Origin of the sequence: Ensifer sp. YR511, from assembly GCF_900103045.1 — a bacterium.
Classification (GTDB): domain Bacteria; phylum Pseudomonadota; class Alphaproteobacteria; order Rhizobiales; family Rhizobiaceae; genus Ensifer; species Ensifer adhaerens.
Genome location: NZ_FNGR01000001.1, coordinates 1 through 55,737, shown reverse-complemented (window position 1 = coordinate 55,737; position 55,737 = coordinate 1). Strand labels below are relative to the sequence as shown.

Genomic DNA, 55,737 nt, shown 5'->3' with positions numbered 1-55,737 from the left:
TGCAGGCAAGGCCGGTCAGGCGTGCAGGGGCAAATGAAGGCATCGACGGTCTCGTTCGCAAATGGGGATGGGTCGGATGCCTTCTACAGCCGGATGGTTAAGCGGCGATTACTTCGAGCGCAGACGCGAAGAGGCCGCGGCCGTCGGAACCGCCATGGGCGGCTTCGATCAGGTTTTCCGGATGCGGCATCATGCCGAGAACGTTGCCCGCAGCGTTCATGACGCCGGCGATATCATTCATCGAACCGTTCGGATTGGTGCCTTCGGCGTAACGGAAGACCACCTGGCCATTGCCTTCGATCGTCTTCAGCGTCTCGGCATCGGCAAAGTAGTTGCCGTCGTGATGGGCGACCGGCGAACGGATGACCTGGCCCTTGGAATAGGCGCGGGTAAAGTCGGTGTCGGCGTTGACAACTTCGAGCTTGATCTCGCGGCAGACGAATTTCAGCGAGGCATTGCGCATCAGCGCGCCGGGCAGGAGGCCGGCCTCGACGAGGATCTGGAAGCCGTTGCAGACGCCGAGAACCTTCACGCCCTTTTCCGCCTTGGCCTTGATCGCCTGCATGACCGGCATGCGCGCAGCGATCGCGCCGCAGCGAAGGTAGTCGCCATAGGAGAAACCGCCGGGAATGACGATCAGGTCGACATCCGGAATATCGGTCTCGGTCTGCCAGACGGTGACAGGCGCCTTGCCGGAGATCTTGGTGAGGGCCGCGATCATGTCGCGGTCGCGGTTGAGGCCCGGAAGCTGGACGACGGCTGACTTCATATCTCTGTCTCCGATACGGCGAGATCAATCTTGATGGCGCGCTCCGAAGAGCTGGCATCTGCTGCGACTATGGCAGCGGCGTTCCCGATGGAACCAGCGGCTGCTCCGGCATTTCGTAACGTCTGGTTCCGCGCCCGAAGACGCGGAACGATTCCGTCGCCTGCAGGATCAGGCGAAGGAGATGCTGTAGTTCTCGATCACCGTGTTGGCGAGCAGCTTTTCGCACATGGCCTTGAGGTCTTCCTCGGCCTTGGCCTTGTCTGCGGATTCGATCTGCAGGTCGAAGACCTTGCCCTGGCGAACCTGGCCGATGCCGTCGAAGCCGAGTGCGCCGAGCGCACCTTCGATTGCCTTGCCCTGCGGATCGAGAACGCCGTTCTTCAGCGTCACGGTTACACGTGCCTTGATCACTTTGATTTTCCCCGAAGTTACTTCACGAGAACCGGACCGGTGCCGCGCACGGGTTCGTTCTCATTCATGATGCCGAGACGGCGGGCGACTTCCTGGTAGGCCTCGACGAGGCCGCCGAGGTCGCGGCGGAAACGATCCTTGTCGAGCTTCTCGCGCGTCTCGATGTCCCAGAGACGGCAGCTGTCCGGCGAGATCTCGTCGGCAAGCACGATGCGCATCATGTCGCCTTCGAACAGCCGGCCGCACTCGATCTTGAAATCGACGAGCTGGATGCCGACGCCGAGGAACAAGCCCGAGAGGAAGTCGTTGATGCGGATGGCGAGCGCCATGATGTCGTCGAGTTCCTGCGGGCTTGCCCAGCCGAACGCGGTGATGTGCTCTTCGGAGACCATCGGGTCTTCGAGCGCATCGGCCTTGTAGTAGAACTCGATGATCGAGCGGGGAAGGACCGTGCCTTCCTCGATGCCGAGACGCTTGGCCAGCGAGCCGGCGGCGACGTTGCGCACGACGATCTCAAGCGGGATGATCTCGACTTCCTTGATCAACTGCTCGCGCATGTTGAGGCGGCGGATGAAGTGCGTGGGGATGCCGATCTTGTTGAGGTGCGTGAATATGTACTCGGAAATCCGGTTGTTCAGCACACCCTTGCCGTCAATGACGTCGTGCTTTTTCTTGTTGAAGGCGGTCGCGTCGTCCTTGAAGAACTGGATGAGCGTGCCCGGCTCTGGACCCTCATAGAGGATCTTGGCCTTGCCCTCGTAGATACGGCGGCGACGATTCATGGATTTTGTCTCTGTAGTTGTTGGCGCTCTCGGGACGCGCGTGGAACATCTCTCGGGGTCCATAGCCGAAAAGAACCGATTTCACAATCGGCGTATCTGCCCGTTCCCCTGATTTGCATGGGGCGCCGCGCGCCTTCTCAAAGTGCGCCAAAGTTGCTGCCGCCTCACGAAGCGGCGATGTCCTGATCCTTGATCAAATGCGATCTGAGGAACCGCACAAAGGGTAACATGAAAGTCATCAAACCGGAAAAGTTCACATTGCAGTTTGACCCGCGTTTTGATTTATGGCGATAAACTGATTTCAGACATGGAATTCTCAGGGAGATTGATTGATGACGTCGATGCAGGATCGCGAAAAGGCCTTCGAAGCAAAGTTTGCGATGGACGAAGAGCTTAGGTTCAAGGCTGAAGCGCGTCGCAACAAGCTGCTCGGTCTGTGGGCCGCCGGCCTGCTCGGCAAGGCCGACGCCGACGCCTATGCCAGCGAAGTGGTGGCTGCCGATTTCGAAGAAGCCGGCCATGAAGACGTCGTTCGCAAGATCAAGGCGGATTTCGACGCGGCAGGCGTTGCCCAGACCGAAGAGCAGATCCGCGTGCGGATGCTCGAACTGCTCGGCGAAGCCGTCCAGCAGCTCCAGAGCAAGTAAGCCGAAAGGCTGTTGCCGCATTCATTGAAGCGCCGCCCGTCCATCTGGCCGGGCGGTTTTTATTTGTCCGGACCGCCGAACACCGGCTTCCAGCCGCGACGCAAACGCTGCTCCAGCTCCAGCCGATCCATCGGCCGCGCAAGCGCATAGCCCTGCAGCACGTCGCAGCCGAGGTCCCGCAGCATCGCCGCGTGCTCCCAGGTCTCCACGCCTTCGCCGACGACAGCGATGTTGAGCGAGTGGCCGATGTCGACGATCGCCCGCACCAGCTTTGCCTGCTTGGCACCTTCGGTCATCGGTCCAACGAGCGCCCGGTCGATCTTGAGCCGGGCCGGATTGAGGTTGAGCAGGCCGATGATCGAGGCATGCCCGGTGCCGAAATCGTCAATCTCGATTTCGATGCCGAGGTCGCCGAGAGCTGAAATGGTCCCGGCGATTTCGTCTTCCGGGTCATCGAGGAAGATGGACTCGAGCAGCTCGAAGGAAAGGATGCCCGGCGGGATCCGCATGTCGCGCAGATCGGCGATCAATCCTGGGTCGCGCAGCCGCGGCGACGACATGTTGACCGAGATCTTGGGAACGCCGAGCCCTTCGTTTTGCCAGGACTGAAAGTCGCGATAGGCGAGCTCGACCACCTTCCTGTCGATCGCCGGCAGGACGTTGATCTCTTCGGCCACCTTCAGGAAATGGAAGGGGGTGAGGATGCCACGCTCCGGGTGGTTCCACCGCACCAACGCCTCGACGCCGGATATCTCCAGCGAGCGCGCATGGAACTGCGGCTGGTAATAGACGGTGAACTGCCCTTCCTCGATCGCCTGGCGAATATCGTCGCCGATGCGCTTGGCGTTGAGGATCTGGGTTTGAATGAGCTCGGAGAACACTTCGACGCGATCGCGCCCGACGCTCTTTGCCCGATAGAGGGCGATGTCGGCATTCATCAGCAGCTGTTTGGCGTCGATGTCTTCGCCCCCCTTGAAGGCGATGCCGATGCTTGCGCCCAGGCGGCAGAGCTGACCGTCATAGGGAATGGGGCGGCGGAAGGCATGGACGATGCGCTCGGCAAGCTCGGTCAGCTGCGGCAGGTCGCGGTCCCGGCGGCAGAGGATGACGAACTCGTCGCCGCCGATGCGGGCGATAAAATCGTCGTGGCGGGCGTGGGCACGCAGGATCGCGGCCGCATGCGTCAACATCGCGTCTCCGGCCTGGTGTCCGAGCGTATCGTTGATCTGCTTGAAGCGGTCGAGATCGATATGCAAGATCGCGTTGACGGCGACATTCTCCGTCAGCATCTGATCCAGGTAGCGACGGTTGGGCAAGTCGGTCAGGTAATCGTGCAGCGCGTTGTACTCGATCCTGATCCGCGCCTGCTCGAGTTCACGGTTGCGCGCTTCGGCCGAGGCTTTCGCCTGGCGCAGTTCTTCCTGCAGCGCGATGTCCTCGGTAACGTCCCAGTTGGCGCCGATGAGCTTGCGCGTTCCGAGATGATCGACATAGGTCGCGGCATTGGAGCGGATGTGGCGGACGGAACCGTCCGGGCGCACGATACGGAAAGCATTGCTGTAGGGTTTACCCGAGGCGATGCCTTCGTTGGTTCTGAGGACCACGGCATCGCGATCGTCGGGGTGAAGGGAGTTTTCCCAGGTCTCAGAGCTTGGTGCGCCATCGGCGGGGTCGAGACCATAAATCTCGAACATGCGCTCGTCCCAGTCGTCGCGCAGTGCATCGAGATTGAAGTCAAACACGCCGATCTTCGAGACGCCGAGCGCCAGCCTCAGTCGGCGGGAGACCTCCTCGAGCCGGGCCTCTGCCTCCTTGCGGGCGGTGATGTCGGTATCCGTCCCGATGATGCGGCTCGGCCTGCCATCCGGCCAGTAGGCAACCGAGGCGCCGCGGCTTTCGATCCAGATCCAGTGACCGTCGGCGTGACGCTCTCGATACTCGAAAGTGTTGAAGATCGCCTCGCCGGAATCCTGCCGCTCGATCGCGGCGCGCACATGCGCATGATCGTCGGGGTGAACGTTCTGGATCCAGTTTTCAAGGGTACCATCCACCTGGGCGTCTTCGGACAACCCACGAAGCCGCCTCCAGGTGGCCGAGTAAAACAGGTCTCCGGTTTCGAAGTCGTGATCCCAGACACCCTCAAGCGCGCCGTCGAGGGCATATTTCCAGCGGGTCTCGTCGTTGCGCAATCCGGCGATCTCGTTGACGAAGTCATCGGCCGGCAACATCAGAAGCAGCGAGGCGGCTTCATCCGCGAACCGTACCGGCGAACAGGCAACGAGCATCGGCACGGAGCTGTCGGGACCAAGGAAATGGATCGTCTCGGCGACCGTCGATGTGGCGCGCGGCGGCACGCGCGACCGGTCCTCTTCCGCCACGAAGTCATTCAGAAAGGCGTGTCGCAATTGTACAAGCGTGCGGCCGAACACTTCTCCGGCAAGGACGTTAGCGGCCAGGATCCGTCCGTGCGCATCGACAATGACGGCGCCTGCCGGCAACCGTTCCAGGTTGGCCTGCGTCAGAGCATCCGGATGCGCCGGTGCGCCTTGCGCACCTTTGGTGAGACGTTCGTTTACGGCCACTTCCCATGTCCAGTATCTGCGGCCGAGCAACCAAGCGGAACGATCCGGTCAATGCCGGCGCAGATCAAGGTTCGACAGCGCTCGTCACCATCATGATACGAGTCGCGTCGTGCCGGCGATGATGACCGCGGACAATGAACGTCGGATTAATAAGGCGTCGACAGGTTGATCGGGCGCGTCAGGGTTTAAGCCGGCTCAAGAACTGGGCGAACACCATCGTTCCCTCCGGCCACGGCCCGTGGCCGGACTCGGTGTTGATGTGGCCGGACTCTCCGGCATCGACGAGCAGCGAACCCCAGGCGTTGGCGATGTCGTCCGCATGCTCGTAGGAACCGAACGGATCGTTGCGGCTGGCGACCATCAGCGACGGGAAGGGAAGCGGATCGCGCGGGTAGGGACCGAAGGTCATCAGATGCTTCGGACGGATCGCCGGATTGGCAACATCCGGAGGTGCCACCAGGAAGGCGCCGGCGATCGGCTTGGTGAAATGGGGCAGCGCGTGCACGGCGGTTGCGACGCCAAGCGAATGGGCGACGATGACCACAGGCTTTTCCGCCGCATTGACCTCTTCGATCATGCGCGCCACCCAATCCTCGCGGACAGGCTTTGCCCACTCCGCCTGCTCGACGCGGCGTGCGGTCGACATCTTGCGCTCCCAGCGGGTCTGCCAGTGCTCCGGTCCGGAGTTGGTGTAGCCTGGAACGATGAGGATATGAGCGTCGGATACTTTCATGGTGGCCGCGATGTGGCGCTGAAAGGCGCGGAAGTCAAGACCTTCAGCATTACCCGTGCGTCAGGGCCTCGAAGCCACCCATGGGAGCCTGCCCGACGAGCCCGATGTTCGCGTTCCAATAGGCCGCTTAACGTTGCGAGAGGCGGCAGGCGACAGCGGTCGCATTTTCTGTATAATCGAAGGGACGGTCGCGGATGGTGCGGCTTGGTTCGTCGCATCTTTGTTCCGTGGCCGCTCTGGTTCGTTGAGGAGTGTGAGCCATGACAACATTCCATGTCCTGTCGGGAGCGGACGCGAGTGTCGCCCATCCCGGAATAAAAAAGATTGGCGTCGCGGATGTATTCGACGCCTTACGCTTGGGCTTTGACGATTTTCGCGAGAAACCATCGCACTACGTCTTTCTTTGCCTGATCTACCCGATCGCCGGTGTCGTTCTGATCACCTGGAGCGCTGGCGCCAACATGCTGCCGCTGCTTTATCCTCTTGTCTCCGGCTTCGCTCTGATCGGCCCAGTCGCTGCGATCGGGCTTTATGAAATCAGCCGACGGCGAGAACTCGGCATGGACTACTCCTGGCCGCACGCCCTTCGCCTGCACCGCTCTCCGGCGCTGCCGTCGATCATGGCCGTCGCCGCCATGCTGTTCGTTGTCTTCATCATCTGGCTGCTCGTCGCCCAGGCGCTCTATGTGCAGATCTTCGGGGCGGAACCGCCGGATTCGATTGCAGCCTTCTGGAACGGTATCATCGGCACTGACCAGGGCTGGAACCTGATCCTCGTCGGCAACGCTGTCGGCTTCGTCTTCGCCGTCATCGTTCTGGCGACATCCGTCGTGTCGTTTCCGTTGCTGATCGATCGGGACGTCGGCGCCGTGTCGGCGGTCGAGACTTCCATTCGCGCAACGCTCGTCAACCCGGTGCCCGTCGCCGTCTGGGGCTTCATTATCGCCGCCGGCCTGGTCATCGGCTCGATCCCAGTCTTCGTCGGCCTCGCCGTCATCATGCCGATCTTCGGACACGCCACCTGGCACCTTTATCGCAAAATGGTGGAGCCCGGTCCGCGCGCGCGTTCACACTGATCGCCGACAGCCGAAGGCGCGAATGTAACCGCTCATAAAAAAAGCGCCGCACGTCGATCGACCTGCGGCGCTTGTGGCGTGTTGCCGAAAATCTCGGCCTAGCGAAAATGCTTGTAGTAAGATGAGATCTGCGCCGCGGTGTTGGACGACAGGTTGAGCTTGATGCCGATCTTGTCGCCGCGATACCAGCGCACCATGCCGGTCAGGAAGCCGAGTTCCTCGCTTCTGATCGTCACTTCCTGTCCCGTCTTGGCGCCAATGTCGAAGAGCAGCTGAAAGCAGATGCCCTCGGCAGAAAGGTCCTTGACGATGCCGCTGCTGGAGCCGGACTTGACGGTCACCGTACCTGTAATTTTCGTTTGCGTGCGCTGCGTCGCCCGCTCGACACTGTCCTTGTAGGCCATGTGATCCTCAGAACCTGGATTGACAGGCCCTGAGCTTTGCACGCAATGCGTGAATTTCCTGCTAACGCAAATGCCCGCATTTGAGCGATGTGCTCCAAATGCGGGCATGGCAACAAAAACCAAAGGCCTACGGCCGTCCGCTCAGCGCAGAACCTCAGCCGAAGACGCGCTTGAAGATCGTGTCGACGTGCTTGGTGTGATAGCCGAGATCGAACTTTTCGCGGATATCTTCTTCAGAAAGGGCCGCACGGACTTCCGCGTCGGCGAGCAGTTCTTCGAGGAAGTCCTTGCCCTGTTCCCAGACCTTCATGGCGTTGCGCTGCACGAGGCGGTAGGCGTCCTCACGCGACACGCCGGCCTGCGTCAGCGCCAGCAGCACGCGCTGCGAATGCACGAGCCCACGGAACTTGTTCATGTTGTTGATCATGTTCTCGGGGTAGACGAGCAGCTTGTCGATAACGCTGGTCAGACGAGCGAGCGCGAAGTCGAGCGTCACCGTTGCATCCGGGCCGATCATGCGCTCGACCGAGGAGTGCGAAATGTCGCGCTCATGCCAAAGCGCAACGTTTTCCATGGCCGGGATCGAGAAGGCGCGAACCATACGGGCGAGACCCGTGAGGTTTTCGGTCAGAACCGGGTTCCGCTTGTGCGGCATCGCCGACGAGCCCTTCTGGCCCGGCGAGAAATACTCCTCCGCTTCGAGCACTTCGGTGCGCTGCAGGTGACGGACTTCCGTCGCCAGGCGCTCGATCGACGAGGCAATGACGCCGAGGGTGGCGAAGTACATGGCATGGCGGTCGCGCGGGATGACCTGGGTCGAAACCGGTTCCGGCTTCAGCCCGAGCGCCTCGGCTACGTGTTCTTCAACGCGCGGGTCGATGTTGGCGAAAGTGCCGACGGCGCCGGAGATCGCGCAGGTGGCGACTTCTTCGCGTGCGGCCAGCAGGCGCTGCTTGCAGCGGTCGAACTCGGCATAGGCGAGCGCCAGCTTGACGCCGAAGGTGGTCGGCTCGGCATGGATGCCATGCGAACGGCCGATCGTCACAGTATCCTTGTGTTCAAAAGCGCGGCGTTTCAGCGCTTCGAGCAGCTTGTCGAGGTCGGCCAGCAGCAGGTCGGTCGCGCGGACCAACTGCACGTTGAAGCAGGTATCCAGAACGTCGGACGAGGTCATGCCCTGGTGGATGAAGCGGCTGTCCGGGCCGACGAATTCGGCGAGATGCGTCAGGAAGGCAATGACGTCATGCTTGGTGACGGCCTCGATCTCGTCGATGCGGGCGACGTCGAAAGTGGCAGCGCCGCCTTTTTCCCAGATCGTGCGCGCAGCATCCTTCGGGATCACGCCGATTTCGGCAAGCGCATCGCAGGCGTGGGCCTCGATCTCGAACCAGATGCGGAATTTCGTTTCCGGCGACCAGATGGCCACCATTTCCGGTCGGGAGTAACGGGGGATCATGGGCTTAAGCTTTCGTCGTCAGTGGAGGGATGGTCGTGCCTCTAGCAAAGATAGCCGCGAAGCTCAACGCCGTTGCGCACGGTGATCGCTTGCCAGCCACAGGCAGACGGCGAGCAGTATAACACCGCCGATCGGCAAATAGAGGCGAAGGCCCATGACGAGAAACTGGTAAAAGGCGATCAGCGTCGTAAAGGCGAACTGGAAGAGCCAGGTCGTGGTTCCGATCGGGGCGTGCCACTGCGCATAGAACTCGCGGTAGTCGAGGGCAAAGAGCAATGCCGTCATCCCGATCGTGCCGAGCGAAAGGAAGAAGAGATAGGCCGCGAAACGCGTTTCTACTCCGCGTCCGATCGCCGCGAAGCGGGCGAGAAACAGCGCCGGCGGCCAGGCGAGCAAAGCGCCGGCCCCGAAGACCCAAAGAAGTTCGGCCAGATGAAAGGTCACGTCCCGTTCCCGCAGCCACAGCGCAAACCACGCCGATAGCGTCATCGACGCGCTCCACAAGGGTGCGCCAAGGAGCAGCAACGGAACGCTCGGCACGGACCGGGCAAGGCGGGTCCGCTTCCGGGCACCGACCGCCGCAGGCCCTGCTTTCGCTTCGACGCTGGCGGCCGCTTCGTTCATTTCGCGATCCGCGTCGGGACCGCGATCCAGCGCCCGTCCGTCGTGCCTTCAAAGCCGAGCGACTTCACAAGCACCATGATCACATGGGTTTCCGAACCGTCGTCGTTGCGGTGGGTGATGGCGCCGCCGACCTGGTAGCCGGTGGGGCAACGGCGGCTTTCCGGTATGCGGCTGTCGTCCTGAAGCGCGTCGCTTGCCGGTGCGCCCGCCTTCATCGTCATCGACAGACGGAAACCCTTGGCTTCCTTCAGGAAGTCTTTGCAGATGCCGTCCGGCTCGAAGGTCTTTTCCTCGAGCGTTACCGTATAGGTCTCGCGGAACGCTTCATCGGCTGCAAAGGCATCGTAGGTCAGCGAGTGCGGCTTGGCGTTGGCTTCCGTGATCGGGTTGAAGGCTGCGAGCAACCCGGGCGCATCGGCCAGGCGATAGGCATCGATCAGGGGCGCAGCCCGACGGCGGGCTTCATGGCGCGCCTTCGACAGCGGGCTGCCATCTTCGCGACTGACAGCGCGCACCGGTGCACCCGGCAGGAAGCTGTCATTGCGCGTGTCGATCACATAGATGGTCGAATAGGGAAAGCCGGAGCCGTCCTGAACGCCATATTCCTCGAAGGCAAAGACATTGCCATCGGCGGAAAAGCCGATCGGCTGCAGCGCGGCATAGTCGCCAGCAAGCGCCGGCGACGCAGTGGCGGCCGCGGCCAGGCAACAAAGGCCGGAAATTGCCGCGCGTGTCGTCATCGATAAGCCTTCTCGGCCGGCGCACGGATCGCTTCGATCGCCGAGCGATAGGCCTCGACCGAACCGCCCTTGAAGATCGCCGAGCCGGCAACGAGAACATTGGCGCCGGCGCCGGTGGCAATGGCTGCCGTTTCAGGCGCAATGCCGCCGTCGACTTCGATCTCGATCGGTCGATCGCCGATCATCGCCTTGATGCGACGGATCTTTTCCGCGGTGGCGTCGATGAACTTCTGCCCACCGAAGCCCGGATTGACGGTCATGACGAGGATCAGGTCAAGCTGATCGAGCACGTATTCGATCGCGCTTTCTGGCGTTGCCGGATTGAGCGACACGCCGGCCTTCTTGCCGAGCGAACGGACCGTCTGCAGCGAGCGGTGCAGGTGCGGACCGGCTTCCGCGTGAACCGTCAGGATATCGCAGCCGGCCTTGGCGAAGGCTTCGAGGAACGGGTCGGCCGGCGAAATCATCAGGTGGCAGTCGAACGTCGCATCGGTGTAGCGGCGCAGAGACTTGATGACATCCGGGCCGAAAGTGATGTTCGGCACGAAATGACCGTCCATGACATCGAGATGGATCCAGTCCGCGCCGGCATCGACGACATCGCGAACCTCCTGGCCGAGCTTGGAGAAATCGGCCGCCAGGATCGACGGGGCAATGCGGATAGGGTGGGTCATGGCGCACTCCAGCGTGTTTTCCGCGGGAATAGCACCGCCGAGCCCCGCAAACAACATGCCTGCGATCAAAGCTGCGTCAGCTACGCTCTGACCAACAGGGCATGAGATCGTTTTCCGCCGGCGTTGCGTCGTGGACGCCGCGGGCGATCGCGCGCGCCATGGTCGAGGCTGCAACGGCGCCGAGATCGATGAAATCCTCTGTTGTCGGCGTCTTGCCGCTGGCGCCGGTCGCAAGCGCGAAGATCAGATCGCCGTCGAGCGGCGTGTGCGCCGGCCAGAGCCCGCGGGCGAAGCCGTCATGGGCGGCAATCGCCAGGCGCTTGGCTTCGGCCTTCGTCAGCACCGCATCCGTCGCAATGACCGCGATCGTTGTATTGGCCACGGCGGCCTGGCGGTCGCGGAACTTGATGCGGATGTCGGCCGCATCGGCCGGCATCGGGTGGGGCAGGCCAAGTCCGCCGAACTCGCTCTCCAGTTCGAAGGGCGCAGACCAGAAATGCCCGGTGTCGCCGACGGTGGCGGATCCGAGCGCATTGACGGCGACGAGGGCGCCGATGGTGAAACCGTTCGGCAGAACCGTGGATGCCGAACCGAGACCGCCCTTCAGGCTCGCGGTCAGCGCGCCTGTGCCGGCGCCTGCCGAACCGGTCGAAAATGTCGCGCCGGCCCGCCCGACGGCCTCGAAGCCGAGTTCGCGATAGGGCGGGAAGCGGCCCCAATCCTTGTCGCCACCGTTGATGAGGTCGAAGAGGATCGCCGTCGGTACGATCGGTATCCGGTGTGGGCCGACGGCGAAGCCGCGACCCATTTCCCTGAGCGCCGCCTGAGCACCGGACGCCGCATCGAGCCCGAAGGCCGAACCGCCGGAAAGAACGAGCGCATCGACCGTCTGTACCGTATTGTGCGGATCGAGCAGGTCGGTCTCCCGGGTTCCCGGCGCACCGCCCAGGACCTGGACCGCAGCCGTCGCCGGCGGGTCGCAGACGATCGCGGTGACGCCGGATTTCAGGCGATGGTCCTCGGCGTTGCCGACCGTCAGACCTTTGACATCGGTGATCAGGTTCAGCGGTCCGGGACGCATCATGGGGCGGCTCCTTCAGCGGCCGCGGGCGCGAAATGGCCGCCTTGCCACTGCATCAAACGGTAGGGATTGTCGGCGCGCTCGTGCCCAGCGTTGAAGGCGGTGAGGCCGAGAACGGTCGGGTAGGGCCCCTTGCCGGCGATCGCTTCGATCAGCGACTTGTCGTCCTGTGCTGCCCGGTCCTTGGCTTCCTCCAGCAAAGCCATCACGGCGAAAGCCGGCATCACATAGCCTTCCGGCTCGATGCCGGCGGCGCGCATTTCGTCGGCAAAGGGCTTGCCCTCCGGCGACTGCGCCGCATCCGGCAGCGTTACCGCAAGCACGCCATCGGCAAGCGGGACAGTGAGATCGGCCGCGTTCAAGGCATCGCCGCCAAGCAAGGTAAGGCTCGCGCCTTCGCCAAGGGCATCGCGGGCGATCACGGCGGTATCCTGCCGGTCGCCGCCGGTGAAGACGTGGGTTGCACCACTTTTCACCAGGCGCCGCACGAGGTTGATCTGCTGCTCCTGCGCCGGCCGGTAGGTGTCGCTGAAGACCGGCGTCATGCCGATTTCGGCGAGTGCTGCGCGCACGGCCTCGACCAGTTCCCGGCTGTGGATCGTGCCATCGTCGACGAGCGCGATGGGCTTGTCCTTCCAGCGGTTGACGATGGCATCGACGATCGCCGTGGCCTCGGCATTGCCGCTCGGTGCGAGGCGGAAGAGCGGCCATTTGTTCTTGAGCGCGTCTTCCATCAGGATATCGGAGCGCACGCTGAGCGTGATCGCCGGCAAGCCCGCCTCGGTCAGTGCCGGAAGCGCCGCATCCAGGCTTTCGGTGCAGAGAAAGCCGACTGCGGCCTCGGCACCTGCGGCAAGCAGCGCTTTGGTCAGTGCCTCGCTGCCGGCGGTATCGCAGGTCTCGGGAATGACGACGATCTCGCTGCCGCGATCACCGGCCTTGAAGCCGGCGCCGTCGACAATCTGCTTGCCGAGCGGCGCGAACGGACCTTCCACAGGCGCCACGACCGCCACCTTGATGCCGGCCGCCAAAGCCGGCGTTGCCTGTACCAGTCCGGCAAGGATAAGGCTGCTGACAATGGATCGACGCATTCACTTACTCCGCCGCCGCAAGCTTTCCCGACCGAACCGATCCGGGGCAAAGTCCTACGGCGAGCCACCACAGCTTCCTGTTCCGTTGCCGCTCGCGTCAGACGCGAGGCACGGTCGTTGCCGCATGTTTTAAGGATGTGCCTCCCGGCGTCAAAGGAAAAGATGCCGCTCCTGGCGAAGAAGGTTCAATCTGCGTCAAGGCCACGTCGCAGATGTGCAAGATTCTCCCTCCGGCGGGTTTCATATTTTCCGCCAGCGTCTATGTATGTGCCTGACATCGCCCGGAGAAAGATGTGTTGGAGAAGACCCGGCTGGACCCTATCAGTTATCGCGACGCGATGAGCCGCCTGGCCGGTCACGTGCAGATCATCACCGCCGCTGACGGCAGCGAGCGGCGCGGCGTCACTGTGACTGCGGCCTGCTCGGTTTCCGATAGCCCGCCGACGGTTCTCGTCTGCCTGAACGGCGCCAATCCGCGCAACGATATCTTCACGCGCAGCGACAGCTTTGCACTCAACCTGCTCGGCGACGAGCACCGGGCGCTTGCCCATGGCTTCTCCGGCCGCGACCAGCTCGACATGGATCTGCGTTTTGCGCTCGGACAGTGGACGCGGCTTACAACCGGTGCGCCAATCCTCGTCAATGCCACCGCCGCTTTCGATTGCCGTCTTGTCGAGGTGAAGACGATCGCCACGCATCTGGTGCTATTTGGCGAGGTTGTCGACGTCGCGATCGGGCCGTCCCGCCCGCCGCTCATTTATGTGGACCGCGGATACCACTCGCTATAAGTTTTTACTCAGCGGTCGACTGCTCATCGCAACATGAGAAGATCGCTCTAAGTCGTTGAGTTGGCCGGTGGATTTTGCCCCCTTCCAGCATCCAGCGATCGATTCGGGCCGTGGTGGAGGAGACATGGCGACACAGGCGGCAACGGGCCTGCCACAGTCCATCGAAGAGACGATGGCACTGCTGGAGGCACATGATTATCTCGCCGGCACGGCGCTGGCGACGGTGCTGTTTCTTGCACTCCGGATGAAGCGCCCGCTTTTTCTTGAGGGCGAAGCCGGCGTCGGCAAGACGGAGATCGCCAAGGTTCTGGCCAAGGCGCTCGACCGGCCGTTGATCCGGCTGCAATGCTACGAAGGTCTCGACGTCGCCTCGGCGGTCTACGAGTGGAACTATCCGGCGCAGATGCTCGAAATCCGCCTGTCGGAAGCATCCGGCAAGGTCGACCGCAAGCGGGTCGAAAGCGACATCTTCTCCGAACGTTTCCTGATCCGCCGCCCGGTTCTGCAGGCCATTTCCTCCAATTCGGGACGTGCGCCCGTTTTCCTGATCGACGAGCTCGACCGGACAGATGAAGCCTTCGAGGCGTTCCTGCTGGAAGTTTTGTCCGATTTCCAGGTGACAATTCCGGAACTTGGTACGATCCGGGCGGACGAACCGCCTGTTGTCATCATCACCACCAATCGCACCCGCGAGATCCATGACGCACTGAAGCGCCGCTGCCTCTATCATTGGGTCGATTATCCCAAGGCGGCGCAGGAACTGGAGATCATTCGCCGCAAGGTTCCCGGCTGCAATGCCACCTTGTCACGGGAAGTCATCGCCTATGTGCAGCGGCTGCGCACGATCGACCTCTTCAAGAACCCGGGCGTTGCCGAAACCATCGACTGGGCAACGGCGCTGACGGAACTCGACCGGCTGGCGCTCGATCCAGAGACGATCGCCGACACGCTTGGCACCCTACTCAAATACCAGGACGACATCGCCAGGATAGAGGGGGCAGAGGGGCGAAAGCTGCTCTCCGAGGTCAAGGCGGAATTGCTGGCGGCAAGCTGATGACGGAGGCGCGGGAACAGCACAGGGACGATGTTCCCCCGCCATCCGCGCCAGGCGACGGACGGCTTGCCGACAATATTGTCTTCTTCGCGCGCGCGCTCCGGCGCGCCGGCATCAAGATCGGGCCAGGCGCCATCGCCGACGCCATCGATGCGGTGGCGCTGATCGGGATCGGTGGACGGGACGCGTTCTACGCCGCGCTGCAATGCGTCTTCGTCAAACGTCACGAGGACCAGCCGGTCTTCGACGAGGCGTTTCGCTTGTTCTGGCGGTCGCGCGGTCTCGTCGAAAAAATGATCGCGATGATGTCGCCGCTGGCGCCGGAACGCGAGAGCGAACGGGAGCAGCGCCGGGCAGGCGAGACCCGCGTCAGCGACGCGCTGCTTTCTGGCCACGAGGCCGATCGACCGCCGCGCGACGAGCCGCAGATCGAAGTCGATGCACGTTTCACGGTCTCCGGTCGCGAGCTTTTGCGCCGGGCCGACTTCGCGCAGATGAGCGCTGCCGAGCTTGCCGAGGCCAAGCGCGCGCTTTCGGCATTGACGCTACCGATGGACCGCGTCGTCACGCGCCGCTTCCGCCCCTCGAAGCGTCAGATCCGCATCGACCCGCGCGCCACCATGCGCGACGCCATGCGCTTTGGCGGCGAACTGATCCTTCCGAGGTTTCGGGAGCGGCGCGTCGTTCATCCGCCGCTTGTCGTGCTCGCCGACATCTCCGGCTCGATGAGCCGGTACACCCGCATCTTTCTACACTTTCTGCATGCGCTGACCGAGGAACGGCGGCGCGTTCATACCTTCCTCTTCGGAACGCGGCTGACCAATGTCTCGCGCCAATTGCGCAATCGTGATCCCGATGCGGCGATCGACGACTGCGTCGCTGCGGTCAAGGACTGGTCCGGCGGCACGCGCATCGGCGAGACCTTGCATGAGTTCAACCGGCGCTGGTCGCGGCGCGTGCTCGGGCAGGGCGCGATCGTGCTTCTGATCACCGACGGTCTGGAGCGCGATGACGTCGCCGATCTCGAAATCGAAATCGACCGCCTGCACCGATCCTGTCGGCGGCTGATCTGGCTGAACCCGCTGCTGCGCTTCGACGGCTTCGAGGCGCGGGCGCGCGGTGTGCGGGCGATGCTGCCGCATGTTGACGAATTCCGGGCCGTGCACAATCTTGAATCAATTGGCGAACTGGTGAAGGCGCTGTCCGGGCAGCGCTCCCGCCAGGCGGACCCGCGGCGGTTCCTTGATCCTGGCCGGGCCACGGTGACCGGCGCGCATGGGAGGTGGCAGGCATGAGGCAGGCAGTCAATGTTCTCGATCCGCTCGACATCGCCGAAGCCTGGCTGAAGGAAGGGCGCCGGGTGGCGATCGCAACGGTGATCGAGACCTGGGGCTCGGCGCCACGGCCGGTCGGCAGCCATCTGGTGATCGATAGTGAGGGCAATTTTCAGGGCTCTGTTTCGGGAGGATGCGTCGAGGGCGCGGTCATCACCGAAGCGGCCGACGTGATCGCCTCTGGCACCTCGCGCGTTCTCGACTTCGGCGTCGCGGACGAGACCGCCTGGCGCGTCGGGCTTTCCTGCGGCGGCCGGATCCGGGTCCTCGTGGAACGGGTTAACGGCTGACAATGGAACGGGCGATCCTGGAAACACTCAATCTTGCGCGCGCGGCCCGCCGCGCCGCCGTCACCGCCAGCGATCTTACCGGTGGTGTCCGCGTCTACCTCGAAGGCGACGACTGTCCAGAACCCTGGCGCGAAGCCGTTGCCCGTGCCTTGCGGTCCGGCCGAGCCGGGATCGTCGAAACCGGGCAGGGCTCCTTCTTCCTCAATGTCTACCTGCCGCCGCCGCGCATCCTCGTCATCGGCGCGGTGCATATTTCACAGGCCCTGGCGCAGCTTGCGCCCGTTGCCGGCTTCGACATGACCATCATCGATCCGCGTACGGCCTTTGCCACGCCGGAACGTTTTGCCGGCGTCGACCTCATCGCCGATTGGCCGGAGGACGCCCTGAAACTCAGACCGCTCGACCGCTTCACGGCACTTGCAGCCGTGACGCATGACCCGAAGATCGACGACGAACCGATCCGGGCGGCACTGTCGGCCGGTTGTTTCTATGTCGGTGCGCTCGGCAGCCGCAAGACACATGCCACACGGATCGAAAGACTGCGGCATGCGGGTGTCGCCGATGCTGACATGGCCCGCATCCGTGCGCCGATCGGTTTCGATATCGGCGCGGCAAGTCCTGCCGAAATCGCGGTTGCGATCCTCGCCGAAATCATCGAGGCGCTGCGACGGCGGGACGTTGCTTCCGCAGGGAGTGGAGTATGAGGTTCGGCCCGATCAAGGTCGCAGAAGCAGAGGGCGCGATGCTCGCGCATGCGGTGAAGGTCGGTGATGCCAGGCTGCCGAAGGGGCACCGGGTCACAGCCGCCGACATCGTCGCTTTGACCGCTTCAGGCGTCGTGGAGGTGGTGGCCGCCCGCCTTGATGCCGGCGACCTCCCGGAAGACGAGGCAGCCACGCGCATTGCCGCTTCCATAGCCCCCGATCATCTCCGGTTTTCGCGGGCAGCGACCGGCCGCGTCAACGTCTATTCCGAGGTCGCAGGCCTCTTCGTTGCGAGCCGCGAAATTGTCGATCGCTTGAACCGCCTAGATCCCTCCATCACCTTCGCCTGTCTCGACGACCATATGCCGGTGCAGCCCGGCGATATGGTCGCAACGATCAAGATCATCCCGCTTGCGGTCGCCGGCGCCTTCGTCGAGCAGGCGGAGAGGCTTCTGCGCGACCATCGCGCCTTCGAGGTCAAGCCGTTTGCGCCGCGTCGCGCGGCCTTGATAGCAACGGAGTTGCCGAACCTCAAATCCCAGGTCATGGACAAGACCCATGCCATCCTCGCGGCGCGGCTGCGACAGGCCGGAAGCGAACTCTTCACCGAACGGCGCGTCGCGCATAGCGAAGACGCCGTGGGGGCGGCGATCGCCGAAATGCGATCAACGCACGACCTGCTGATCGTCTTCGGCGCTTCGGCGGTCGCCGATCCCGAAGACGTCATTCCGGCGGCGATCCGGCGGGCCGGCGGCGTGGTCGATCATGTGGGAATGCCTGTTGACCCCGGTAATCTTCTCGTTCTCGGCCGCGTCGGCGAAACGCCGGTCATCGGTGCACCCGGCTGCGCCCGCAGCCCGCGCGAGAATGGTTTCGACTGGATCCTCGACCGGATCCTCGCCGGCGAGTGGCCGAGCTTCGACGATATTACCGGCCTTGGCGTCGGCGGCTTGTTGAGTGAGATCCCGACCCGGCCGCAGCCACGCGAACATGCAACGGAGTTGTCATCCGGCTCGGTTTCAGTCGTCGTTCTGGCCGCTGGCCGGGCCAGCCGTATGGGCGCTGACGGCGGGCACAAACTTCTCGCAACTTTCGATGGCGTGCCGCTCGTGCGCCGCAGCGTCGAAGCCGCGTTTAAGGCCGCTCCGGGCAAGGTCAGCGTCGTGACCGGCCACCGCGAGGCCGATATCCGCCACGCGCTGCAAGGGCTGCCGGTGACGTTCGTTTCCAACCCCGACTACATTTCGGGCATGGCCTCTTCGCTGACGGCCGGGCTTTCGGCAGTCGGGGCGCGGGCGCCGGGCATGCTGGTGATGCTTGCAGACATGCCCGGGATAACCGGCGACGATCTGTGCCGGCTCATCGAACGTTTCGTCGCCGAAGGTGGCCGCTCCATCATCCGCGCGACCGCAGGCGGACAGCGCGGCAATCCGGTGATCCTGCCGCGACAGACATTTTCGGCGATCAAGCAACTGGTCGGAGACGTTGGTGCAAGGCACATTATCGAAAAGAGCGGGCTGCCGGTCATCGATGTCGAACTCGGCGCGGCGGCGCGCCTCGATCTCGACACGCCGGAACAGATCGTCGCCGCCGGCGGTATCTTGGAGGAACAGACGCGTGGATAATGCCGCAATCGAAGACATGTTCGCGGTCCTCGGGCCGGTGACCATCAAGCGGATGTTCGGCGGCAAGGGCATTTATTGCCAGGGTGTGATCTTCGCCCTTGAGGTCGATGGCGAAATTCTGCTGAAGGGCGACGAGCAAACAGCGCCGGCGCTGGAGGCGGCCGGTTCGCGGCAATGGGCCTATGACGGCAAGGGCAAGCCGGTGAAGATGCCCTATTGGAGCATTCCGGACGACGCATTCGATGATCCGGACGAGATGGCGCGGTGGGTGCGGCTTGCCTATGAGGCGGCGCTACGCTCCAGGAAGTAGGCCGTCCAGCCTATGCGCGGCAGCTGCGCCTCAGATGAAAATATTGACACGATCACCACGTTTCCCATCGGCGCGCCCAAGTGACATCGGCCGGATCCGTTGGTGCCCGCGGAACGCCGCCGACAGCGGCACCAGCAATGCACAGAACGAGGGACGTACGAAGAACACCGGCCCCGGTGGGCGGCTGCTATGCGGCGACGCCCTGTTCATGCCTGCGCAAGGCATCGGCGGCATCGGCGGTAAAGCGGGATAGCGGTTGGGGCAGGGCGTCGAGGCTAAACCAGCCGAATTCGGAAAGCTTGTCCGGTTCGGTGAGTTGAGGTTCACCTGAGCAATCCCGGGTCACATAGATCATAGAGATCCAGTGCTGGCGGTCAGCGTCGATCACCTGTTCGCTGAGGCAGAGGAATTCGGTCGAGCCAATCTTGAGGCCGGATTCTTCTTCGGCCTCGCGGCAGGCCGCAGCCTGCGAACGCTCCATGTGATCGACCTTGCCGCCGACGATGTTCCAATGCCCGGCCTCAGGCGCATTGACGCGCCTGTAGAGCAGAATCTTGCCATCGCGCACGATGACAAGTCCGCAGCCGAAGCCCGGAAAATCGATGCCCGGCTGGCCCATCCTTTCGGATCAGGCCTTGCCGGCAATCAGCATGAAGGCAGGGATTTCGTCGCCGAAGCCGACGGGCGTCGGGCCGTCGTCATAGTCGCGGCGGTGACGGTTGCGGCGGTCGCGATTGTCGTCGTTGGCAGGGTTCGATGCACGCACCGGACGATCGCCACGGTTGTTCTGTGCCTGCTTGTTCTCTGCGCTGCGTGCCGGTTTCACCGATTCCGCCCTTTCCACGACTGTTTCAATTTCGGCCTCACTATCGGCGCGCACGGTATCGGATTTATGATCGGAACGGGCCTTGGAGCCGCGATCCCCATCTTTTTTCCGGTCCTTGCGGCCATCACGACCGCGTTCACGGCGGCCGGTATCGTGGCTTTCCATCGGCTCAGGCAGATTGGAAAGGTCGCCGTTCAGCCATTCGACCTTCTGGCCGATCAGCTTTTCGATGGCGTCGGAGAATTTCGTGTCGCGCTTGGTCACCAGCGTGAAGGACGCGCCCGAGCGGCCGGCACGGCCGGTACGGCCGATGCGGTGGACGTAGTCTTCCGCATGGATCGGAACGTCGAAGTTGAAGACGTGGCTGACATCAGGGATATCGAGGCCGCGGGCCGCAACGTCGGAGGCGACGAGCAGCTTGATGTTGCCGTCCTTGAAGTTGGCCAGCATCGTCATGCGCGACCGCTGGTCCATGTCGCCATGGAGCGCACCGACGGAGAAGCCGTGGCGGTCGAGCGAACGGAAGAGGTCGGCGACATCCTTCTTGCGATTGCAGAAGATGATCGCGTTCTTCAGTTCGTCCTGGGCGCGAATCAGATCACGCAGTACCGCGCGCTTCTCGTAATCCTTGGCATGCGCTGCAACGAAGCGCTGCGTCACCGTCTGAGCCGTGGAAGCCGGGCGGGCGACTTCGACGCGCTCCGGGTTCTGCAGGAAGCGGTCGGCAAGCTTCTGGATTTCCGGCGGCATCGTCGCCGAGAAGAACAACGTCTGGCGCGTGAACGGGATCAGCTTGGCGATGCGCTCGATATCGGGAATGAAGCCCATGTCGAGCATACGGTCGGCCTCGTCGATGACCAGGATTTCCACGCCGCTCATCAGCAGCTTGCCGCGCTCGAAGTGGTCGAGCAGGCGGCCGGGCGTGCAGATCAGCACATCAGCGCCACGCTCAAGCTTGCGGTCCTGCTCGTCGAAGGACACGCCGCCGATCAGAAGCGCGATGTTGAGTTTGTGGTTCTTGCCGTACTTGTCGAAGTTCTCTGCGACCTGTGCGGCGAGTTCGCGCGTCGGCTCCAGAATGAGCGTACGCGGCATGCGCGCGCGGGCGCGGCCCTTTTCGAGCAGCGTCAGCATCGGCAGCACGAACGAAGCGGTCTTGCCCGTGCCCGTCTGGGCGATGCCCAGAATATCACGACGCTGCAGCGCCGGCGGGATAGCGCCTGTCTGGATCGGGGTCGGGATTGTGTAGCCCGCATCGGTGACAGCGGAGAGAACTTTTTGGCTCAGGCCAAGGTCAGCAAAATTGGTCAAAGGGAAATCTGTTTCCGTTCCGGTTCAATAGAACACTGATCGATCGATGGAAAACGCACGAGCACGTGGCCGCGCTCTTAAGCTGAACGCCGCCGAAAGTCAAGAAATCCAGCACGTTGAAGCAGTAAAAGGTAAATAGTGGCGAATCTGTCGCATTTCTTGTCAAGCGGAACCGCGCGGTAGCGTCAGTTCATATAGCTTGCGAGGTTGGTGCTCGCATCCAGAAACCGCATGGGATCCACGGCATTGCCGTTCAGCCGGATTTCATAGTGCAGGTGCGGTCCGGTGGAGCGCCCGGTGTTGCCGGACTTGGCAATGACTTCGCCAGCCTTCACCCGGTCGCCGGCTTTCACCAGCACGGTGGAAAGGTGGGCGTAGCGCGTCGCGACACCATTGCCATGGTCGATCTCGACCATGTTTCCATAGCCGCCCGTCAACCCTGCATTGGTCACCGTTCCAGGCGCTGCCGAGCGGATGCGCGTGCCGACCGTTGCGCGAAAGTCGATGCCGGCATGCAGCGCCAGACGCCCGAGAAACGGATCAAGCCGGTTGCCGAAATCGCTGGTGATGTCGCTGGCCGGCGAGGGGTTGCCGAAGGGCAGCTTGCGGACCTCGGCGCGCGTGCGGTCGAGCTCCAGGAGTGCGGTATCGAGCGCGGCAAGCGAACGGCCAAAATCGTCATCGTTCACAGGCTCGACGAAGGGACCGCCGATCGCCGTCTCGGCGGAGCCGGATATGTCGTTGGCCGGAATCAACTCGGCGACATCGTCAACGGGCAGGTCGACACCGGTGCGCCCGACGATCGAGCGAATCGCATCCGACGTCTTCGCCGCACCGTCCGTCAGTCGCTGGACCCGTGTCATCTGCTCGCGCTCGACATCCTTCAGCGAGAGCGTCACTTTTGAGAAAATCCGGTCGGCGCGGTCGGAACTTGATTCGCCGGCATCGGGTGCTGCATAGGCGAGGGCGGGGACAGCCGCAGCACTGACCGGCGCAACGGTCAGTCCCATCAGCTTCTCAATCGCCTTGACACTGCCGCTGCTGCTCGCATCGGCGCGTTTTTCATAGGCAAGCGGCTCGACGGCCGCAGGCGCATCGGTTGCGGTCGTGACGCCGGAATTTTCGGCCCTTTCGACCAGGGCGCCGAGCTTTCCGTTGCGCGAGGTCAGCGCCATCTGCTGGCGCAGCAGCTTCTCGACCTTTTCCTCGACCACTTGCTGGTCGAGCAGTTGCCGGCTGGTGACCCGATCGACCTGCGCCCGCAGCGCGGTGATCCGATCTTCGTATTCATGCTGCATGCGGGCCTGGCGGGCAATCGTGCCGCCGATCAGGTCGTCGCGCAAAACCAGATAGGAAGTGGCCGCGAGATAGCCGATGCTGCAGACGCCTGCAAAGGAGACAGCGATCGCCGCCATCCACGGGCGCACGGTCATGTGCCGGACCTTGTCGCCGCTGGCCAGGATCAGGACGTGATTCTGCTTGCGTTTTCCAAAGGTACGATTTGCCTGATGTCCAGACACCCGTTCTCTCCCGCCATGTGCGCGTTGCCTCGCATCACCTGGGGATCATTACACTTTGTTAGGGTTAACAATCGGTAAGCAAGATTGCGGGAAGGTGATGCCCGCTATCGATTGGTCGAAGCGGTCATCGAGCGGTAGAACGACGGCGTCAGGCCGGCCTCGGCGCGGGCGATATCGTTGAACGGCGCCTTCAGGGGACCGCGGAAATTGGCGCGCACCAGCTGCTGGAAGGTCGCTGCCGGGTCCTTCTTCTCGCGGGCGCAGAGAAAGCGGAACCATTTGGCGCCAACGGCGACGTGGCCCTTCTCGTCCTCGTAGATGACGTCGAGCACGGCCGCACTCTCGAAGTCGCCGGTTTCGCGCATCTTGGCCTGAAGCGCTGGCGTCACGTCGAGACCGCGCGCTTCGAGAATGAGCGGCACGACGGCGAGCCGCGCCGTCAGGTCGTTGCGCGTATCGTGCGCCGCCTGCCAGAGGCCGTCATGGGCAGGCAGGTCGCCATAGTCGGCGCCGAGGTCGTTCAGGCGCTGGCGGACCATGCGGAAGTGCTTCGCCTCTTCGAAGGCGACACGCATCCAGCCGTCGAAGAAGGAATTGGGCACCGGCTCGGTTGCAAAGCGGGCGACGATATCAAGGGCGAGATCGACGGCGTTCAATTCGATATGGGCGATGGAGTGCAGAAGTGCGATTCGGCCCTTCAGCGAACCGAGAGACCGGCGCTTGACCTGCGTCGGTGGCGTCAGCACCGGCTTGTCCGGTCGGCCCGGGCGCACCGGCACCGGCCGGTCGAGCGGCGAGCGCAGCGACAGCGTGCGGCGCTGCCAGCGCCGGGCGGCTTCCTGCGCGAGCGCCGTCTTGACCTCGAGGTCGGCGGCGCGGATCGCTTCGACTGCACCGCCCCGCAGGCTGTGGAACACGGGCAACTCGGTCATCGGCGCCCTCAGATCGCCTTTGCGGCGTCAAGGACCTCGCGGGCGTGGCCGTCCACCTTCACCTTTTCCCAAACCCTGACGACGACGCCGTCGGCGCCGATCAGGAAGGTGCTGCGCTCGACCCCCATGTACTTGCGCCCGTACATCATCTTCTCGACCCAGACGCCATAGGCTTCGACGACCGATTTCTCCTCGTCGGCAGCGAGCGGCACCGTCAGGTTGTGCTTCTTGGCGAAGCGGTCGTGCTTCTTCACCGAATCGGGCGAAAGCCCGATCAGGGCTATGCCGGCTGCGGCGAATTCGTCGGCAAGTTCCGAAAACGAGATCGCCTCAAGCGTGCAGGCCTGCGTATCGTCCTTCGGATAGAAGAACAGAACAACCGGGCGGCCGCGCAGGGCCGAGAGCGAAATCGTACCGCCGCCGTCACGCGGCAGGGTGAAGTCGGGAGCGACATCTCCGGGACCGGGTCTTGCCATGATTAAACCTTCCTTCCGCCAAGTTTTGCAGACAATCGCGCGCTACTGCATGTTTTCATTGGTCTTTGCCGACCAGAGGGCAAAACGTGCAGTGCTCAAGGTAGTCGAGCGACATTTGCGCGCCACAAGGCGCGCGGCGCTCTTGGGCATAGCGAAAATCGTCGACTGCCGTCCAGCGCATTTGTGCTAGATTCGACAGGTTTCGGACGGCATGGGCCGCTACGAAACGTTGCAGTCGCCTGCGCGCGCGAATTCCATCGCAGGTGGTCGCTTTCCACAGCATGGTCCCGCGTCCCTTGGTGACTCGGCACGATGACATGTGGTCTACAAGAAGCGAGAAGTGGTCGCCCCGAAATGACAGAGACGGAGGGCGACGACGAAGCTCGTATCGTATGGAGGACGCCCGCGCTGATGAGTGAGATCCGCGGCGAAAAAGTCGGCTTTCGCAAGAAAGACATCGTCGCGTTGCATGCGTTGCCTTCGGCGCAGGCGCACGAACCCATGATCGTGCACGCGCCGCGCAAGAACAAAGCCGCGCGCTTCTGTGCCAAGATCGCACTGCTGACATCGCTGCTCGCGCTTTCCATCGCGGCGATCCTCATTGTCGTCATCGAAAGCGGGGTGATGGACAGCACGCTTAACGCGCGCGCCCGCACCGCACTCAATGCAGCGCTCGGCGATGCCTACCGCGTAGAGGTCGGCAGCACTGTGGTGCGCATGACCGCGAGCGGCGCGATTGCGCTCAGAGCCCGCGAAGTGGCGCTCAGCGAAGCGTCCTCGGGCCAGCCGGTCGCCAAGCTCCGCGCGATCTCGATCGCGCTCGACCCGCTGGCGTTGATGACCGGACGCATCGCCGTCTCCAACCTCGAAGCGGAAGGCGGCGATTTCGATTCCGGGTTGCTGCCGCGCGGCGAACCGCTCGATCTCACCAAGATCCGCATTGCCGACGTTGGCGATACGCTGGAGGCAATCTTCTCCCACGTCGACCGCATATCGCAGATGGCGGCCGGCCGCGGCAGCCAGAAGGTCACGCTGTCGGATTTCAGCTTCTCCGTCATCGGCTCCCGCGATCGCGTCGTGCCCGTCGTCGCCAACGCGCTCGAGTTCAACCGTGACGCCGGCGGCTCGATGAGCGTCAAGGGCAGCGTCACCGTCGACGGGGTGGACGTCGATCTCAGCGCCGACGCCCTTGGCGACAAGGGGCACATGACCGGCTTCGAAGCGTCGATCACCAATCTGCCGCTCGCACCGTTCTTCTACCACGGTAAAGTCGGCTCGGAGCCGCCCTTCGGCGTCGTCGCATCGGCCGGGCTGTCGCTGAAGGCGACACGGGCCGCGGGCAATGCGAAACCGGATCTGCGCGTGACCGTGCGCACGTCCAAGGGCGAGTTCCACGCAGGCAACCTCGTCTCGACGCTCAATGCCTCGCAAATGGACGTCGCCTATGACTTCGAGCGCTCGTCCGTCGAAATTCTGCCGTCGGCCGTCAAGATCGGCCGTTCGACCTTTCCGTTTACCGGAGCGATTATCGACCTCGACAAGATTGCCGGCGCAACGGAGAAGGGGTTTGCCATCGACCTCCTGCTCAAGAACGCAAGCTCCGCCCCGGAAGACGTCGCCGACGCGCCACTGATCTTCGATGCCAAGGCAAATGGCCGGTTTGTGTCGGACAAGCGCCAACTGATCTTCGACCAGCTCGCCGTGTCGACCCCGCTCGGTTCGATGTTCGGATCGCTTTCCGTCGCCTTCGGCAAGACATCACCGCAGATCAGCTTCGCCTCGGTCAGCGATCGCATGGAGGCGACCGCCGTCAAGCAATTGTGGCCGTGGTGGTTGGCCAAGGGCGCGCGGCGCTGGGCGATCGCCAACCTCTTCGGCGGCACGGTCACCAATGCCCGCATCGAAGTATCGGTCGCCGAGGGGCGGATCGCCACCAACGAAGGCGAGCTCAAGCTCAACGAGCAGGAGCTCAATATCAACTTCGATATCGACGACACGCGCATCAACATCACCGGCGAGATACCCCCGCTGCGCGACACCTCCGGCAAGTTCAAGCTGAGCGGCCAGCGCATGACAGCCGAGATCGAGAAGGGGACCGCCTTCTTCCCGTCTGGACGCGCGGTCGCGCTCAACGGCGGCGACTTCATCCTTCCCGACGTCTACACGAAACCACTGATGGCGGAGATGAAGATCGAGGTTGGCGGCGATGCCGATGCGATCGCCGAGCTCGTGAGCTACAAGCCGATTCAGGCGCTACAAAAGACCCCGCTGCTGCCGGAAGATTTCAGCGGTCCTCTGACCGCCGTCGTGGGCGCCCGTTTCGGCCTGATCTCGGATCAGAAGCCGCCGAAGCCGCTCTATCAGGTACAGATGCAGCTCGATAAGGTCACCGTCCAGAAGGCCATGTTCGGGCGCGCCGTAGAGGATCTCGTCGGTACATTTCGGGTCGATAATCAGCAGGCGGTCCTCGATGCGGATGCCCGTATCGAAGGCGCGAAGGTCAAGGTCGCGCTGACGGAACCGGTCGATTCCGGTTCGACCGTCAAGCGTTCGCGCGAGATTTCGGGCTCGCTGGAGCAGGGTGTTTGGCAGAAACTGATACCTGGGCTTTCTCGGATCGTTTCCGGACCGATCACGATCGACGTTGCAATCGACGAGGCGAGCCGGCAGACGGCAGAGATCGACCTCACGAAAGCCCAGCTCTCGCTTCCCTGGATCGGCTGGAGCAAGGGCGTCGGGATTCCGGCCGAGGCGCAGTTCACGTCCTCGATGGACGGCAAGATCGCAACAATCAGCAATTTCGCGGTTGCCGGCGACGGCTTTGGTGCGCGCGGCAAGCTGCAGATCGACGATGGCGGTCTGCTCTCGGCGGATCTCGACAATGTCCGCCTGGCGCAGGGCGACGACTTCAAGGTCTCCATCGACCGCACCAGGGGCGGCTACACCGCGTCGCTCAGCGGCGCTGCAGCCGATATCAGGCCGATCCTGGCCCAATTGAAGACCGGAAGCGACCAGAACCAGGGTGGTGGCGACGACATTGCCATCAAGGCCCAGCTCGATCGCGTCACCGGTTTCAATGGCGAATCGCTCTCGAACGTCAATCTGGTCTACGGCGAGCGCGGACGTCAGATCGAGGACGTCAACCTCTCGGCCGTGACGAGCAGCGGTCAGGCGCTGGTTGCCCGGCTCGCCAAGGCCGGTGCCGACAACACGCTAGAGCTGACTACGGGAGATGCCGGCGCGCTGGCGCGGTTTGCCGACATCTACCAGAACATGCGCGGCGGCCTGCTCAATCTCAAACTGCGTGACCGTGGCGGGCGCTCCTGGCGGGGCAGCGTCGATATCCGAAAGTTCCAGCTCGTCGGCGAGCAGCGCCTGCAATCGATGGTGTCGACGCCCACCGGTGCCGACGGCCGAAGCCTGAACCAGGCCGTGCGCCGTGACATCGACGTCAGCTCGGCCCGCTTCGAACGCGGCTTCGCGCAACTGGCGCTCGACCGTGGCGCGATCCGCGTCGAGGGCGGCGTGCTGCGCGGCACCGATGTCGGCGCGACCTTCCAGGGAACGGTGCGCGACAACAATGGCATCATGGACATGACTGGCACTTTCATGCCGGCCTATGGGCTGAACCGCATCTTCGGCGAACTGCCGCTGATCGGCGTGCTGCTCGGCAACGGCCGCGACCGCGGCCTGCTCGGCATCACCTTCAAGCTCAACGGCCCGTTCAACCAGCCGAAGCTGACGATCAATCCTTTGTCGATCATCGCGCCGGGCGTCTTCCGCAGCATCTTCGAGTTCCAATGAAGAAGGCCGACGCACTGCATGTCCTTAAATCGTCGCCGATTTAAGGACAAAACATGCAGCACTTCAAAGTTCTACAGCGACCTTTGCGCGTCTTAACAGACGCGCGGCGCTGTCGGGCCGGCCCTTCAAATTCTTGAGTGGCGCTCCGGTTCAGGCCGGGCGCACCAGAATGTGCTTCTTCTTGCCGAGCGACAGCTTGACGACATTGTCGGCGGTCACGTCGCCGGTGCCGATGATCCGACGCTCGTCGCTGACGGCCTCGTCGTTGATCCTGACGGCACCGCCCTGGACATGGCGACGCGCCTCGCCGTTGGAAGCGGCAAGACCGGCGCGTACGATCAGCGTCAGCAGGCCGAGGCCGGCTTCAAGCTCAGCCGTCGGGATCTCGACCGAAGGCAGGTCGGCGGCAAGCGCGCCTTCCTCGAAAGTCTTCCGAGCGGTCTCCGCCGCCTGCTCGGCGGCCGGTCGGCCGTGCAGCATGGCGGTGATCTCGGTTGCCAGGATCTTCTTGACCTCGTTGATCTCAGAGCCGCCAAGCTCGGAGAGCCGATCGATCTCGGCCATAGGCAGGGTCGTGTAGAGCTTCAGGAAGCGGGTGACGTCCGCATCCTCGGTGTTGCGCCAGTACTGCCAGAAGTCATAGGCCGACAGCATGTCCGGGTTCAGCCAGATGGCGCCGTTGACCGACTTGCCCATCTTTGCGCCCGACGAGGTGGTCAGAAGCGGCGAGGTCAGGGCATAGAGCTGCTCGGTGCCCATGCGGTGGCCGAGGTCGATGCCGTTGATGATGTTGCCCCACTGGTCCGAGCCGCCCATCTGCAGGCGGCAGCCGGTGCGCTTGTGCAGCTCGACGAAGTCGTAGGCCTGCAGGATCATGTAGTTGAATTCGAGGAAGGACAGCGACTGCTCGCGATCAAGCCGCGTCTTGACGCTGTCGAAGGACAGCATGCGGTTGACCGAGAAATGACGGCCGACGTCGCGCAGGAATTCGAGGTAGTTGATGCCGAGCAGCCAGTCGGCGTTGTTGATCATCAACGCGTCCTTGGGGCCTTCGCCATAGCTGAGGTAGTTGGAGAACACCGTCTTGATGCTGGCGATGTTGGCGTCGATCGTCGCCGGCGTCATCAGCTGGCGAGCCTCGTCCTTGAAGGACGGGTCGCCGACCATGCCGGTGCCGCCGCCCATCAGCGAGATCGGCCGGTGGCCGGTCGCCTGCATCCAGTGCAGCATCATGATCTGGATCAGGCCGCCGGCATGCAGGCTCGGCGCCGTCGGGTCGAAGCCGATATAGGCCGTCACGGTTTCCTTCCGGAACAGTTCGTCCAGGCCAGTCTCGTCGGAGATCTGGTGGATGAAGCCACGCTCGCTGAGGGTGTGAAGGAAATCGGACTTGAAACCGGACATGATCTGTCTCTCTTGCGGGGGGAGTTTTTGAACGAACGGGCGTTTAGCACTGTTTTTGCGCATAATCACTTCAAAAGTGATTCTGGAAATATTGACCCGCATGACACAGACAAGAACCGCAATCGGCCTGATGAGTGGCACGAGCATGGACGGCATCGACGTGGCCCTGTTGCGAACCGACGGGGAGACCGTCGTCGAGCGCGGACCATCTGCCAGCTTTCCCTACGACGCGCAATTTCGGGATCGTTTGAAGCAGGGACTGGTTGAAGCGAAGGCGATCACGCAACGTGACCAAAGGCCGGGCGCCCTTGATGCGCTTGAGCGCGACCTGACGCTGCGACACGCAGAAGCGGTCAAGACCTTCCTCAAACAGAACAACCTGTCGGCGGCTGATATCGACGTGCTCGGCTTTCACGGACAGACCGTGCTGCACCGCCCGGACGAGGCCCTGACGGTGCAGATCGGCGACGGCGCGCTCCTTGCCGGAGAAACGGGCATCGATGTCGTCTACGACATGCGCGCCAACGACATGGAACATGGAGGGCAGGGCGCGCCGCTGATCCCCGCCTACCACGCGGCACTGGCGCGAGGCGCGGCCGGCCTTCCAGCACCGGTTGTCTTCGTCAACATCGGCGGCATTTCCAACCTGACCTTCATCGGCGAAGGCGAGACGCTCATTGCCTATGACAGCGGTCCCGGCAACACGCTGATCGACCAGTGGGTCGAAGCGCATGCCGGCATTCCCTTCGACCAGGGCGGCATGATCGCCAGCGAGGGAACGGTGCTGCCGGCGCTTGCCGAACGCTATCTCACCAATGCCTTCTTCTCCGCGGCCACGCGCCGCTCTCTGGACCGGAGCGATTTTGCACCGCCGGCCGGAAGCGATGCGAGCCTTGCCGACGGCGCACGTACGCTTGCCCATGTCACGGCGGCAGCGATCATCAAATCGGCGGGGCACTTGCCACAGCGGCCAGTCACCTATGTCGTCTGCGGCGGCGGCCGGCTCAATCCGGTGATCATGCGTGACCTCGCTTCGCTTGCCGAAGTAGAGGGCGCGACAGTGCTTGCGGCGGAGGCGGTGGGCTTCAACGGCGATTCGATGGAGGCCGAGGCCTGGGCCTACCTCGCCGTGCGTGCCTTGCGAGGCCTGCCGCTTACCTATCCGGGTACGACGGGCGTGCGGCAACCGGTCAGCGGCGGCCGGCGCGCGGAACTTGAAGTTGATCTCGCGTTTCGCCATAAGTCCGTCATCCCAACGGATTAATCAAATTTTCGCAACAGCGAATTAGGATCTCAGCCGCTGCCACTGGAGGTGGCGAGGAGCGGCTTGGTGCCGCACGAGGGTTTCGGGTTCGTCGATGGGTGGTGCGATTTCTCTGCTGGCCGTGAATTTCATCATCGCGCAGATCTTCACGGCCGCATTTCTCATCATTGCCGCAAAGAGCCGGCAGCGGCGTGCGGCGCTCTGGTGCGCTGCCGGATTTGCCGTCGCCTCGCTTGCAGCCGTCTGCGAAACGATCGTTCCCTTTTCCTCGACCCCGCGGCTCTTTGCCGTCAGCGCCTTTGCCTGCGTGCTCGGCGGCTTCTGTCTTCTGCGTTTTGGCCTCGGCCTTTTCTATCAAGTGCCGGTGCGCGTGCCGTTGCTCGGCGCCTTCTTCGTCGCCGGCGTTTCCCTGGACCTGGCGATCTACGACCTGCCGAGAGGCACCTGGGAGCATGCGATCCCGTACCAGGCGCCCTTTGTCGTGATCCAGGCGTGGACGGCATCGGTCGTCCTTCGCTCCGGCCGTCGCACCTTCTTTGACTGGCTGTTGTTCGGCCTGCTGGCGCTCTCGGCCGCCTACTACCTCGTAAAGATCTATGCCGCGGTCGTCGCAGGCTCGGGCGTAACGGCCCAGGACTATGTTTCCAGCCCGTTTGCGCTCATCTCGCAGGCGCTCGGTGCGATCCTCATCGTCGGCGCCGGCCTTGCCATGCTCGGCGTGATGGTCAAGGAGATTGTCGACGACGCGCAGGCGCGCTCGGAAATCGACCTGCTCTCCGGCCTCTACAATCGCCGTGGCTTCATCGAACGGGTCATGCCGCTCCTGCACGCCCGCACCACCCAGACGCCGGGAACAGTCATTCTCGCCGACCTCGATCGCTTCAAGTTGGTCAACGACACCTATGGCCACCTCACGGGCGACGAAGTCATTCGCCGATTCGCCCGGGTGCTGATGGACGTGATGCCCAACCGCGCCGTCGCCGGCCGTCTCGGCGGCGAAGAGTTCGCGGTGTTTCTGCCCTGCACGGATCTATCCGAAGCGCGCGTCGTCGCCCACGGCATGCGTGCGGCGATCATGTCCCAGCAGATCGGCGGACTTCCGGAAGCAGCAAGGGTGACGGCGAGCTTCGGCGTCACGGCCGTCGGCATCGGCGAGGCGCTCGATCCGGTGATACAGCGCGCCGACGAGGCGCTCTATACAGCCAAGGCCAACGGTCGCAACCGTGTCGAATGTGCCGAAGCACCGACCACGGTCGTCAACCCAAGCGTTCCACACTGGATCGGGCGGTCATAGACGACCGGCGTCTAGGCGATGCATTTCTCTCGGAGAAACCGGAGGATGTCTTCGGTGAACTGGTGCGGGTTCTGCAGTATCGAAAAATGGCTGACCTCAGGCTGGATCAACAGGCCGGCCCCCGGAATGTTGTCGGCGATTAACAGCGTGTCGTCCCGTTTGATGGCTTCCTCATGGTCGCCATCCACCACCCAGACAGGGACCCGGATTTTCTGAAGGTCGTCGGCCGTGATGTTCGGCTGCGAAGTCCACATCGCCATCATCTCGTCGAAGAAGCGCTTAAATCCCCCTGGCGTCGACGACAGCAGGGCGTACTCTTCGCCCGTTCGCGCGATATAGGCGTTGAAGACGACGCTCTTGGTAAAATCGTGTGTTCCGGATGGATTGCTGTTTGCCCCGAAGGAAAAGACACCGGCTATGAGATCGGGATGCCCCATCGCCAGCAGGAGCCCGATAATCGCGCCGTCGCTCCAACCGATGATGACCGCCTTTGGCAACCTCAGGTGAGCCATCAGTGCCATGACATCGCCTGCCATGAGATCATAGCTCATGCTCCCACTACCTCGGGAGCTGCGTCCGTGACCCCGGCTGTCCATCACGATGACCTGACAGGTTTTGGCGAGCTCCGTGACCTGAAGCCCCCAATAGTCGGAATTGCCTAGCCCGCCATGTAGCAAAATGACGGGAGCACCCGAACCATACACCGCGTGCCAGATCCTGGCGTCCGCGAGCTCGACAACACCCTCACGTCCGCCAGCCGGAAGCTGCGGAGTGGCGGGCAGGGTTAGCCACCTCGGCTCGCACGCCGACACATTCGACACCTGCGACATGGCTCCCTCCCGTGAATGCTGCTCGGCTCTGCCCCACCCAGACAGCCTAGACTTGCACTATACGCCGATCACACGGCGCTGAAACTCATCCTATCGGGTGAGAGTTTTTGCAGCCTTCGGGCGCACGACCATGGGGCGCATTTGTCCATAAAAAACGCCGCGCACCCGAAGGGGTACGCGGCGCTCCTGTACGTGGCCCGGGTTTTCAGCGAATACGCTTGGCGGCCGGCTCCGGTGTCAGTTCGCCGTTGAGGCGACGGTCGAGGTAGTCCTCGCATTCCGTCATCAGGCCTTCGACCTGGCCGTTGAAGAAGTGGTTGGCGCCGGGCACCGTCTTGTGGGTGATGAGAATGCCCTTCTGCGCCTTCAGCTTCTCGACGAGGCCGTTGACGTCCTTTTCCGGCGCAACCTTGTCGGAATCGCCGTTGATGATCAGACCCGAGGACGGGCAGGGCGCGAGGAACGAGAAGTCGTAGATGTTCGGCTGTGGCGCGACGGCCATGAATCCTTCGATTTCCGGGCGGCGCATCAGGAGCTGCATACCGATCCAGGCACCGAAGGAATAGCCGGCAACCCAGCAGCTCTTCGAATCCGGATGCAGGCTCTGCACCCAGTCGAGCGCGGATGCCGCATCCGAAAGCTCGCCGGCGCCGTGGTCGAATTCGCCCTGGCTGCGGCCGATGCCGCGGAAGTTGAACCGGAGCGTGGTGAAGCCGCGCTTCTGGAACATATAGAAGAGCTGGTAGACGATCTGGTTGTTCATCGTGCCGCCGAACTGCGGGTGCGGGTGCAGGATGATGGCGATCGGCGCGCTCTTCTGCTTCGAAGGCTGATAACGGCCTTCGAGGCGGCCGGCGGGTCCGTTGAAGATGATTTCGGGCATTGGCTCTCCGGGAGTGTTCCTGGTTCGAATCTTGGGTTCAGATCGCGATGAGTCTTGACGAAAGCAGTCAGCTTTTCTAAAACCTAGTTTAGAACCGTTCAAAACTTCTGTGCGGGCATTCCGCCTTGTGCTTCGTCTCATAAGGCAAGCGGCGCGGAAAATTCAAGGAAAATGCATCGCCAGAGGTTGCGGGCCTGTGACCTGTTGATCTAGCGAAGGAAATCATGTCGAGTTCGCGCATCTATATGGACTGGAACGCCACGGCGCCGCTTCTGCCCGAAGCGCGCGAGGCTTGCCTGTCGGCGCTCGACCTCCTTGGCAACCCTTCTTCCGTTCACGGAGAGGGCCGCGCGTTGCGCACGTTGATCGAAAACGCCCGTCGCGACGTGGCAGCGCTCTGCGGCGCCAAGCCTGGCAGCGTCATCTTTACCAGCGGCGCCACGGAAGCGGCCAACCTGGTGCTTACGCCCGATTTCCGCATGGGCCGCACGCCGCTGAAGATCGGCCGGCTCTATGCCTCGGCGATCGAGCACCCGGCCGTGCGCGAAGGCGGACGCTTTCCGCGCGAAGCCCTCAGCGAAATCCCGGTGATTTCAGACGGCGTCGTCGATCTCCCGGTGCTGAGGGAGCTGTTATCCGCGCATGATCGCCAGCTCGGCTTGCCGATGGTTGCCGTCATGCTGGTCAACAACGAGACGGGCATCATCCAGCCGATCGCCGCGATCGCCGAGATCGTTCGCGCCCATGGCGGCATTCTCGTCGTCGACGCGGTGCAGGCCGCCGGCCGCGTGCCGCTTTCGATTGAAGACCTCGCCGCCGATTTCCTGATCGTCTCCTCGCACAAGATCGGCGGCCCGAAGGGCGCCGGCGCGCTGGTGGCGCGCGGCGAGGTTATGATGCCCGCACCGCTGATCCGCGGCGGCGGACAGGAAAAGGGGCACCGTTCCGGGACTGAAAATCCGGTGGCGATTGCCGGCTTTGCAGCGGCCGCCCGGAAGGTCGGCGAAGATGTCGGCCAACGAATGGGCGTGGTCAGCGCGTTGCGCGACATGCTCGAAGGCGAGATGCTGGCCGCGGCAACCGACGTGGTTATTCACGGCCGCGACGTTTCGCGCGTTGGCAACACGATCTTCTTCACGCTTCCTGGCCTCAAGGCCGAGACCGGGCAGATTGCCTTCGATCTCGAAGGTGTGGCGTTGTCGGCGGGTTCCGCCTGCTCCTCGGGCAAGGTCGGGCAGAGCCACGTGCTGACGGCGATGGGTTACGATCCGCGCCAGGGCGCACTTCGAATCTCGATCGGCGAGGGCACGACACAGGCTGATATCGACCGTTGCGCCGCGGTCTTTGCAAAGGTAGCAGCAAGAAGACGAGCGCCCGGACAAGCAGCCTGAGCGGAACGACCGGACGAAATTGCGGAAAAGCAATTTTCCGCTTGGCAAACAGGGTGAAAAGCGCCTTTTAGCCATTACATAAGCGGTGTGCCAAGCGCATCGTGTTGACAAGCTGCCGGACCTTGGATCCGGCAAGATTGGAGAACGACATGCCTGCCGTGCAGGAGACCATTGATCAGGTCCGTCAGATCGACGTTGACCAGTACAAATACGGTTTTGAGACGACCATCGAAGTCGAGAAGGCCCCGAAGGGTCTCTCGGAAGACATCATTCGCTTCATCTCCGAGAAGAAAAACGAGCCGGAATGGATGCTGGAATGGCGTCTTGAGGCCTATCGCCGCTGGCTGACGCTCGATGAGCCCACCTGGGCTCGTGTCAGCTATCCCAAGATCGACTTCAACGACATCTACTACTACGCGGCGCCGAAGGGCATCACGGGTCCGACGTCGCTTGAAGAGGTCGACCCCGAGATCCTCAAGGTCTACGAAAAGCTCGGCATTCCGCTGAAGGAACAGGAAATCCTGGCCGGCGTGCAGAAGTCGAAGATCGCCGTCGACGCCGTCTTCGACAGCGTCTCGGTCGTTACCACCTTCAAGGAAGAGCTGAAGAAGGCCGGCGTGATCTTCATGTCGATCTCCGAGGCGATCCGCGAGCACCCAGATCTCGTCAAGAAGTATCTCGGTTCCGTCGTTCCGACGACCGACAACTACTATGCGACGCTGAACTCCGCAGTCTTCACCGACGGCTCCTTCGTCTACGTGCCGAAGGGCGTTCGTTGCCCGATGGAACTGTCCACCTACTTCCGTATCAACGAGAAGAACACCGGCCAGTTCGAGCGCACGCTGATCATCTGCGAAGAGGGCGCCTACGTGTCCTATCTCGAAGGCTGCACCGCACCGCAGCGCGACGAGAACCAGCTTCATGCCGCCGTCGTCGAACTCGTTGCGCTCGATGACGCAGAGATCAAGTACTCGACGGTCCAGAACTGGTATCCGGGCGACAAGGAAGGCAAGGGCGGCATCTACAACTTCGTCACCAAGCGTGGCGATTGCCGTGGCAAGAACTCCAAGATCTCCTGGACGCAGGTCGAAACCGGTTCGGCGATCACCTGGAAGTATCCGTCCTGCATCCTGCGCGGCGACGGTTCGCGCGGCGAGTTCTACTCGATCGCGGTGTCCAACGGTCACCAGCAGATCGACAGTGGCACCAAGATGATCCACCTCGGCAAGAACACGTCGAGCCGCATCGTCTCCAAGGGTATTGCTGCCGGCGTCTCGGAAAACACCTATCGCGGCCAGGTTTCGGCCCACCGCAAGGCCGAGAATGCCCGCAACTTCACCCAGTGCGATTCGCTGCTGATCGGCGACAAGTGCGGCGCGCATACCGTTCCTTACATCGAGGCGAAGAACTCGACGGCACAGTTCGAGCACGAAGCCACGACGTCGAAGATTTCCGAGGACCAGCTGTTCTACTGCCTGCAGCGCGGCATCCCGACCGAAGCGGCGATCGCGCTGATCGTCAACGGCTTCGTCAAGGAAGTCATCCAGGAACTGCCGATGGAATTCGCCGTCGAAGCGCAGAAGCTGATCGGCATCTCGCTTGAAGGCTCGGTGGGCTAAGGCCCTGGACTGAAAATTGAATGGCGCGCACCGAGAGTTTGCGCGCGAACGAACGTTCGTTTCCCAAGAGGACGATAGAAATGCTTGAAATCAAGAACCTGCACGCCCGCATCGCCGAAGACGGCACCGAGATCATCCGTGGCCTGAACCTGACCGTGAAGGCCGGCGAAGTTGCCGCCATCATGGGCCCGAACGGCTCCGGCAAGTCGACGCTCTCCTACATCCTCTCGGGCCGCGAAGATTACGAAGTCACCGAAGGCGACATCCTCTACAACGGCGAAAGCATCCTGGAACTCGACGCGTCCGAGCGTGCGGCCAAGGGCATCTTCCTTGCCTTCCAGTACCCGGTCGAAATCCCGGGCGTTGCCACCATGCAGTTCCTGAAGGTGGCGATGAACGAACAGCGCAAGTATCGCGGTGAAGACGAGCTGACGACGCCGGAATTCATGCGCCGCGTCAAGGAAGCCGCTGCCGAGCTGAAGATCGCACCGGAAATGCTGCGTCGCCCGCTCAACGTCGGCTTCTCCGGCGGTGAGAAGAAGCGCGCCGAAATCCTGCAGATGTCGCTGCTCCAGCCGAAGCTTTGCGTGCTCGACGAAACCGACTCCGGCCTCGACATCGATGCGCTGAAGATCGTCGCCGACGGCGTCAACGCCCTGCGTTCGCCGGATCGCGCCGTCGTCGTCATCACCCACTACCAGCGCCTGCTCGACTACATCGTGCCGGACACCGTACACGTCCTCTACAAGGGCCAGGTGATCAAGTCGGGCGACAAGACGCTGGCGCACGAACTCGAAGCCAACGGCTACGCGGATATCATCGAGGCCGCAGCTTAGAGCCTGTTGAAGGAGTGTTCGAATGAATATGCAACAGGCAATCAAGATGACGGCGGCCGAGACGGCGCTCGTCGACGCCTATACCGCGCAGATCGGCGATCTGCCGGGTGACGGTTCGGTGCTTTCGGTTCGCGACACGCTGGTGCACGAACTGAGGACTGCGGGTCTGCCGACCCGCCGTGTCGAATCCTGGCACTACACCGACCTGCGCACGCTGCTGCGCGCGGTGCCGGCTACCGATCCGACGGCTTTTGCCGATCGCGTCGACGCGCTGGTTCCGGGCTCGACGGTGTTTTCGGTCCGAAACGGCCAGGCCGAGGTCAAGGGCAACCTTCCCGAGGGCGTGACGGTCCGCTCCTATGTCGACAGCCTGCTCGACGGTTCGGCCACGGCTGGCCTCGCTGTGCTCGGCTTTGACGACGCGATCGGCCGCATCAACGGCGGTCTCGTGCGCGGCGGTCTCGAAATCGCCGTCGGCGATGATGCAACGGTCGAAAATCCACTGGAAATTCAGCTGGTACAGAGTGTCGGCCAGGCGCATACGCGCTTCCCGGTGACGTTCGGCGCCAACGCCAAGGCAACCGTGATCGAGCGGCATCTGTCGACCAAAGACGGCGAGAGCTTCGTCTCCTCCGTTAGCGACATTACGCTCGCCGACGGTGCCGATGTCATCTGGATCATCCTGCAGCAGCAGGGCGCTGCCGATACCCATCTCGGCCAGATCCGCTTCGACCTCGGCAAGAATGCCAAGCTGCATCTCTTCGTGATCAACGCCGGCGGCAAGCTGGTGCGCCAGGAGATTCATGGCAAGACGAGCGGCGAGGGTGCGGATTTCAAACTGCGCGGCATCAACCTGCTCGGCGGCGAGAGCCACACGGACGTGACCTTCACGCTCGGCCACAACGTACCGCACACCACGTCGACGGAGATCATCCGCAACGTCGTGTTCGATCGTGCCAAGGGCGTGTTCCAGGGCAAGATCCTGGTTGCCAAGGACGCGCAGAAGACCGACGCGAAGATGGCATGCAACACGCTGCTTCTGTCCGACGACGCCGATCTCTCGGCGAAGCCTGAGCTGGAGATCTTCGCCGACGACGTGCAGTGCGGGCACGGTGCGACGGTTGCCGATATCGACCACACGCAGCTCTTCTACCTGATGGCGCGCGGTGTTCCGGAAAACAAGGCTCGGGCCATGCTCGTCAATGCCTTTGTTGCCGAGATCGTCGAAGAGCTGGAAGATGACGAGGCGCTGGTCGAGGCGCTGGAAGAGGTCATCTCGACCTGGCTCGACAAGCACGCCTGACGGGCTGTCTGCGTAATTCCTTAAATCGGCGTCGATTTGGGGTAAAATTGCGCAGGACTTCAACATGTTGCAGTGCGCTTAGCGCGTTCTCAGGGACGCGCGGCGACGTGGCGAAATTGGATTGAAGACATGGAACACTCTGTACCGGTGCCCGCCTACGACGTCGAAACGATCCGCAAGGATTTTCCGATCCTGTCGAAAACCGTCTACGGCAAGCCGCTCGTCTATCTCGACAACGGCGCATCGGCACAGAAGCCACAGGTCGTGATCGATGCGATCTCTCATGCCTATTCCAACGAATACGCCAACGTCCATCGCGGCCTGCATTACCTGTCGAATGCCGCGACGGAAGCCTATGAGGCGGCACGCGAAAAGGTGCGCCGCTTCCTCAATGCCCCATCGGTCGACAACGTCATCTTCACCAAGTCCTCGACCGAGGCGATCAACACGGTCGCCTATGGCTACGGCATGCCGAAGCTTGGCGAGGGTGACGAGATCGTACTGTCGATCATGGAGCACCACTCCAACATCGTTCCCTGGCATTTCATCCGCGAACGCCAGGGCGCCAAGCTCGTCTGGATCCCGGTCGATGACGACGGCGCGTTGCACGTCGAAGATTTCGTCAAGTGCCTGACGGACAAGACCAAGCTCATCGCCATCACCCATATGTCGAATGCGCTCGGAACCGTCGTTCCGGTCAAGGAAATCTGCCGCATCGCCCGCGAGCGCGGGATTCCGGTTCTGGTCGATGGCAGCCAGGGCGCCGTGCACATGCCGGTCGATGTCCAGGACATCGACTGCGACTGGTATGTGATGACCGGCCACAAGCTCTACGGCCCCTCCGGTGTCGGTGTGCTCTACGGCAAGACGGACCGGCTGAAGGAGATGCGACCGTTCCTCGGCGGCGGTGAGATGATCGAGGTGGTGACCGAGGATTATGTTACCTACAACGATCCGCCGCACCGGTTCGAGGCCGGCACGCCCCCGATCGTGCAGGCAATCGGCCTTGGCTATGCGCTCGATTACATGGACAAGCTTGGTCGTGCAGCGATCCAGGCGCATGAAGCCGATCTGACGGCCTATGCGCGCGAGCGCCTCTCGTCGGTCAATTCGCTGCGGGTCTTCGGCAACACGCCCGACAAGGGCAGCATTTTCGCCTTCGAGCTTGCCGGCATTCATTCGCACGATGTGTCGATGGTGATCGACCGTGCCGGTGTCGCTGTTCGCGCCGGTACCCATTGCGCCCAGCCGCTCTTGAAACGTTTCGGCGTGACCTCCACATGCCGTGCATCCTTCGGGCTCTACAACACACGGGCCGAGGTCGATGCGCTGGTCGACGCGCTGGAGCATGCACGAAAGTTCTTCGCCTAAGAAGTTTGTAAAAGGTTCAGGGATTTATCCCAATCTGCTGAACCACTAGAGAAAGTCCAGGAGGCCGACATGAGCCTTGATGCAACGGAAGAAAAGGTCGACGTCCGCGAGGGCATCGTGCATTCGGCGATCCCAACCGAAGAGATTGCGCGCCTCAGCGACGACATCATCGCGGCGCTGAAGACCGTCTACGACCCGGAAATCCCGGCCGACATCTTCGAACTCGGTCTCATCTACAAGATCGACATCGAAGACGACCGCATGGTCAAGATCGACATGACGCTGACAGCACCCGGCTGCCCGGTGGCGGGCGAGATGCCGGGCTGGGTCGAGAACGCCGTCGGCGCCGTCGAGGGCGTCTCAGGTGTGGAGGTCAAAATGACCTTCGATCCGCCGTGGACGCCGGACCGCATGTCAGAGGAAGCACAGGTCGCCGTCGGGTGGTACTGAGCCTCGCGTATTGATCCGTTAAGGCACGGATACTACATTTGATTCTGTAAGGCGCCGGGCCTTTACCCCGGTGACGACAAGGAGAATGAGCCCATGGGCTTTGCCGTGATGAGCCTGACCGATGCCGCTGCCGGCCGAGTGCGTGCGATCGTCGAGAATTCCGGCGCCGATGCCAAGGGCATTCGCGTCGGCATCAAGAAGGGTGGCTGCGCCGGCATGGAATATGCCGTCGATCTCGTGACCGAGCCGAACCCCAAGGACGACCTGATCGAGCATCAGGGCGCCAAGGTCTGGATTGCGCCGGAAGCCGTGCTCTATCTGCTCGGCACGCAGATGGATTTCGAAGTGACGACGCTGCGCTCCGGATTCACCTTCCACAATCCCAACCAGACATCCGCCTGCGGATGTGGCGAATCGGTCGAGCTGAAGCCGGCCGATCTGGCCGCACTTGCGGCACAGGGTGACGCCGTAGTGCGCGCCAACTGAGTTTTACCATTCCTTCAATTGAATAGGTCGGCCCGGTTTTCGCCGGGCCTTTTTTCTGCTGAGATACACATCTATGGAATAGGGAGAGGGACATGGCGGCGTTGAACGAAGATCTCGTCTTCAAGGCGCTCTACGAAACGTTTCCCGATCCCGTGATCATCATCGACGCCGAGCGTATCATCCGTTCCGCGAACAATGCAGCACTTCGCCAGTTCGGTTATCCGTCCGCGGAGTTCATCGACAGATCCGTGCGCCTGATCTACGCGACCGATGCGGAATATGCCAAGCGCCTGCAGAACCGGGCGGCGCGCGTGGACGAAACCGCCCCCCGGACTTCGAACTATCTTTATATCAGGCGTGACGGATCGACATTTTCCGGGCATCTGCGCACCACGCCCCTGATCAACGACCAAGGCGAGGAACTGGCGCTTATCGGTATCATCAGAGACGTTTCGGACCTGACCGAAGCGGTGAGCGAACGGCAGAAGGCTTCCGAGATGCTGAATGCAGCCCTCGAAGCAATGCCTGAAGGCTTTGCCATCTTCGACAGGGAGGAACGGCTGGTCGTCTATAACAGGGCCTATCAGGCGATCTGCGGGCCTGCCGGTCCGGCACTCAAGCCCGGCATCACCGCCGAGGAAATCCTGCTCTTGGCGCGCCAGGGCGGTCACTACCCGGACGCCTTGCCGGGCACGCGCGAAGGCAACGAATGGATCGCCTCGCGTCTGCGCGATTTCCGCTATCCGGACGGAAAGCCGAAGATCCACCGCTATGCCGACGACCGCTGGCTGAGAGTGGAGAACATCAAGGCCAAGGATGGCAACACGGTCGTCGCGCGTGTCGATGTCACGGATCTGAAGCGCGCCGAGCTCGCGCTCGAGCGGCAACGGCAGGAACTGGAACACAAGAACGAGGCACTCGCTCAGTTCACCGCCACCGTTTCCCACGATCTCAAGGCGCCGCTTCGGCACATCTCGATGTTCTCCGAGATGATCGAAGACGACCTCAAGGCAGGCAATCAGACCGAACTTGCGGAAAATGCCCGGCACCTGCGCGACAGCGTCCGGCGGATGAACCGCGTGGTCGACAGCCTGCTCGACTATGCGCAGATCGCGCATCGCATCACCGACTGGACCCAGGTGCGGCTGAGCGACGTCGTCTCGGAGACGTTGACGATTCTCGCCGGTGACGCAAACGACGCAAACGCAACCTTCGAGGTAGGCCCACTGCCGGAACTGGAAGGGGATCCCGAGCTGCTGCGCCGCCTGGTCCAGAACCTCGTCGGCAATGCGATCAAGTACCGGCACGCCGACCGCCCTCCGGTCATCCGCATCCACGGCAGCGTTTTGCACCAAACGGTGGAACTGGTCGTAGAGGACAACGGAATCGGCATCGATCCGCGGTTTGCGACGCGCATCTTCGAAGTGTTCCAGCGGCTGCACAAGGATGAGACGGTCTATGGCGGCACGGGAATCGGCTTGTCGCTCGCCAAACGCATCGCCGAAAGCCATGGCGGTTCGATCTGCCTTGACACGAGCTTCCGAGAAGGCGCACGTTTCATCGTGTTGCTTCCGAGGTGGCTGAGGAAGGCGAAGTAGGGCGGAACAAGGTGACCTCGACGCCAAAGCGATTGCTCTTGGTGGAAGACGACGCGCACGATGCGCGTTTCGTGATGCGCGCCTTTGCCCAGATCGACAAATCGATCGAACTCGTCCTGGTGACCGACGCGGACGAGGCCGTGGAACAGCTCTCCAGCGGGCACTTCGACTACATGCTGATGGATATCAAGCTGCCCGGCAGCGATGGGATCGAGCTCCTAAGGCGCGTGCGCAAGAGCCGTGCCACTGCGCTCATCCCGATCATCGTGCTGACGTCCTCGATCAATCCGGCCGACGTGCTTCACTGCTACGGTGCCGGCGCCAATGCCTATGCGGCAAAGCCGTCTTCGGTCATCGAATATCGTCGCTTCGCCGAAGCGTTCATTCGCTTCTGGGTCGAAAGCACAATCCTGCCACCGGGCATGAGCGCGCGCCGATAGGCCAGCTGTCTTCACGCGATCGATAGTACACGCCACGTTTTTTTGGGGAATGGGGTCGAGCGCACAGGCGCGCATCCGTCCGGGCGCAGCCGCGCCGGAGAAAACAACCGGCGGAGCATTGCTGCTCCGCCGGTCGATGTCGTTACTCTGCGGCTTCCGCGTAGCTTTCGAGCGGCGGGCAGGTGCAGACGAGGTTGCGGTCACCGAAGACGTTGTCGACACGATTGACCGGCGACCAGTACTTGTCGACCCGGAAGGCGCCCGGCGGGTAGCAGGCCTGCTCGCGCGAATAGGGGCGATCCCATTCGCCGACCAGGTCTTCGACCGTGTGCGGAGCGTTCTTCAGCGGGTTATTGGTCTTGTCCATGCGACCTTCCTCGATCGCACGGGCTTCCTCGCGGATGGCAAGCATTGCCTCGCAGAATCGGTCGATCTCGGCCTTGGTTTCCGATTCGGTCGGCTCGATCATTAAAGTTCCGGCAACCGGCCAGCTCATGGTCGGGGCGTGAAAACCGCAGTCGATCAGGCGCTTGGCGACGTCGTCAACAGTCACGCCGGCGCTTTCGACCAGCGGACGGGTGTCGATGATGCATTCATGCGCGACACGCCCCTTCGACGACTTGTAGAGCACCTCGTAGGCGCCCTTGAGCCTTGCTGCGATGTAGTTGGCGTTGAGGATCGCCACCTTCGTCGCCTGGGTCAGGCCTTCGCCGCCCATCATCAGGCAGTAGCTCCAGGAGATCGGCAGGATCGAGGCCGAACCGAAGGGAGCAGCCGAAACCGCGCCGTCCTGGCCGTCCGTTTCCGGGTGGCCGGGCAGGTATGGCGCCAAATGCGCCTTGACGCCGATCGGGCCCATGCCGGGACCGCCGCCGCCATGCGGAATGCAGAAGGTCTTGTGCAGGTTGAGATGGCTGACGTCGGAACCGATGTCGCCGGGGCGGGCAAGGCCGACCATGGCGTTCATGTTGGCGCCGTCCATGTAGACCTGGCCGCCGTGCTTGTGCACGATTTCGCAGACCTCGCGCACATTCTCCTCGAACACACCGTGCGTCGAAGGATAGGTGATCATGCAGCACGAGAGATTTTCGGCATACTGCTCGGCTTTCGCACGGAAATCTTCCATGTCGATGTCGCCGTTTTCGCTGACCTTGATGACGACCACCTTCATGCCGGCCATCTGGGCCGACGCAGGGTTGGTGCCGTGCGCCGAGGTCGGGATCAGGCAGACGTCGCGATGGGCGTTGCCCTGCGCAAGGTGGTATGCACGGATTGTCAGGAGACCGGCATATTCGCCCTGTGCACCGGAGTTCGGCTGCATGGAGATCGCGTCATAGCCGGTGACGGCGCAGAGCTTCTCCGACAGGTCTTCGATCATGTGCTGGTAGCCAGCCGCCTGATCCTTCGGCACGAAGGGATGGATCTCCGAGAATTCCGGCCAGGTGATCGGCAGCATCTCGGCGGTCGCGTTCAGCTTCATCGTGCACGAGCCGAGCGGGATCATCGCCCGATCGAGCGCCAGGTCGCGGTCCGACAGACGGCGGATGTAGCGCGTCATCTCGCTTTCGGCGCGGTTCATGTGGAAGATCGGGTGCATCAGGTATTCGCTGGTGCGCAGCAGCGGCTGCGGCAGGCGGTAACCCGGCTCGAACTCTTCCACCTTGAAGTCGCCACCGAAGGCGCGCCAGACGGCTTCGAGCGTGACGGGGCGCGAGCGCTCGTCGAGGCTGATGCCGATCTTGGTCTCGCCGATCTTGCGCAGGTTCACTTCCTCGGCGACCGCGGTCTTGAGGATGATGCCCTGCAGCTTGCCGACTTCGACGGTGATCGTGTCGAAAAACACATCGGGCTCGACCGTGTAGCCGAGCTTTTCGAGGCCCATGGCGAGACGAACGGTCTTCTGGTGAACGCTCTGGGCGATCGCCTTGATGCCCTTCGGTCCATGGAAGACGGCGTACATCGAGGCCATGACGGCGAGCAGAACCTGCGCGGTGCAGATGTTCGACGTCGCCTTTTCGCGGCGGATGTGCTGTTCGCGGGTCTGCAGCGACAGGCGATAGGCGCGGTTGCCGCGCGCGTCGACCGAGACGCCGACGAGACGGCCGGGCATCGAGCGCTTGTGTGCATCCTTGACGGCCATATAGGCCGCATGCGGCCCCCCATAGCCGACCGGAACGCCGAAGCGCTGGGTGCAGCCGATGGCGATATCGGCGCCCATTTCGCCAGGCGACTTCAGAAGCGCCAGCGCCAGCGGATCGGCGGCAACGGTCGCGATCGCGCCAGTCTGGTGCAGGCGGGCAATCAGGCCCGTGAAGTCGTTCACATGGCCGTAGGTGCCCGGATACTGGAAGATCGCGCCGAAGACGTCGACCGGATCGAGATCGGTGAAGGGATTGCCGATGACGATCTGCCAGCCGAGCGGCTCGGCGCGGGTCTTCAGAAGCGCGATCGTCTGCGGATGGCAATTTTCGTCGACGAAGAAGGACTTGGCCTTCGACTTCGAAACGCGCTCGGCCATCGCCATCGCTTCAGCGGCTGCGGTCGCTTCATCGAGAAGCGACGCGTTGGCAACGTCGAGGCCAGTCAGGTCGCAGACCATGGTCTGGTAGTTGAGCAGCGCTTCGAGGCGGCCCTGGCTGATTTCCGGCTGGTAGGGCGTATAGGCCGTGTACCAGGCCGGGTTTTCCAGGATGTTGCGCTGGATGACCGGCGGCGTGATCGTGCCGTAGTAGCCTTGGCCGATCAGCGACACGAGCTTCTGGTTGCGGTTGGCCGTTTCGCGCATCTTGTCGAGCGCCTCGCGCTCGGTCATCGGCGCGCCCCAGGCAAGCGGCGTTTTCTGGCGGATCGAAGGCGGCACGGTGTCGTCGATCAGCGCATCGAGCGTCGGGTAACCGACGACCTTCAGCATCTCGTCCATTTCGGCCGGCGACGGGCCGATATGACGCCGATTGGCGAAGTCATACGGCTTGTAGTCCGTAAAGGTGAAATCCTTGGGCATGCTCATCAGGCGACGAGCTCCTTGTAGGCCGCTTCCTCGAGGAGGGCATCGGCATCGCTGGGGTTGGCAAGCTTCAGCTTGAAGAACCAGGCAGCACCCTGCGGGTCGCTGTTGACGAGCGACGGGTCGTCGACGATCGCCTGGTTCACTTCGACGATTTCGCCGTCAAGCGGACAATAGACGTCAGAAGCTGCCTTGACGGATTCGACGGTGGCGGCGCTATCGCCCTTGGCAAAGTTCGAGCCGGTTTCCGGCAGTTCAACGAAGACGAGATCGCCGAGCTGGCCGGCGGCATGCTCGGTGATGCCGACGGTTGCGACACCAGCTTCGATCTTCAGCCACTCGTGTTCCTCAGTGAACTTCAACATGTGCGCTCTCTCCTGATCAGCGTTTGTAGGTTTGTTTGACGAAGGGAAGGGCGGCGACCGCCACCGGCAGGTACTTGCCGCGCACTTCCGCAAAAAGGGTGGTGCCGTTCTCGATATGGCCGGCATCGACATAGCCCATGGCGACCGGGCCATCGACCGAGGGGCCGAAGCCACCCGAGGTCACCTGGCCGACCGGGGTCTTGCCCTCGGCATCGGCAAAGAGGTTAGCGCCGCCGCGAACCGGCGCGCGTCCCTCGGGCTTCAGGCCGACGCGGCGGCGCGAGGCGCCAGCGGCGAACTGGCCGAGGATACGATCGGCACCGGGGAAACCACCTTCGCGGGCGCCACCGGCGCGGCGCGCCTTCTGCAGTGCCCATTCGAGCGCCCCTTCGACCGGGGTCGTGGTGGTGTCGATGTCGTTGCCATAGAGACAAAGACCGGCTTCAAGGCGCAGCGAATCGCGGGCGCCAAGGCCGATCGGCTTCACATCGGGATGTTCGAGCAGGCGCTGGGTAACATCGACGGCGGAGGCAACGGGAATGGAGATCTCGAAACCGTCTTCGCCGGTATAGCCCGAGCGGGAAATGATGCAGGTGACGTCATGCAGGTCGGCTTCGGCGACGTCCATGAAGCGCATGGCGGAGACATCAGCCCAGAGTTCTCCGAGCACGGCTTCGGCGTGCGGGCCCTGAAGCGCGATCAGCGCGCGATCGTCGAGCATCGTCACGTCGCAGGTATCGGAGAGACCGGCCTTCAGGAGCTCGAAGTCGGCGTCCTTGCAGGCAGCGTTGACGACGAGGAAGAGATGGTCGCCGCGGTTGGTGATCATCAGGTCGTCGAGGATGCCGCCTTCGGCATTGGTGAAGAGGCCATAACGCTGGCGGCCCTCGGCAAGGCCGAGCACATCGACCGGCACCAGCTTTTCGAGCGCCAGGGCCGCGTCCTCGATCTTCCCGGACTTCGGCCGAACGATGACCTGGCCCATATGCGATACATCGAAGAGACCGGCAGCAACACGGGTGTGCTGGTGTTCCTTCATCACGCCATCGGGGTACTGCACCGGCATGTCGTAACCGGCAAAGGGTACCATGCGCGCGCCCAGCGAAAGGTGCAGCGCATGCAGCGGCGTCTGTTTCAAATGAGGATTGTTTTCCAAATCCGGCCTCCAGGTCTGGCGCTCCCGCGCCGGCTCACACTTCCGGCGTCAATCGCCGTCGATTCGAGCCCCCTCTGTCCCTTTGCCTGAGATTGTTATCCCTTCGGCGAGCGTAAAAACGCTTCTCTCCAGAGTCCTACCGGCACCTTGCTGGTCCTTTGGCCTGAGAGTTTCCGGGGCGGTTGCTCCTTCGGCACCGGAGCGAACCGGCTTCTCCCAACAAGATCGTCTCCAGATAACGGCGAAGGCCAGAGCTTGGCAAGGGGGCGGTGTCGCGCTGAAACACATTTTTGTCGCATGACCAAAAGACGCAGCCGGGCAGGGTGCGGCAATTCTGCCTTTGCATTCTTCTCCGGTTGAGGATAACCCAAGACAGATACCGGGGATAACCATGACAGGGCGCGACGGAAAATTCGGGATAGCAGTGCGGCTGATCGCCGTCTTTGCGCTCGTTTTCCTGACCTTTGCCCACAAGCCGCTCAGCGCCAAGACGCTCAGCCCGGCCGAAATTTCCGCCTATCAGCTGCCTGACGGAACGATCGCCGAAATCTGCTTCGGCATGGATGGCGTCGACCATGAAAGCGGCAAGGGCCAAGCGATGGCCCCGGTCTGCGAGGCCTGCCGTCTTTCGGGCTCTATCCTGCTGCCGGCTCCGCCAACCGAGAGCGTTCGCGCCGAAACGGGCGCCTGGCAGGTTTCGACAGTTGTCGCTGAATACGCGACGCCCCATCCGCATCTGCGGTTGCTGCCGCCTTCGCGCGGGCCTCCGGCGCGTTCGTAACTCTCCTCTCGCATCCCAATACAATTTGCCGCGTTCAAGCGGCTTGGACCACCGGACACCGGGCAAAGCCCGGCGCGTGGTCAGGAGATTCCGACATGACAAAGACCAGGATCGTTTCGCTTTCGCTCGGCCTTACCCTTGCCGCAAGCGGCATCGCCCACGCCCATGCCACCTTCGAGAAAGACACGGCGCCGGTGGAGACCACCTTCAAGGCGGTGCTGCAGGTTCCGCATGGCTGCGACGGCAAGCCGACGACGGAAGTACAGATCAAGCTGCCGGAAGGCTTCGTTTTCGCCCAACCGCAGCCGAAGCCCGGCTGGGAAATCGAGATCATCAAGGGCGATTACCAGAAGACCTATGACAATCACGGCAAGAAGGTCTCGTCCGGCCCACTGGAGATCCGGTGGAAGGGCGGCAATCTTCCCAACGAATACTACGACACCTTTGTCGTGCGCGGCAAAGTCTCGGGCTTCGACAAGGAGACAGTGCTGGCCTTCCCGACCACACAGCTTTGCGGCACCGAAGGCAAGGTCGTCTGGGACCAGGTGGCTGCCGAGGGCCAGAACGCACATGACCTGAAAAGCCCGGCACCGACCGTAACGGTGACGATGGCCGATGCCGCCGATCCGCACGCCGGCCATGGCGGACATATGGCTGCGGCCGGCGGCTCGGCGAAGGTCGGCGATCTCGATATCTCCGGTGGCTCGGTGAAGGCCATGCTGCCGGGCGCCAAGGTCGGCGGCGGCTTCCTGACGATCAAGAACGGTGGGGCAGGTGAAGACCGGCTCGTTGCTGTCGAGAGCCCTGCGGCCGCGCGTGTCGAGATCCACGAGATGAAGATGGAAAACGACGTGATGCGGATGCGCAAGCTCGACGACGGCGTGGCATTGCCGGCCGGCGAAACGGTGGAGCTCAAGGCCGGCGGCCTGCATCTGATGTTCATGGACGTGAAGACGCCCTTCAAGGAAGGCGATACGGTTCCCGTCACGCTCGTCTTCGAAAAGGCCGGCAAGGTCGATGCGACGTTCCCGGTCGGCTCGGCCAAGGGCGGTGAGGCAGCCGGCGGCCAAAAGCATCATTGACCCGAGAAATCGCGATACCGCCTCAGGCGGCGTCGCTTTCATCCTCCTGGCCGGCGGGTTCATCCTGCCGGCCTTCGTTTTCCTGCTTCTCGGAACCGCCGTCGTCATCGCGCATGAATTCGAGATAGCGGCGCAGGGCTTCGGCTTCCGAGCGCTCCGGCAGACGGCCGTCGGCCGTGGCCAGCATGAAGGAGAGGGGCAGGGCGCCTTTGGTCTTCGGGATCGAGACCGGCGTCAACTTGGGCTCTTCGGTGCGCCGCGCCGAGAGCAACGTGATCGCTTCATCGGTCGGACCGTCGCCACGCACACGTGCAGACGGCTTCAGCGCTTCCGCCGCATAAGCCGCCGTCGTTGCGGATACTGTGACGACCTGTGTCACGTTTTCTCTGCCTTCCCGTTAGCAATCCATTCTTGTCGCTCAGTTTCACCTGAAGGCGGGTAAAAACTGGTGGTTGCATTTTAGGAAAACTCTAACGATGGTCACTGCGAGCGGTGCGAAGCGGGGCGGAACACCACTAATACTTGCGCGATCGCTAAAGTTAAAACACACTCGTTCTAATAGAAACGGGGAGGCTGTCATGACTGAGCGAAGCATGCTGGAATTCAGGGTGCGGGCCCTTTATCTCGCCCGCGATGTCAACGACCTCGACACCATGATGGCGCAACTCGATCCGAACTTCAGCTTCCGCATCGTGGGAAGCGGCAGGCTCGGCACGTTGGCACTGGCCGTCAACACGCCGGAAACAGTGCGCGACAGTTTCTCGACGCTCGTCAAGAACTGGGACCTGAGCGAGATGGAGATGGTCGGCTGCTATGCCGATGGCGATACCGTCATCGTCCACCGCGCCGGCTTTGTTCGCTTCATCCCGTCGCAGACCCGCGAGCGAACCGAAATCATCGACAAGTTCACGTTCCGGGACGATCGGATCGTCGACCTTACGGAGTTCGTCGATACCCTGTTTGTCGCCGAAACGATCGGGCTGCTGAACGAGCCGGCCGTTGCCTAATCCTCCTCGGCGCTCGACAAGATGAGCTTTTGAACCGCCGGCTCCTGGGAGCGAATGGCGTTCATCAACACCGCTAGGCGACCCCGTAGGCTGTGGACCTGGTCGAGCAGTTGCATGGCCACGTCGACGCCGTTGTCATTGACCCCCATGGGGCCCGTCAGATCCTGGATCAGCCGCGCGCGCGCAAGGTCGGCATCCTCGAACAGCCAGCCGGCGTCAGCCTCCTGGGGCATCAGCCAGCGCTGCTCGACCCAGATGCGCAGAACCTTGACCTCGATATCGAGATGTTCGCAAAATTCACGGTCGTTCATAGGTCATCCTCCCATGCCCTTGCGCGGATCTTCCGTCTTGCCGGCGGCCCAGCCTTCGACGAAGGCGGAAAGCGCCGGGTCCGGGGCCTGCGGCAGCACGATCTTCAGGCTGACATAGGCATCGCCATGGCCACCGCCCGGCTTGTGCAGTCCCTTGCCCTTCAGCCGAAGCGTCTTGCCCGTGTTGGTGTGCGGAGCGATCGAAACGTTCACGGCACCATCGATCGTCGGAACGCGGATCTTGCCGCCGAGCACGGCCTCGCTCAGCGATATCGGCACCTCGTAGCGCACGTCGTCACCATCCGTGGCAAAGAGCGGATGCGGGCGGACGCGAATGTCGATCAGCGCGTCGCCAGCCGGTGCGCCGTCGCGACCCGGTTCTCCCTTGCCGCGCAGCCTCAGCGTCTGGCCATCGCGCGTGCCGGGCGGAATGGTCAGGTCGAGCGCCGGTCCGCCGCCGGGCAGGGTGATCTGGGTCTTGGTGCCATTGGCCGCGTCGAGAAATGCGATCTCCATCGAGAAATGGGTATCGCGACCGCGCTGGCGCTGCTGCTGCCCGCCCGCGCGCCGTGAAAAGAAGCTCGAAAAGATATCGTCCGCTTCGGCGAAATCAGAAAAGCCATGCGCGCTTTCGTAACGTGCCCCCGCATCGCCTGATTGGGCATAGTCGCGGTAGTAGTGCCGGGGCGGCGTTTCCGCTCCGGTCTCGTCTATCTCTCCGCGATCGTATTTTCCGCGTTTGTCTTCGTCTCCAAGCAAGGAATAGGCCGCTGAAACCGCCTTGAAGCGGTCCTCCGCGCCCTTGTCTCCCGGATTGAGATCCGGGTGCAGCATCTTGGCAAGCTTGCGATAGGCGCTCTGGATGTCCTTTTGCGTCGCGTCGCGGCTGACACCGAGCGTTTCGTATGGGCTCGTCATGCGATCTCCTTTGGGCGAGCGCGGATCGACCACGTTCCCCGAGCCTTGCCGGGCCGGCGCGTGCGTCTTCAATCGCTCGCCTAAAAGCATAGAGCAGATTTGCGCCCGCGACAGGGGCGAGACGCCGCGCGAACTCCACCATTTCGCGAATGAGAGCGGTCTGCTACAATCCGCCGCGCAAATGCACGCTTAAGGGGCGTAGCGCCCCGAAGCTTCGGGAGGTCGAAATGTCCGTCCGCCTGCAACTCGCGATCATGGTCGGCCTGATGATCAACGCCATCCTGTTCGCCATCGGGATCCTGATCGTTCTGTCGGTACCGGCCCTCACGGCCAACGCCAAATATGCGATCCCGATCGTGGTCGTCAGCTGTTTCCTCGTCACGCCGTTCATCGCCTGGATCATGGCGCCGCGACTTCGGCTGCAGTACTGGAGAGAGCGCGAACAGACCAACCGGCAGCGCCCGATCTAGGCGACCTATTCATCCATTGTTGACCGTGTCCGGATTGCCGCCCCATAGCGGGCGGCAATCGTTGAAGATTGCATCTTCAACGATCATAGATTTTGTTATACCACCATTTTAGTACTTGTTTTCTAACCGGCTCCGCCTCAGATTCTCCCAAGTCTCAAGGACATAGCCGGCATGCAGGCCAGAAGGGGACTTCATGAGAACGATCGTATTGTTGCTTGCGCTCACCACGCTGGCCGCCTGTTCACAAACCTACAATGGTCCGCCGCGGGTCGTCGGCGGTGATGGCGACTACTACCAGGGCATCGTCGCGCCGCGGTAGGTGCCGGCGTCAGAATCGGTCATTGGGCGATCGCTCAGGCGGGGCATGCCGGTCAGGTCTCGGCCTTGAGTGCGTGCCGGGATGGGGCTGATCAAGTCCGATCGTCTTTCCACGTCCAGCTGCCATCCTCCCGGCAATCCAGGAAGGCGCCGTAAAGGTCGCGTGTATCGCCTTCCTCGCCGTTGTTGATGCAGGTGATCGAACTCTGGCGGAGAAGGCTCAGGGTGTTGCGCAAGGCCTCACGACCAAGCGTTGCCTCGATCCGGTCGAGAAACACATACCGTGGTCTGGCGAGAAGCACCTTGGCGAGGGCCAGGAGTTGCTGGTCGCCCAAGGACATATCCCGATCCTGTTCCTTCTCCAGCCCCTCGGCGCCATCGGCGAGCCCACCGAGACCGAGGCTGCGCAAGACATTGAGCACCTGGCTATCGGAGATGCCTTCGGAACTTCCAGGCGGCAGAAGATATTGCCGAAGAGGACCCGGCGGCAGATAGGGTCGTTGCGGCAGAAACATCAGACTTTCCGGGCGCTCGATCCGCCCGGTGCCGGCGGTCGGAATTCCCGCGGTGGCCCGGAAGAGGGCAGCCCCCGCGGCCGCATGCGGCCCTGAGATCAGCACAGGCGTTCCCATTGGGATCGACAGCGACAGATCGCGAAGCAATGGGTGGGTGACTGCCGATCCCAGCGTTACCTGGTCAAAGGCCAGATCGCCGTCTTGCTTCACCAGTTCGATGCACGAGACGCTGCTTTTTCGGCTTTCCTCGATTGCCTCCAGCAAGGCGCTCAGTCGAGAAACGACGACGGCGAAATTCGAGATCGAATTGAACTGTCTGACGATCAGCGAGAATGCGCCGACAAGCATGGCGAAGGCTGCACCTGATTGGGTAATCACCCCAAACTCGATTTCGCCGCGCATGAAAGCCGGAGCGATGATCAAATCCGGGATGATCTGGATCATCCAGTTGTAGCCGCTGGTAAAAAAGGCCAGGTTGCGATTGACGGCGGTAATCGTCAGGATGTTGACGACCAAGGCATCGAGGCGATCTAGCAATCGCGTCTTCTGCTGCCCCTCGACGCTGGTCACCATCACCGCTTCTGCGTTTTCGCGCAGGTGCATGAGGCTCGACCTCAAGTTCGCCTCCCTGTCGAGCCGCTCATAGTTCAGGCCGATCAGCGGCCGACCGAGCACGATCGTCATATACGAGCCGCAGGCGGCATAGAAAACAGCGACGACAAACAGCAGCGGGCTGATCGACCAGAGCACGCCTGAGAACGTCACCACCGTCAGCGTGCTGCTGAACAGCATGATGATGTAGGAAAGCGTGGTGACAGTGAACGCCTGGATGTCCTCCGATATCCGCTGGTCCGGATTGCTTAGCGTCCCCGAGACTTCCACGCGATAATAGGTCTCCTCCTCCAAATAGAGATCGACGGCGCGTCTCGTCATGAATTCACGCCACAGCAGCGCCAGCCGTTCTTCGACAAAACGTGCGATAACACCGGTCACGGTGAGAACGGCAAAGACGCAGACGTAGAAAACCGCTTGCCGAATGAACTCGCTCATCTGGCGCTCGGCGATCGCCGTCATGAAGTTTCGGCCGACGTAGTTGTTGACGACGTTGAGGCCGTTCAGACCGAAAAGCAGCGCAATAAGCCCGGCAAACATCAACTTGGCACGGCCTCCGACCTCGGAGGTCAGCAGCATCCGGACAGCCCGTGCGAAGCGAAGTGCGGTTGTTCTGATCGGCACTGGCTGGCTGTCCATCAGAGTACCTTTGTTGCTTTGGCCGTCAGAGCCAGCCGCCGGAGAAGCCTGCCCGTCGCAATCCCACCACCATCGGCTCGCAGCGGCGCATGATGTTCCACAGCAGGCCGGTCCTGTAGTTCTCGATCATCAGCACCACGGGGCCTTGGTCGATGCCGAAATGATAGGGGCTGACCCACCAGCCGGATTCGGTTCCTTCCGCCGGAAAGCTGCGGTTGAAGGAGGGCCTGAAGCCGTAAAGCCTGGTCATGCCGAGATCCATACGGGCACAATTCCAGACCGTCGGTATGACGATTTCCGGCGCGAAGGGCAGGGAGGCGACGACTGCCCAGGGCGACACGGTCCCATCGTCAGGACCGAAGGGGGCGCCGCGGGCGATGTAGTCGAAGAAATCCCGCTCGACACCGTTCACCGTGCGCTTGGTCCAGCCGGGACCATCGCTTGCGGTGAAGCCCCAGCAATGCTCGCCGTAGCCGACGAAATTCAGCGGGTTGCGGATGGCATATTCCTGCTGGACGAAGGTCGCGTGGCGACTGTTCTGGAAATAGTCGCTGTTGTGCTCGCGCATGAATTCGTCGCGGATGCCGCGGAAATCGACCCACATATGCGAGAGTTGGTGGGTGAAGAGCGGTCCCGAATAGAGCAATTCGCGCCCGTAAAGGTTCCGCCAGTCGTAGCTTGCGGTGTAGGCCGCATAGGCTTCCGGCGGGAGCGGGTGGGTCGGTGAGCCGAGGCCGAGGATGTAGAGGAGCAGGCCCTCGTCGTAGCCGCGCCAGCGATAGGGGATGAAGCCGTTTTCCGGCCGCCAGCCGTGGGTGAGCGTCAGGCCGTGATCGCAGGCCCAGTTCCAGTCGGCTCGTTCATAGAGCGCGTTTGCCACCCTGCGGATTTCAACTTCTTCGGCGCCATCGCCGTCGAAATAGGCGGCCACTGTCAGAGCACCCGCGAAAAGAAAGGCGGAGTCGATCGTCGAAAGCTCGCACTCCCAAACGCGCCTGCCGGTTTCGATATCGAGGAAGTGGTAGAAGAAGCCCTTGTAGCCGGAGGCGTCGGGTTCCGGTCCCTGCGGGCATTGCAGGAGAAACTGCAGGCGTCGACGCGCGATCTTTGCGGCAAATTTGCGGATGACGATGCCGCGCTCGACCAACACCGGGATCGTGGCGAGCGCCATGCCGATCGCGGCGATGCTTGCGGGCGCGTCTTCCTGCGTCTTGTCACGGACCAGGCCGTTGTCCGGGTTGGTGCAGTGGAGATAGTAGAGCAGCGTCGTGAACTGCAACCGGGCAAGATCCTGCTCGGTCGGCATGCGGTTCAGTTCGGGATCTGTCGACAGCAATTCCGACATG

55 protein-coding genes, 1 pseudogene and 1 riboswitch (1 of these 57 only partly in view) are annotated in these 55,737 nt (G+C 62.6%); of the genes and pseudogenes, 26 read left to right on the top strand and 30 right to left on the bottom strand.

Features of this window, described 5'->3' with window-relative positions:
* The 4 genes from BLU15_RS00270 to purC form a co-directional block, all read right to left on the bottom strand.
* On the bottom strand, window positions 1–43 hold the 5' end (the start) of the coding sequence (locus tag BLU15_RS00270) for a hypothetical protein (RefSeq protein WP_090293853.1). The gene continues 365 nt to the left of window position 1, outside the view; the window shows 43 of its 408 coding nt (coding positions 1–43); it begins with the start codon at window positions 41–43; the stop codon falls past the left edge of the window.
* Window positions 44–97: 54 nt separating this feature from the next.
* Window positions 98–769, bottom strand: a complete 672-nt coding sequence (purQ, locus tag BLU15_RS00265; protein WP_060600734.1) for a phosphoribosylformylglycinamidine synthase subunit PurQ — start codon at window positions 767–769, stop codon at window positions 98–100.
* Between the two features lie 168 nt (window positions 770–937).
* On the bottom strand, window positions 938–1,180 hold the full coding sequence (gene purS, locus BLU15_RS00260; RefSeq protein WP_034794427.1) for a phosphoribosylformylglycinamidine synthase subunit PurS: 243 nt from the start codon (window positions 1,178–1,180) through the stop codon (window positions 938–940).
* A 17-nt stretch (window positions 1,181–1,197) separates the two neighbouring features.
* On the bottom strand, window positions 1,198–1,962 hold the full coding sequence (purC, locus tag BLU15_RS00255; protein ID WP_034794646.1) for a phosphoribosylaminoimidazolesuccinocarboxamide synthase: 765 nt from the start codon (window positions 1,960–1,962) through the stop codon (window positions 1,198–1,200).
* 332 nt (window positions 1,963–2,294) lie between these two features.
* Here purC and BLU15_RS00250 point away from each other — a divergent pair, with 332 nt between their 5' ends.
* Window positions 2,295–2,609, top strand: a complete 315-nt coding sequence (locus tag BLU15_RS00250; protein ID WP_034794424.1) for a DUF1476 domain-containing protein — start codon at window positions 2,295–2,297, stop codon at window positions 2,607–2,609.
* A gap of 59 nt (window positions 2,610–2,668) precedes the next feature.
* On the opposite strand, the gene BLU15_RS00245 is transcribed toward BLU15_RS00250, so the two are convergent.
* A complete protein-coding gene (locus BLU15_RS00245) occupies window positions 2,669–5,191 on the bottom strand; it encodes a sensor domain-containing protein (RefSeq protein ID WP_090293851.1) in 2,523 nt (840 codons plus the stop codon).
* 178 nt (window positions 5,192–5,369) lie between these two features.
* Complete coding sequence (locus tag BLU15_RS00240; protein ID WP_034794640.1) at window positions 5,370–5,924, bottom strand: RBBP9/YdeN family alpha/beta hydrolase; 555 nt, start codon at window positions 5,922–5,924, stop codon at window positions 5,370–5,372.
* A 260-nt stretch (window positions 5,925–6,184) separates the two neighbouring features.
* Here BLU15_RS00240 and BLU15_RS00235 point away from each other — a divergent pair, with 260 nt between their 5' ends.
* Entirely contained in the window at window positions 6,185–7,000 is an 816-nt protein-coding gene (locus tag BLU15_RS00235) for a DUF2189 domain-containing protein (protein WP_034794419.1), read from the top strand.
* A gap of 98 nt (window positions 7,001–7,098) precedes the next feature.
* Here BLU15_RS00235 and BLU15_RS00230 read toward each other — a convergent pair whose 3' ends face one another.
* From BLU15_RS00230 to BLU15_RS00200, 7 genes are all read right to left on the bottom strand, one after another.
* A complete protein-coding gene (locus BLU15_RS00230; RefSeq protein WP_034794416.1) occupies window positions 7,099–7,404 on the bottom strand; it encodes a PilZ domain-containing protein in 306 nt (101 codons plus the stop codon).
* Window positions 7,405–7,558: 154 nt separating this feature from the next.
* Window positions 7,559–8,860 carry an adenylosuccinate lyase gene (gene purB, locus BLU15_RS00225; protein WP_060585098.1) on the bottom strand — a complete coding sequence of 434 codons (1,302 nt, stop codon included), beginning with the start codon at window positions 8,858–8,860 and terminating at the stop codon, window positions 7,559–7,561.
* Window positions 8,861–8,923: 63 nt separating this feature from the next.
* A complete protein-coding gene (locus BLU15_RS00220; protein ID WP_090293849.1) occupies window positions 8,924–9,484 on the bottom strand; it encodes a hypothetical protein in 561 nt (186 codons plus the stop codon).
* Window positions 9,481–10,224, bottom strand: coding sequence for a DUF2259 domain-containing protein (locus BLU15_RS00215; RefSeq protein WP_090293847.1), 744 nt, complete (start codon window positions 10,222–10,224; stop codon window positions 9,481–9,483). The genes BLU15_RS00220 and BLU15_RS00215 overlap by 4 nt, the downstream gene beginning before the upstream one ends.
* Window positions 10,221–10,898, bottom strand: coding sequence for a ribulose-phosphate 3-epimerase (gene rpe, locus BLU15_RS00210; protein ID WP_034794395.1), 678 nt, complete (start codon window positions 10,896–10,898; stop codon window positions 10,221–10,223). Before rpe ends, BLU15_RS00215 begins: the two co-directional genes overlap by 4 nt.
* Window positions 10,899–10,974: 76 nt before the next feature.
* Window positions 10,975–11,982 (bottom strand): P1 family peptidase, encoded by a 1,008-nt coding sequence (locus BLU15_RS00205; protein WP_162731996.1) that lies wholly within the window; start codon window positions 11,980–11,982, stop codon window positions 10,975–10,977.
* Window positions 11,979–13,070, bottom strand: a complete 1,092-nt coding sequence (locus tag BLU15_RS00200; RefSeq protein WP_060520750.1) for a branched-chain amino acid ABC transporter substrate-binding protein — start codon at window positions 13,068–13,070, stop codon at window positions 11,979–11,981. Before BLU15_RS00200 ends, BLU15_RS00205 begins: the two co-directional genes overlap by 4 nt.
* 261 nt (window positions 13,071–13,331) lie before the next feature.
* Here BLU15_RS00200 and BLU15_RS00195 point away from each other — a divergent pair.
* From BLU15_RS00195 to BLU15_RS00165, 7 genes and pseudogenes are all read left to right on the top strand, one after another.
* Window positions 13,332–13,858 (top strand): annotated as a pseudogene (locus BLU15_RS00195) (flavin reductase family protein).
* A 124-nt stretch (window positions 13,859–13,982) separates the two neighbouring features.
* Window positions 13,983–14,912: an AAA family ATPase gene (locus tag BLU15_RS00190; RefSeq protein ID WP_060520752.1), complete on the top strand. Its 930-nt coding sequence runs from the start codon at window positions 13,983–13,985 to the stop codon at window positions 14,910–14,912.
* Window positions 14,912–16,207, top strand: coding sequence for a vWA domain-containing protein (locus BLU15_RS00185; RefSeq protein ID WP_090293846.1), 1,296 nt, complete (start codon window positions 14,912–14,914; stop codon window positions 16,205–16,207). Before BLU15_RS00190 ends, BLU15_RS00185 begins: the two co-directional genes overlap by 1 nt.
* The gene (locus tag BLU15_RS00180) at window positions 16,204–16,536 is read left to right on the top strand and encodes an XdhC family protein (protein WP_034794382.1); all 333 of its coding nucleotides are present in this window, start codon (window positions 16,204–16,206) and stop codon (window positions 16,534–16,536) included. The genes BLU15_RS00185 and BLU15_RS00180 overlap by 4 nt, the downstream gene beginning before the upstream one ends.
* 2 nt (window positions 16,537–16,538) lie before the next feature.
* Entirely contained in the window at window positions 16,539–17,240 is a 702-nt protein-coding gene (locus tag BLU15_RS00175; RefSeq protein ID WP_090293844.1) for an XdhC family protein, read from the top strand.
* Entirely contained in the window at window positions 17,237–18,865 is a 1,629-nt protein-coding gene (locus BLU15_RS00170) for an NTP transferase domain-containing protein (RefSeq protein WP_090293842.1), read from the top strand. The genes BLU15_RS00175 and BLU15_RS00170 overlap by 4 nt, the downstream gene beginning before the upstream one ends.
* Window positions 18,858–19,175, top strand: coding sequence for a TfoX/Sxy family protein (locus BLU15_RS00165; RefSeq protein WP_034794374.1), 318 nt, complete (start codon window positions 18,858–18,860; stop codon window positions 19,173–19,175). The genes BLU15_RS00170 and BLU15_RS00165 overlap by 8 nt, the downstream gene beginning before the upstream one ends.
* 187 nt (window positions 19,176–19,362) lie before the next feature.
* Here BLU15_RS00165 and BLU15_RS00160 read toward each other — a convergent pair whose 3' ends face one another.
* The 6 genes from BLU15_RS00160 to BLU15_RS38820 all read right to left on the bottom strand — a co-directional run bounded on the left by BLU15_RS00160 (window position 19,363) and on the right by BLU15_RS38820 (window position 24,523).
* Window positions 19,363–19,794 carry an NUDIX domain-containing protein gene (locus BLU15_RS00160; protein ID WP_090293841.1) on the bottom strand — a complete coding sequence of 144 codons (432 nt, stop codon included), beginning with the start codon at window positions 19,792–19,794 and terminating at the stop codon, window positions 19,363–19,365.
* Window positions 19,795–19,803: 9 nt separating this feature from the next.
* Complete coding sequence (locus BLU15_RS00155; protein ID WP_034794369.1) at window positions 19,804–21,312, bottom strand: DEAD/DEAH box helicase; 1,509 nt, start codon at window positions 21,310–21,312, stop codon at window positions 19,804–19,806.
* 185 nt (window positions 21,313–21,497) lie between these two features.
* Complete coding sequence (locus tag BLU15_RS00150; RefSeq protein WP_244546684.1) at window positions 21,498–22,832, bottom strand: M23 family metallopeptidase; 1,335 nt, start codon at window positions 22,830–22,832, stop codon at window positions 21,498–21,500.
* 104 nt (window positions 22,833–22,936) lie between these two features.
* The gene (locus tag BLU15_RS00145; protein ID WP_034794364.1) at window positions 22,937–23,764 is read right to left on the bottom strand and encodes a ferritin-like domain-containing protein; all 828 of its coding nucleotides are present in this window, start codon (window positions 23,762–23,764) and stop codon (window positions 22,937–22,939) included.
* Window positions 23,765–23,772: 8 nt separating this feature from the next.
* Window positions 23,773–24,240 (bottom strand): peroxiredoxin, encoded by a 468-nt coding sequence (locus BLU15_RS00140; protein WP_090293840.1) that lies wholly within the window; start codon window positions 24,238–24,240, stop codon window positions 23,773–23,775.
* 55 nt (window positions 24,241–24,295) lie between these two features.
* Window positions 24,296–24,523 (bottom strand): hypothetical protein, encoded by a 228-nt coding sequence (locus tag BLU15_RS38820; RefSeq protein WP_143034188.1) that lies wholly within the window; start codon window positions 24,521–24,523, stop codon window positions 24,296–24,298.
* A 128-nt stretch (window positions 24,524–24,651) separates the two neighbouring features.
* Between BLU15_RS38820 and BLU15_RS00135 the strand changes: the two genes are divergently transcribed.
* Entirely contained in the window at window positions 24,652–28,044 is a 3,393-nt protein-coding gene (locus BLU15_RS00135; RefSeq protein WP_090294410.1) for a YhdP family protein, read from the top strand.
* Window positions 28,045–28,194: 150 nt separating this feature from the next.
* Here BLU15_RS00135 and tyrS read toward each other — a convergent pair whose 3' ends face one another.
* On the bottom strand, window positions 28,195–29,448 hold the full coding sequence (tyrS, locus tag BLU15_RS00130; protein ID WP_034794357.1) for a tyrosine--tRNA ligase: 1,254 nt from the start codon (window positions 29,446–29,448) through the stop codon (window positions 28,195–28,197).
* 100 nt (window positions 29,449–29,548) lie between these two features.
* On the opposite strand from tyrS, the gene BLU15_RS00125 reads away from it, so the two are divergent.
* Together BLU15_RS00125 and BLU15_RS00120 are read left to right on the top strand one after the other, a co-directional pair.
* Window positions 29,549–30,712, top strand: a complete 1,164-nt coding sequence (locus BLU15_RS00125; RefSeq protein WP_090293838.1) for an anhydro-N-acetylmuramic acid kinase — start codon at window positions 29,549–29,551, stop codon at window positions 30,710–30,712.
* A gap of 94 nt (window positions 30,713–30,806) precedes the next feature.
* Complete coding sequence (locus BLU15_RS00120) at window positions 30,807–32,006, top strand: GGDEF domain-containing protein (protein ID WP_060585115.1); 1,200 nt, start codon at window positions 30,807–30,809, stop codon at window positions 32,004–32,006.
* Between the two features lie 11 nt (window positions 32,007–32,017).
* Here BLU15_RS00120 and BLU15_RS00115 read toward each other — a convergent pair whose 3' ends face one another.
* Both BLU15_RS00115 and BLU15_RS00110 read right to left on the bottom strand, forming a co-directional pair.
* Entirely contained in the window at window positions 32,018–32,836 is an 819-nt protein-coding gene (locus BLU15_RS00115) for an alpha/beta fold hydrolase (RefSeq protein ID WP_090293837.1), read from the bottom strand.
* A 205-nt stretch (window positions 32,837–33,041) separates the two neighbouring features.
* Window positions 33,042–33,719 carry an alpha/beta hydrolase gene (locus tag BLU15_RS00110; protein WP_034794344.1) on the bottom strand — a complete coding sequence of 226 codons (678 nt, stop codon included), beginning with the start codon at window positions 33,717–33,719 and terminating at the stop codon, window positions 33,042–33,044.
* 224 nt (window positions 33,720–33,943) lie between these two features.
* On the opposite strand from BLU15_RS00110, the gene BLU15_RS00105 reads away from it, so the two are divergent.
* The 9 genes from BLU15_RS00105 (at window position 33,944) to BLU15_RS00065 (ending at window position 43,213) form a co-directional block, all read left to right on the top strand.
* On the top strand, window positions 33,944–35,110 hold the full coding sequence (locus BLU15_RS00105) for a cysteine desulfurase family protein (protein ID WP_060520764.1): 1,167 nt from the start codon (window positions 33,944–33,946) through the stop codon (window positions 35,108–35,110).
* 149 nt (window positions 35,111–35,259) lie between these two features.
* Window positions 35,260–36,729: a Fe-S cluster assembly protein SufB gene (gene sufB, locus BLU15_RS00100; RefSeq protein ID WP_060520765.1), complete on the top strand. Its 1,470-nt coding sequence runs from the start codon at window positions 35,260–35,262 to the stop codon at window positions 36,727–36,729.
* An 80-nt stretch (window positions 36,730–36,809) separates the two neighbouring features.
* Complete coding sequence (gene sufC / locus BLU15_RS00095) at window positions 36,810–37,565, top strand: Fe-S cluster assembly ATPase SufC (protein WP_034794631.1); 756 nt, start codon at window positions 36,810–36,812, stop codon at window positions 37,563–37,565.
* Between the two features lie 22 nt (window positions 37,566–37,587).
* Window positions 37,588–38,868: a Fe-S cluster assembly protein SufD gene (sufD, locus tag BLU15_RS00090; RefSeq protein WP_034794325.1), complete on the top strand. Its 1,281-nt coding sequence runs from the start codon at window positions 37,588–37,590 to the stop codon at window positions 38,866–38,868.
* 129 nt (window positions 38,869–38,997) lie between these two features.
* Window positions 38,998–40,239, top strand: a complete 1,242-nt coding sequence (locus BLU15_RS00085; RefSeq protein ID WP_090293835.1) for a cysteine desulfurase — start codon at window positions 38,998–39,000, stop codon at window positions 40,237–40,239.
* A 69-nt stretch (window positions 40,240–40,308) separates the two neighbouring features.
* The gene (locus BLU15_RS00080) at window positions 40,309–40,689 is read left to right on the top strand and encodes an SUF system Fe-S cluster assembly protein (protein WP_034794321.1); all 381 of its coding nucleotides are present in this window, start codon (window positions 40,309–40,311) and stop codon (window positions 40,687–40,689) included.
* A 93-nt stretch (window positions 40,690–40,782) separates the two neighbouring features.
* Window positions 40,783–41,175, top strand: coding sequence for a Fe-S cluster assembly scaffold SufA (sufA, locus tag BLU15_RS00075; protein ID WP_034794319.1), 393 nt, complete (start codon window positions 40,783–40,785; stop codon window positions 41,173–41,175).
* Between the two features lie 92 nt (window positions 41,176–41,267).
* Window positions 41,268–42,773, top strand: a complete 1,506-nt coding sequence (locus tag BLU15_RS00070) for a sensor histidine kinase (RefSeq protein ID WP_090293834.1) — start codon at window positions 41,268–41,270, stop codon at window positions 42,771–42,773.
* A gap of 11 nt (window positions 42,774–42,784) precedes the next feature.
* Window positions 42,785–43,213 carry a response regulator gene (locus BLU15_RS00065; RefSeq protein ID WP_127889067.1) on the top strand — a complete coding sequence of 143 codons (429 nt, stop codon included), beginning with the start codon at window positions 42,785–42,787 and terminating at the stop codon, window positions 43,211–43,213.
* A 142-nt stretch (window positions 43,214–43,355) separates the two neighbouring features.
* Here the strand turns inward: BLU15_RS00065 and gcvP are convergent, their stop codons facing one another.
* The 3 genes from gcvP to gcvT are packed head-to-tail and all read right to left on the bottom strand — an operon-like array spanning window position 43,356 to window position 47,738.
* A complete protein-coding gene (gene gcvP, locus BLU15_RS00060) occupies window positions 43,356–46,220 on the bottom strand; it encodes an aminomethyl-transferring glycine dehydrogenase (protein WP_090293832.1) in 2,865 nt (954 codons plus the stop codon).
* On the bottom strand, window positions 46,220–46,582 hold the full coding sequence (gene gcvH, locus BLU15_RS00055) for a glycine cleavage system protein GcvH (protein ID WP_034794310.1): 363 nt from the start codon (window positions 46,580–46,582) through the stop codon (window positions 46,220–46,222). Before gcvH ends, gcvP begins: the two co-directional genes overlap by 1 nt.
* A 16-nt stretch (window positions 46,583–46,598) precedes the next feature.
* Complete coding sequence (gcvT, locus tag BLU15_RS00050; RefSeq protein ID WP_060520768.1) at window positions 46,599–47,738, bottom strand: glycine cleavage system aminomethyltransferase GcvT; 1,140 nt, start codon at window positions 47,736–47,738, stop codon at window positions 46,599–46,601.
* Between the two features lie 141 nt (window positions 47,739–47,879).
* A riboswitch (glycine riboswitch) is annotated at window positions 47,880–47,967 on the bottom strand.
* Between the two features lie 162 nt (window positions 47,968–48,129).
* Here gcvT and BLU15_RS00045 point away from each other — a divergent pair.
* Window positions 48,130–48,519 carry a hypothetical protein gene (locus BLU15_RS00045; RefSeq protein ID WP_090293831.1) on the top strand — a complete coding sequence of 130 codons (390 nt, stop codon included), beginning with the start codon at window positions 48,130–48,132 and terminating at the stop codon, window positions 48,517–48,519.
* Between the two features lie 95 nt (window positions 48,520–48,614).
* Window positions 48,615–49,601: a copper chaperone PCu(A)C domain-containing protein gene (locus BLU15_RS00040; protein WP_034794300.1), complete on the top strand. Its 987-nt coding sequence runs from the start codon at window positions 48,615–48,617 to the stop codon at window positions 49,599–49,601.
* 22 nt (window positions 49,602–49,623) lie between these two features.
* Here the strand turns inward: BLU15_RS00040 and BLU15_RS00035 are convergent, their stop codons facing one another.
* A complete protein-coding gene (locus BLU15_RS00035; RefSeq protein WP_034794298.1) occupies window positions 49,624–49,980 on the bottom strand; it encodes a hypothetical protein in 357 nt (118 codons plus the stop codon).
* Window positions 49,981–50,179: 199 nt separating this feature from the next.
* Between BLU15_RS00035 and BLU15_RS00030 the strand changes: the two genes are divergently transcribed.
* Window positions 50,180–50,608 carry a nuclear transport factor 2 family protein gene (locus tag BLU15_RS00030; protein WP_060585136.1) on the top strand — a complete coding sequence of 143 codons (429 nt, stop codon included), beginning with the start codon at window positions 50,180–50,182 and terminating at the stop codon, window positions 50,606–50,608.
* On the opposite strand, the gene BLU15_RS00025 is transcribed toward BLU15_RS00030, so the two are convergent.
* On the bottom strand, window positions 50,605–50,919 hold the full coding sequence (locus BLU15_RS00025) for a chaperone modulator CbpM (RefSeq protein ID WP_060520771.1): 315 nt from the start codon (window positions 50,917–50,919) through the stop codon (window positions 50,605–50,607). The genes BLU15_RS00030 and BLU15_RS00025 overlap by 4 nt on opposite strands.
* Before the next feature lie 3 nt (window positions 50,920–50,922).
* Window positions 50,923–51,837 (bottom strand): DnaJ C-terminal domain-containing protein, encoded by a 915-nt coding sequence (locus BLU15_RS00020; RefSeq protein WP_090293829.1) that lies wholly within the window; start codon window positions 51,835–51,837, stop codon window positions 50,923–50,925.
* 227 nt (window positions 51,838–52,064) lie between these two features.
* On the opposite strand from BLU15_RS00020, the gene BLU15_RS00015 reads away from it, so the two are divergent.
* Complete coding sequence (locus BLU15_RS00015; RefSeq protein WP_060520773.1) at window positions 52,065–52,307, top strand: hypothetical protein; 243 nt, start codon at window positions 52,065–52,067, stop codon at window positions 52,305–52,307.
* A gap of 193 nt (window positions 52,308–52,500) precedes the next feature.
* Entirely contained in the window at window positions 52,501–52,626 is a 126-nt protein-coding gene (locus tag BLU15_RS40570) for a hypothetical protein (protein ID WP_255380881.1), read from the top strand.
* 91 nt (window positions 52,627–52,717) lie between these two features.
* Here the strand turns inward: BLU15_RS40570 and BLU15_RS00010 are convergent, their stop codons facing one another.
* Window positions 52,718–54,391, bottom strand: a complete 1,674-nt coding sequence (locus BLU15_RS00010; RefSeq protein ID WP_090293828.1) for an ABC transporter ATP-binding protein/permease — start codon at window positions 54,389–54,391, stop codon at window positions 52,718–52,720.
* Between the two features lie 25 nt (window positions 54,392–54,416).
* Window positions 54,417–55,736, bottom strand: coding sequence for a glucoamylase family protein (locus BLU15_RS00005; protein ID WP_090293826.1), 1,320 nt, complete (start codon window positions 55,734–55,736; stop codon window positions 54,417–54,419).
* Window position 55,737: the final 1 nt, after the last annotated feature.

Excerpts from the sequence above, each read along its gene's own strand:
- gcvH (WP_034794310.1), bottom strand. The coding sequence starts at position 46,582 with ATGTTGAAGTTCACTGAGGAACACGAGTGGCTGAAGATCGAAGCTGGT.
- BLU15_RS00010 (WP_090293828.1), bottom strand. The coding sequence starts at position 54,391 with ATGGACAGCCAGCCAGTGCCGATCAGAACAACCGCACTTCGCTTCGCA.
- BLU15_RS00160 (WP_090293841.1), bottom strand. The coding sequence starts at position 19,794 with ATGGGCCAGCCGGGCATCGATTTTCCGGGCTTCGGCTGCGGACTTGTC.
- BLU15_RS00125 (WP_090293838.1), top strand. The coding sequence starts at position 29,549 with ATGACACAGACAAGAACCGCAATCGGCCTGATGAGTGGCACGAGCATG.
- BLU15_RS00180 (WP_034794382.1), top strand. The coding sequence starts at position 16,204 with ATGAGGCAGGCAGTCAATGTTCTCGATCCGCTCGACATCGCCGAAGCC.
- sufD (WP_034794325.1), top strand. The coding sequence starts at position 37,588 with ATGAATATGCAACAGGCAATCAAGATGACGGCGGCCGAGACGGCGCTC.
- purC (WP_034794646.1), bottom strand. The coding sequence starts at position 1,962 with ATGAATCGTCGCCGCCGTATCTACGAGGGCAAGGCCAAGATCCTCTAT.
- BLU15_RS00215 (WP_090293847.1), bottom strand. The coding sequence starts at position 10,224 with ATGACGACACGCGCGGCAATTTCCGGCCTTTGTTGCCTGGCCGCGGCC.
- BLU15_RS00235 (WP_034794419.1), top strand. The coding sequence starts at position 6,185 with ATGACAACATTCCATGTCCTGTCGGGAGCGGACGCGAGTGTCGCCCAT.
- BLU15_RS00220 (WP_090293849.1), bottom strand. The coding sequence starts at position 9,484 with ATGAACGAAGCGGCCGCCAGCGTCGAAGCGAAAGCAGGGCCTGCGGCG.
- BLU15_RS00040 (WP_034794300.1), top strand. The coding sequence starts at position 48,615 with ATGACAAAGACCAGGATCGTTTCGCTTTCGCTCGGCCTTACCCTTGCC.
- BLU15_RS00190 (WP_060520752.1), top strand. The coding sequence starts at position 13,983 with ATGGCGACACAGGCGGCAACGGGCCTGCCACAGTCCATCGAAGAGACG.
- BLU15_RS00250 (WP_034794424.1), top strand. The coding sequence starts at position 2,295 with ATGACGTCGATGCAGGATCGCGAAAAGGCCTTCGAAGCAAAGTTTGCG.
- BLU15_RS00005 (WP_090293826.1), bottom strand. The coding sequence starts at position 55,736 with ATGTCGGAATTGCTGTCGACAGATCCCGAACTGAACCGCATGCCGACC.
- BLU15_RS38820 (WP_143034188.1), bottom strand. The coding sequence starts at position 24,523 with ATGCTGTGGAAAGCGACCACCTGCGATGGAATTCGCGCGCGCAGGCGA.
- BLU15_RS00205 (WP_162731996.1), bottom strand. The coding sequence starts at position 11,982 with ATGATGCGTCCCGGACCGCTGAACCTGATCACCGATGTCAAAGGTCTG.
- BLU15_RS00120 (WP_060585115.1), top strand. The coding sequence starts at position 30,807 with ATGGGTGGTGCGATTTCTCTGCTGGCCGTGAATTTCATCATCGCGCAG.
- BLU15_RS00185 (WP_090293846.1), top strand. The coding sequence starts at position 14,912 with ATGACGGAGGCGCGGGAACAGCACAGGGACGATGTTCCCCCGCCATCC.
- rpe (WP_034794395.1), bottom strand. The coding sequence starts at position 10,898 with ATGACCCACCCTATCCGCATTGCCCCGTCGATCCTGGCGGCCGATTTC.
- BLU15_RS00110 (WP_034794344.1), bottom strand. The coding sequence starts at position 33,719 with ATGCCCGAAATCATCTTCAACGGACCCGCCGGCCGCCTCGAAGGCCGT.
- BLU15_RS00170 (WP_090293842.1), top strand. The coding sequence starts at position 17,237 with ATGAGGTTCGGCCCGATCAAGGTCGCAGAAGCAGAGGGCGCGATGCTC.
- BLU15_RS00020 (WP_090293829.1), bottom strand. The coding sequence starts at position 51,837 with ATGACGAGCCCATACGAAACGCTCGGTGTCAGCCGCGACGCGACGCAA.
- sufB (WP_060520765.1), top strand. The coding sequence starts at position 35,260 with ATGCCTGCCGTGCAGGAGACCATTGATCAGGTCCGTCAGATCGACGTT.
- BLU15_RS00135 (WP_090294410.1), top strand. The coding sequence starts at position 24,652 with ATGAGTGAGATCCGCGGCGAAAAAGTCGGCTTTCGCAAGAAAGACATC.
- BLU15_RS00240 (WP_034794640.1), bottom strand. The coding sequence starts at position 5,924 with ATGAAAGTATCCGACGCTCATATCCTCATCGTTCCAGGCTACACCAAC.
- purB (WP_060585098.1), bottom strand. The coding sequence starts at position 8,860 with ATGATCCCCCGTTACTCCCGACCGGAAATGGTGGCCATCTGGTCGCCG.
- BLU15_RS00085 (WP_090293835.1), top strand. The coding sequence starts at position 38,998 with ATGGAACACTCTGTACCGGTGCCCGCCTACGACGTCGAAACGATCCGC.
- BLU15_RS00025 (WP_060520771.1), bottom strand. The coding sequence starts at position 50,919 with ATGAACGACCGTGAATTTTGCGAACATCTCGATATCGAGGTCAAGGTT.
- BLU15_RS00080 (WP_034794321.1), top strand. The coding sequence starts at position 40,309 with ATGAGCCTTGATGCAACGGAAGAAAAGGTCGACGTCCGCGAGGGCATC.
- BLU15_RS00200 (WP_060520750.1), bottom strand. The coding sequence starts at position 13,070 with ATGCGTCGATCCATTGTCAGCAGCCTTATCCTTGCCGGACTGGTACAG.
- gcvP (WP_090293832.1), bottom strand. The coding sequence starts at position 46,220 with ATGAGCATGCCCAAGGATTTCACCTTTACGGACTACAAGCCGTATGAC.
- BLU15_RS40570 (WP_255380881.1), top strand. The coding sequence starts at position 52,501 with ATGAGAACGATCGTATTGTTGCTTGCGCTCACCACGCTGGCCGCCTGT.
- BLU15_RS00115 (WP_090293837.1), bottom strand. The coding sequence starts at position 32,836 with ATGTCGCAGGTGTCGAATGTGTCGGCGTGCGAGCCGAGGTGGCTAACC.
- purQ (WP_060600734.1), bottom strand. The coding sequence starts at position 769 with ATGAAGTCAGCCGTCGTCCAGCTTCCGGGCCTCAACCGCGACCGCGAC.
- BLU15_RS00070 (WP_090293834.1), top strand. The coding sequence starts at position 41,268 with ATGGCGGCGTTGAACGAAGATCTCGTCTTCAAGGCGCTCTACGAAACG.
- BLU15_RS00030 (WP_060585136.1), top strand. The coding sequence starts at position 50,180 with ATGACTGAGCGAAGCATGCTGGAATTCAGGGTGCGGGCCCTTTATCTC.
- sufA (WP_034794319.1), top strand. The coding sequence starts at position 40,783 with ATGGGCTTTGCCGTGATGAGCCTGACCGATGCCGCTGCCGGCCGAGTG.
- BLU15_RS00140 (WP_090293840.1), bottom strand. The coding sequence starts at position 24,240 with ATGGCAAGACCCGGTCCCGGAGATGTCGCTCCCGACTTCACCCTGCCG.
- BLU15_RS00045 (WP_090293831.1), top strand. The coding sequence starts at position 48,130 with ATGACAGGGCGCGACGGAAAATTCGGGATAGCAGTGCGGCTGATCGCC.
- sufC (WP_034794631.1), top strand. The coding sequence starts at position 36,810 with ATGCTTGAAATCAAGAACCTGCACGCCCGCATCGCCGAAGACGGCACC.
- BLU15_RS00105 (WP_060520764.1), top strand. The coding sequence starts at position 33,944 with ATGTCGAGTTCGCGCATCTATATGGACTGGAACGCCACGGCGCCGCTT.
- BLU15_RS00015 (WP_060520773.1), top strand. The coding sequence starts at position 52,065 with ATGTCCGTCCGCCTGCAACTCGCGATCATGGTCGGCCTGATGATCAAC.
- BLU15_RS00145 (WP_034794364.1), bottom strand. The coding sequence starts at position 23,764 with ATGACCGAGTTGCCCGTGTTCCACAGCCTGCGGGGCGGTGCAGTCGAA.
- BLU15_RS00175 (WP_090293844.1), top strand. The coding sequence starts at position 16,539 with ATGGAACGGGCGATCCTGGAAACACTCAATCTTGCGCGCGCGGCCCGC.
- tyrS (WP_034794357.1), bottom strand. The coding sequence starts at position 29,448 with ATGTCCGGTTTCAAGTCCGATTTCCTTCACACCCTCAGCGAGCGTGGC.
- BLU15_RS00230 (WP_034794416.1), bottom strand. The coding sequence starts at position 7,404 with ATGGCCTACAAGGACAGTGTCGAGCGGGCGACGCAGCGCACGCAAACG.